The sequence below is a fragment of the Streptomyces sp. CNT360 genome (assembly GCF_000424785.1).
In genome coordinates, this window is record NZ_AUKO01000034.1 from 1 (window position 1) to 56,871 (window position 56,871).

General features: G+C 72.3%; 51 protein-coding genes, 1 rRNA gene and 1 pseudogene (1 of these 53 only partly in view). 39 read left to right on the forward strand and 14 right to left on the reverse strand.

The window, feature by feature from the left end; all coding sequences use genetic code 11:
* Positions 1-155: 155 nt before the first annotated feature.
* The 7 genes from rrf (at position 156) to H297_RS0124375 (ending at position 6,544) form a co-directional block, all read left to right on the forward strand.
* Positions 156-272: ribosomal RNA gene (gene rrf / locus H297_RS0124345) — 5S ribosomal RNA — on the forward strand.
* Positions 273-370: 98 nt separating this feature from the next.
* On the forward strand, positions 371-1,588 hold the full coding sequence (locus H297_RS0124350; protein ID WP_199787256.1) for an MFS transporter: 1,218 nt from the start codon (positions 371-373) through the stop codon (positions 1,586-1,588).
* Positions 1,557-2,738 carry an acetoin utilization protein AcuC gene (locus tag H297_RS0124355; protein WP_027739191.1) on the forward strand — a complete coding sequence of 394 codons (1,182 nt, stop codon included), beginning with the start codon at positions 1,557-1,559 and terminating at the stop codon, positions 2,736-2,738. Before H297_RS0124350 ends, H297_RS0124355 begins: the two co-directional genes overlap by 32 nt.
* A gap of 906 nt (positions 2,739-3,644) precedes the next feature.
* Positions 3,645-3,854: a helix-turn-helix domain-containing protein gene (locus H297_RS0124360; RefSeq protein ID WP_157846443.1), complete on the forward strand. Its 210-nt coding sequence runs from the start codon at positions 3,645-3,647 to the stop codon at positions 3,852-3,854.
* A gap of 182 nt (positions 3,855-4,036) precedes the next feature.
* Positions 4,037-4,135, forward strand: coding sequence for a 30S ribosomal protein bS22 (locus H297_RS42050; protein ID WP_003948845.1), 99 nt, complete (start codon positions 4,037-4,039; stop codon positions 4,133-4,135).
* Between the two features lie 131 nt (positions 4,136-4,266).
* The gene (locus H297_RS0124370) at positions 4,267-5,364 is read left to right on the forward strand and encodes an NAD-dependent epimerase/dehydratase family protein (RefSeq protein WP_027739192.1); all 1,098 of its coding nucleotides are present in this window, start codon (positions 4,267-4,269) and stop codon (positions 5,362-5,364) included.
* Positions 5,357-6,544 carry a lysophospholipid acyltransferase family protein gene (locus tag H297_RS0124375; RefSeq protein ID WP_027739193.1) on the forward strand — a complete coding sequence of 396 codons (1,188 nt, stop codon included), beginning with the start codon at positions 5,357-5,359 and terminating at the stop codon, positions 6,542-6,544. The genes H297_RS0124370 and H297_RS0124375 overlap by 8 nt, the downstream gene beginning before the upstream one ends.
* Before the next feature lie 48 nt (positions 6,545-6,592).
* Here the strand turns inward: H297_RS0124375 and H297_RS0124380 are convergent, their stop codons facing one another.
* From H297_RS0124380 to H297_RS0124390, 3 genes are all read right to left on the reverse strand, one after another.
* Positions 6,593-7,987 (reverse strand): DUF5667 domain-containing protein, encoded by a 1,395-nt coding sequence (locus H297_RS0124380; RefSeq protein WP_027739194.1) that lies wholly within the window; start codon positions 7,985-7,987, stop codon positions 6,593-6,595.
* Between the two features lie 275 nt (positions 7,988-8,262).
* The gene (locus H297_RS0124385; protein ID WP_027739195.1) at positions 8,263-9,126 is read right to left on the reverse strand and encodes an ECF subfamily RNA polymerase sigma factor, BldN family; all 864 of its coding nucleotides are present in this window, start codon (positions 9,124-9,126) and stop codon (positions 8,263-8,265) included.
* Positions 9,127-9,515: 389 nt separating this feature from the next.
* Positions 9,516-10,448 (reverse strand): HAD-IB family hydrolase, encoded by a 933-nt coding sequence (locus tag H297_RS0124390; protein ID WP_027739196.1) that lies wholly within the window; start codon positions 10,446-10,448, stop codon positions 9,516-9,518.
* A gap of 54 nt (positions 10,449-10,502) precedes the next feature.
* Between H297_RS0124390 and H297_RS0124395 the strand changes: the two genes are divergently transcribed.
* The 12 genes from H297_RS0124395 (at position 10,503) to H297_RS0124450 (ending at position 22,135) form a co-directional block, all read left to right on the forward strand.
* Entirely contained in the window at positions 10,503-10,739 is a 237-nt protein-coding gene (locus tag H297_RS0124395; protein WP_027739197.1) for a glutaredoxin family protein, read from the forward strand.
* A 375-nt stretch (positions 10,740-11,114) separates the two neighbouring features.
* Positions 11,115-11,906 (forward strand): redox-sensing transcriptional repressor Rex, encoded by a 792-nt coding sequence (locus H297_RS0124400; RefSeq protein ID WP_027739198.1) that lies wholly within the window; start codon positions 11,115-11,117, stop codon positions 11,904-11,906.
* Positions 11,903-13,216 (forward strand): glutamyl-tRNA reductase, encoded by a 1,314-nt coding sequence (locus tag H297_RS0124405; RefSeq protein ID WP_027739199.1) that lies wholly within the window; start codon positions 11,903-11,905, stop codon positions 13,214-13,216. Before H297_RS0124400 ends, H297_RS0124405 begins: the two co-directional genes overlap by 4 nt.
* Positions 13,213-14,214 carry a hydroxymethylbilane synthase gene (gene hemC / locus H297_RS0124410; RefSeq protein WP_027739200.1) on the forward strand — a complete coding sequence of 334 codons (1,002 nt, stop codon included), beginning with the start codon at positions 13,213-13,215 and terminating at the stop codon, positions 14,212-14,214. Before H297_RS0124405 ends, hemC begins: the two co-directional genes overlap by 4 nt.
* Positions 14,211-15,914, forward strand: coding sequence for a bifunctional uroporphyrinogen-III C-methyltransferase/uroporphyrinogen-III synthase (locus H297_RS0124415; protein ID WP_486589647.1), 1,704 nt, complete (start codon positions 14,211-14,213; stop codon positions 15,912-15,914). The genes hemC and H297_RS0124415 overlap by 4 nt, the downstream gene beginning before the upstream one ends.
* Positions 15,911-16,924, forward strand: coding sequence for a porphobilinogen synthase (hemB, locus tag H297_RS0124420; protein WP_027739202.1), 1,014 nt, complete (start codon positions 15,911-15,913; stop codon positions 16,922-16,924). The genes H297_RS0124415 and hemB overlap by 4 nt, the downstream gene beginning before the upstream one ends.
* 332 nt (positions 16,925-17,256) lie before the next feature.
* Complete coding sequence (locus tag H297_RS40475; protein ID WP_051352143.1) at positions 17,257-17,613, forward strand: cupin domain-containing protein; 357 nt, start codon at positions 17,257-17,259, stop codon at positions 17,611-17,613.
* A gap of 299 nt (positions 17,614-17,912) precedes the next feature.
* On the forward strand, positions 17,913-20,186 hold the full coding sequence (locus H297_RS38150) for an ATP-binding protein (protein ID WP_064744873.1): 2,274 nt from the start codon (positions 17,913-17,915) through the stop codon (positions 20,184-20,186).
* A 14-nt stretch (positions 20,187-20,200) separates the two neighbouring features.
* Positions 20,201-20,641, forward strand: coding sequence for a roadblock/LC7 domain-containing protein (locus H297_RS0124435; RefSeq protein WP_027739203.1), 441 nt, complete (start codon positions 20,201-20,203; stop codon positions 20,639-20,641).
* Between the two features lie 4 nt (positions 20,642-20,645).
* Positions 20,646-21,020 (forward strand): DUF742 domain-containing protein, encoded by a 375-nt coding sequence (locus tag H297_RS0124440; protein ID WP_027739204.1) that lies wholly within the window; start codon positions 20,646-20,648, stop codon positions 21,018-21,020.
* Positions 20,998-21,588, forward strand: coding sequence for an ATP/GTP-binding protein (locus tag H297_RS0124445; RefSeq protein ID WP_027739205.1), 591 nt, complete (start codon positions 20,998-21,000; stop codon positions 21,586-21,588). The genes H297_RS0124440 and H297_RS0124445 overlap by 23 nt, the downstream gene beginning before the upstream one ends.
* Positions 21,569-22,135, forward strand: a complete 567-nt coding sequence (locus tag H297_RS0124450) for a GAF domain-containing protein (protein WP_027739206.1) — start codon at positions 21,569-21,571, stop codon at positions 22,133-22,135. The genes H297_RS0124445 and H297_RS0124450 overlap by 20 nt, the downstream gene beginning before the upstream one ends.
* A gap of 42 nt (positions 22,136-22,177) precedes the next feature.
* Here the strand turns inward: H297_RS0124450 and argS are convergent, their stop codons facing one another.
* Entirely contained in the window at positions 22,178-23,965 is a 1,788-nt protein-coding gene (argS, locus tag H297_RS0124455; RefSeq protein ID WP_027739207.1) for an arginine--tRNA ligase, read from the reverse strand.
* A gap of 139 nt (positions 23,966-24,104) precedes the next feature.
* On the opposite strand from argS, the gene lysS reads away from it, so the two are divergent.
* Positions 24,105-25,856: a lysine--tRNA ligase gene (gene lysS, locus H297_RS0124460; RefSeq protein ID WP_027739208.1), complete on the forward strand. Its 1,752-nt coding sequence runs from the start codon at positions 24,105-24,107 to the stop codon at positions 25,854-25,856.
* Positions 25,857-25,905: 49 nt separating this feature from the next.
* On the opposite strand, the gene H297_RS0124465 is transcribed toward lysS, so the two are convergent.
* The 3 genes from H297_RS0124465 to H297_RS0124475 form a co-directional block, all read right to left on the reverse strand.
* Positions 25,906-27,528, reverse strand: coding sequence for a DUF2637 domain-containing protein (locus H297_RS0124465; protein WP_486589651.1), 1,623 nt, complete (start codon positions 27,526-27,528; stop codon positions 25,906-25,908).
* A 139-nt stretch (positions 27,529-27,667) separates the two neighbouring features.
* On the reverse strand, positions 27,668-28,387 hold the full coding sequence (locus tag H297_RS0124470) for a hypothetical protein (RefSeq protein ID WP_027739210.1): 720 nt from the start codon (positions 28,385-28,387) through the stop codon (positions 27,668-27,670).
* Positions 28,388-28,572: 185 nt separating this feature from the next.
* The gene (locus tag H297_RS0124475) at positions 28,573-29,562 is read right to left on the reverse strand and encodes a hypothetical protein (protein ID WP_486589648.1); all 990 of its coding nucleotides are present in this window, start codon (positions 29,560-29,562) and stop codon (positions 28,573-28,575) included.
* A 520-nt stretch (positions 29,563-30,082) separates the two neighbouring features.
* Here H297_RS0124475 and H297_RS38155 point away from each other — a divergent pair.
* Positions 30,083-31,909, forward strand: a complete 1,827-nt coding sequence (locus H297_RS38155) for a BCCT family transporter (RefSeq protein WP_051352145.1) — start codon at positions 30,083-30,085, stop codon at positions 31,907-31,909.
* Positions 31,910-32,362: 453 nt separating this feature from the next.
* Here H297_RS38155 and H297_RS44545 read toward each other — a convergent pair whose 3' ends face one another.
* Positions 32,363-33,130: a hypothetical protein gene (locus H297_RS44545; RefSeq protein ID WP_486589649.1), complete on the reverse strand. Its 768-nt coding sequence runs from the start codon at positions 33,128-33,130 to the stop codon at positions 32,363-32,365.
* A 137-nt stretch (positions 33,131-33,267) separates the two neighbouring features.
* On the opposite strand from H297_RS44545, the gene hemL reads away from it, so the two are divergent.
* The 7 genes from hemL (at position 33,268) to H297_RS0124520 (ending at position 40,416) form a co-directional block, all read left to right on the forward strand.
* Positions 33,268-34,596 (forward strand): glutamate-1-semialdehyde 2,1-aminomutase, encoded by a 1,329-nt coding sequence (gene hemL / locus H297_RS0124490; protein ID WP_027739212.1) that lies wholly within the window; start codon positions 33,268-33,270, stop codon positions 34,594-34,596.
* Positions 34,597-34,667: 71 nt separating this feature from the next.
* Positions 34,668-35,390, forward strand: a complete 723-nt coding sequence (locus H297_RS0124495) for a histidine phosphatase family protein (RefSeq protein ID WP_027739213.1) — start codon at positions 34,668-34,670, stop codon at positions 35,388-35,390.
* A gap of 77 nt (positions 35,391-35,467) precedes the next feature.
* Positions 35,468-36,070, forward strand: coding sequence for a TlpA disulfide reductase family protein (locus H297_RS0124500; protein WP_027739214.1), 603 nt, complete (start codon positions 35,468-35,470; stop codon positions 36,068-36,070).
* Positions 36,071-36,077: 7 nt separating this feature from the next.
* Complete coding sequence (locus H297_RS0124505) at positions 36,078-36,872, forward strand: cytochrome c biogenesis protein CcdA (RefSeq protein ID WP_027739215.1); 795 nt, start codon at positions 36,078-36,080, stop codon at positions 36,870-36,872.
* Between the two features lie 3 nt (positions 36,873-36,875).
* Entirely contained in the window at positions 36,876-38,672 is a 1,797-nt protein-coding gene (resB, locus tag H297_RS0124510) for a cytochrome c biogenesis protein ResB (protein WP_027739216.1), read from the forward strand.
* Positions 38,669-39,805, forward strand: a complete 1,137-nt coding sequence (gene ccsB / locus H297_RS0124515) for a c-type cytochrome biogenesis protein CcsB (protein ID WP_027739217.1) — start codon at positions 38,669-38,671, stop codon at positions 39,803-39,805. Before resB ends, ccsB begins: the two co-directional genes overlap by 4 nt.
* Positions 39,806-39,858: 53 nt before the next feature.
* Positions 39,859-40,416, forward strand: coding sequence for an SRPBCC domain-containing protein (locus H297_RS0124520; protein ID WP_051352146.1), 558 nt, complete (start codon positions 39,859-39,861; stop codon positions 40,414-40,416).
* Positions 40,417-40,465: 49 nt separating this feature from the next.
* On the opposite strand, the gene H297_RS38160 is transcribed toward H297_RS0124520, so the two are convergent.
* Positions 40,466-40,870 carry a PLD nuclease N-terminal domain-containing protein gene (locus H297_RS38160; protein ID WP_486589650.1) on the reverse strand — a complete coding sequence of 135 codons (405 nt, stop codon included), beginning with the start codon at positions 40,868-40,870 and terminating at the stop codon, positions 40,466-40,468.
* Between the two features lie 142 nt (positions 40,871-41,012).
* Between H297_RS38160 and H297_RS0124530 the strand changes: the two genes are divergently transcribed.
* Both H297_RS0124530 and mqnP read left to right on the forward strand, forming a co-directional pair.
* Positions 41,013-42,473 (forward strand): menaquinone biosynthesis decarboxylase, encoded by a 1,461-nt coding sequence (locus H297_RS0124530; protein WP_027739220.1) that lies wholly within the window; start codon positions 41,013-41,015, stop codon positions 42,471-42,473.
* Positions 42,470-43,396 carry a menaquinone biosynthesis prenyltransferase MqnP gene (mqnP, locus tag H297_RS0124535; RefSeq protein ID WP_027739221.1) on the forward strand — a complete coding sequence of 309 codons (927 nt, stop codon included), beginning with the start codon at positions 42,470-42,472 and terminating at the stop codon, positions 43,394-43,396. Before H297_RS0124530 ends, mqnP begins: the two co-directional genes overlap by 4 nt.
* Before the next feature lie 80 nt (positions 43,397-43,476).
* On the opposite strand, the gene H297_RS0124540 is transcribed toward mqnP, so the two are convergent.
* Positions 43,477-44,079 (reverse strand): rhomboid family protein, encoded by a 603-nt coding sequence (locus tag H297_RS0124540; protein WP_027739222.1) that lies wholly within the window; start codon positions 44,077-44,079, stop codon positions 43,477-43,479.
* Positions 44,080-44,191: 112 nt separating this feature from the next.
* Positions 44,192-45,334 (reverse strand): hypothetical protein, encoded by a 1,143-nt coding sequence (locus H297_RS0124545; RefSeq protein ID WP_027739223.1) that lies wholly within the window; start codon positions 45,332-45,334, stop codon positions 44,192-44,194.
* Between the two features lie 139 nt (positions 45,335-45,473).
* Here H297_RS0124545 and H297_RS0124550 point away from each other — a divergent pair, with 139 nt between their 5' ends.
* The 8 genes and pseudogenes from H297_RS0124550 to H297_RS0124585 all read left to right on the forward strand — a co-directional run bounded on the left by H297_RS0124550 (position 45,474) and on the right by H297_RS0124585 (position 52,823).
* A complete protein-coding gene (locus H297_RS0124550; RefSeq protein WP_027739224.1) occupies positions 45,474-46,160 on the forward strand; it encodes a UbiX family flavin prenyltransferase in 687 nt (228 codons plus the stop codon).
* A gap of 60 nt (positions 46,161-46,220) precedes the next feature.
* A complete protein-coding gene (locus tag H297_RS0124555; RefSeq protein ID WP_027739225.1) occupies positions 46,221-46,673 on the forward strand; it encodes an Lrp/AsnC family transcriptional regulator in 453 nt (150 codons plus the stop codon).
* Positions 46,674-46,744: 71 nt separating this feature from the next.
* Positions 46,745-47,800, forward strand: a complete 1,056-nt coding sequence (locus H297_RS0124560; RefSeq protein ID WP_027739226.1) for a hypothetical protein — start codon at positions 46,745-46,747, stop codon at positions 47,798-47,800.
* Between the two features lie 48 nt (positions 47,801-47,848).
* A pseudogene (locus tag H297_RS38165) lies at positions 47,849-48,563 on the forward strand (UdgX family uracil-DNA binding protein).
* A 177-nt stretch (positions 48,564-48,740) separates the two neighbouring features.
* A complete protein-coding gene (locus H297_RS0124570; protein WP_027739227.1) occupies positions 48,741-49,061 on the forward strand; it encodes a DUF4229 domain-containing protein in 321 nt (106 codons plus the stop codon).
* Positions 49,062-49,438: 377 nt separating this feature from the next.
* Complete coding sequence (locus H297_RS0124575) at positions 49,439-50,803, forward strand: dicarboxylate/amino acid:cation symporter (RefSeq protein ID WP_027739228.1); 1,365 nt, start codon at positions 49,439-49,441, stop codon at positions 50,801-50,803.
* Positions 50,804-51,591: 788 nt separating this feature from the next.
* Positions 51,592-52,008 carry a nuclear transport factor 2 family protein gene (locus H297_RS0124580; RefSeq protein WP_027739229.1) on the forward strand — a complete coding sequence of 139 codons (417 nt, stop codon included), beginning with the start codon at positions 51,592-51,594 and terminating at the stop codon, positions 52,006-52,008.
* Positions 52,009-52,184: 176 nt separating this feature from the next.
* On the forward strand, positions 52,185-52,823 hold the full coding sequence (locus tag H297_RS0124585; RefSeq protein WP_051352150.1) for a TetR/AcrR family transcriptional regulator: 639 nt from the start codon (positions 52,185-52,187) through the stop codon (positions 52,821-52,823).
* A gap of 40 nt (positions 52,824-52,863) precedes the next feature.
* On the opposite strand, the gene H297_RS0124590 is transcribed toward H297_RS0124585, so the two are convergent.
* The 3 genes from H297_RS0124590 to H297_RS44550 are packed head-to-tail and all read right to left on the reverse strand — an operon-like array spanning position 52,864 to position 55,781.
* Complete coding sequence (locus tag H297_RS0124590) at positions 52,864-53,103, reverse strand: hypothetical protein (protein ID WP_027739231.1); 240 nt, start codon at positions 53,101-53,103, stop codon at positions 52,864-52,866.
* A gap of 57 nt (positions 53,104-53,160) precedes the next feature.
* Positions 53,161-54,057, reverse strand: a complete 897-nt coding sequence (locus tag H297_RS38170) for a MaoC/PaaZ C-terminal domain-containing protein (RefSeq protein WP_051352147.1) — start codon at positions 54,055-54,057, stop codon at positions 53,161-53,163.
* 50 nt (positions 54,058-54,107) lie between these two features.
* Positions 54,108-55,781, reverse strand: a complete 1,674-nt coding sequence (locus H297_RS44550) for an SDR family oxidoreductase (RefSeq protein ID WP_027739232.1) — start codon at positions 55,779-55,781, stop codon at positions 54,108-54,110.
* A 199-nt stretch (positions 55,782-55,980) separates the two neighbouring features.
* Between H297_RS44550 and H297_RS0124605 the strand changes: the two genes are divergently transcribed.
* Positions 55,981-56,871: the 5' end (the start) of an AMP-dependent synthetase/ligase gene (locus H297_RS0124605; RefSeq protein ID WP_027739233.1), read on the forward strand. The gene runs 1,005 nt beyond the window's last position; 891 of the gene's 1,896 nt are visible here — the first part of the coding sequence; the start codon lies at positions 55,981-55,983; its stop codon lies off the right edge, out of view.

The window sequence follows — 56,871 nt, forward strand, 5'->3', positions numbered from 1 at the left end:
GATCTGGAAGCCCAGTAATGGGTGGAGGTGACCGGTACTAATAGGCCGAGGGCTTGTCCATAGAGGCTCGCGTCCACTGTGTGGTTTCTGAGACAACAACCCCGACACGATCATTCCCTTTCGCGGGGATGTGTGTGTTGGTGTGTGTTGTGTGTTTCGGTGGTCATAGCGTGAGGGAAACGCCCGGTTACATTCCGAACCCGGAAGCTAAGCCTTTCAGCGCCGATGGTACTGCATGCGGGAGCGTGTGGGAGAGTAGGACGCCGCCGAACTTTGTGTAGGGAAAGCCCCGTTGGCCCAGCCAACGGGGCTTTTCTTTTTGTGCCGTACACCTACCCATGCGTAGCAACCGGTTCTAGGCTCTGCGGCCATGACGCAGGCGCGGACGCAGGCTCGACTGCCGTACGGGCGGGTGGCGTTGGCTGCCGGCTTCTTCGTCCAGGGCGCGGTGTTCGCGCTGTTGGTGACGCGTATCCCCGGAGTGCAGGAACAGTACGGGGTCTCCGACGGTCTGTTGCCCGCGTTCCTCGCGGCCGTGCCTGTGGTGGCCGGGGTGGGCAGCGTGACGGCCGAGCATCTGGTGCGCCGGGTGCGGCCGAGTGGAGTGCTGAGGTGGTCGCAGGCGGCTGCCTGTCTGGCGCTGGCAGGGGTCGGCGCCGGACAGGAACTCGTAGGTCTCGCGCTTGCTCTGGCGGCGTTCGGGCTGGCTGTCGGGATGCTGGACGCGTCGATGAACATGCTCGGCGTCAGCCTGCAACGCGCCTACGGGCGCAGCATCATGCTGGGTTTCCACGCCGCCTACAGCCTCGGCGGGATCGTCGGTGCCTCTTCGGCGTGGGTAGGGGCTCACTGGGATCTGTCGCTGGCGGCTCTGTACGGGCCGGTGGTTGCCGTGCTGTTGCCGCTGTCACTGGTGGCCAGCCGGTGGTACGTGGACGAGATCCGGCAGCCGGGGCCGGTGGCGGGGGCCGGGAGTGGCGGTGCTGCCGGTGCGGTCTCGGGGAGGTTGTTGCTGCCGCTGTGTCTCGTCATGGCGTTCGCCTACATCGGGGACTCCACGGTCTCCAACTGGAGCGCGAAGTACCTCCAGGACGTGCTCGGCAGCTCCGAGCAGCTTGCGACGGTGCCGTACAACGTCTACATGGTGACCACGCTGCTGGGGCGCGCCGTCGGGGATCTGGGGGTACGGAGGTTCGGTGCGGCGCCGGTGGTGCGGGTGGGGACGGTAGTGGCCGCGCTGGGGTTCGCGGCGGTGGCCCTCGCGCCCGGGGCGGGGAGCGGGATCGCGGGGTTCACGCTGCTGGGCTTCGGGCTCTGCGTGATCGTGCCGCAGACGTTCGTCGCCGCGGGGCGGCTGTTCCCGCGGGCGTCGGACACGGCGGTGGCCCGGTTGAACATCTTCAACTACGTCGGTTTCCTGGTGGGTTCGCCGCTGGTCGGTGCCCTGGGTGATGCCTGGAGCTACCGGGGCGCGATGCTGGTGCCGATGGTGTTGGTGCTGGTGACGCTCGCCTGCGCCTCCTCGTTCGACGGGCCCGGCCGATACGGTGGCGGGCATGAGCGGCCGCGCGCAGTTGATGTGGGATGAGGGCGTCACCGGTTACGACTTCGGTCGTGGCCATCCGATGGACCCGGTACGGCTCGCGCTCACGAAGCGCCTGATCGAGTCGCTGGGGGTGGAGCGGAGCCCGGACCTGAGCGTCGTCGCGGCGAAGCCCGTCGGGGAGTCGACGCTGCGGCTCGTCCACCGGCCCGACTACATCGACGCCGTGCGGCAGGCCTCCGCCGCCCCCGCCTCGGCAGACCAGCGGTACGGGCTCGGTACCACGGACGACCCCGCGTTCGCCGGCATGCACGAGGTGTCCGCGTTGATCGCGGGTCAGTCGGTCGGCGGTGCGGAGGCGGTGTGGCAGGGGCGGGCGCTGCACGCGGTGAACTTCGCCGGCGGGCTGCACCACGCGATGCCGTCGAGCGCGTCCGGCTTCTGCGTCTACAACGATCCCGCGCTCGCCGTTGCCCGTCTGCTGGAGCTGGGTGCGGAGCGGATCGCGTACGTGGATGTGGACGTGCACCACGGTGACGGGGTGCAGGCGGCGTTCTGGGACGATCCGCGCGTGCTGACGGTCTCGCTGCACGAGCACCCCGCCACCCTCTTCCCGGGGACGGGCTGGCCCGAGGAGTGCGGGGGAGAGGGCGCCGAGGGCAGTGCGGTGAACGTGGCGCTGCCGCCGGGCACCACGGACGAGGGGTGGCTGCGGGCCCTGCACGCGGTGGTGCCCGAGCTGCTGGCCGCGTTCGAGCCGCAGGTGCTGGTCACCCAGCACGGTGCCGACACCCATGTCGAGGACCCGCTGGCGCACTTGGCGGTCAGCGTGGACGCCCAGCGCACGGTGGCCGAGGTGGCCCACGCGTGGGCGCACGAGTACGCGCAGGGCCGTTGGCTGGCCCTGGGCGGTGGCGGGTACGCCGTGGTGGACGTGGTGCCGCGGACGTGGACGCACCTGGTGGCGATCGCGGCCGGGGTGCCGGTGCCGGGTGAGACGGAGGTGCCCGCCGAGTGGCGGCAGGAGGTGTTCGCCCGGACCGGCGGCGGGGGTGCTCCGCAACGGATGACGGACGGCCTGCAGCCGCGGTGGCGTGGCTGGGAGGAGGCGGGCTACGACCCCGCGGACCGGCTGGATCAGGCCGTACGCGCCACCCGTCGCGCGGTGTTCCCGGCACACGGCCTGCTGCCGTAGACGCCACCGTTGTGTCCTGCGCCCCCCGGCGTCCGTCCGAGCCCCGGGGGGCCCGCGCCGACGGTGCGGGCCGGGCCTCCAGGCTCGACAGGGGGCGGTTGGGGGCCGACGGTTGCGGGGTACGGCAGTTCGGAGCGGTCCGTGGCGGATGCGGGGCTGCTGCTCCCGCGTCCGCGTGACGTTCCGCGTACCCTCCCCGGCCTCTTCCGGCCCTGCGGCAGCGTATGTTCGGGTCGTCCTTCCGCAGCGGCACGGAGCGGGACGGGTCCGCGGCCGTCCCGTCCCCCGGCCGACTCCTGGACAGCTACGCCACATTGGCCCCACGCCTGTCGTCGTCCGGACGCCCCGACCTAGCACTGGCGTAGGGGAGACGTGTCGACATAGCGATGCGATTCTGGGTACGTCAGTGCGGTCTCTCCTACGTAGGGGGAGTCGCGCTGCAAGGCGTAACCGGCGCGCGCGGAAGGCCCCGTACGCGGGGCGCACGCACGCGCGCTCCGCGAGTTCCCGGCCCGGGGCGAGGGCGGGGACGGCGGGTCCTCGCGCCGCTGTCCGGCGGTGCGCGGCGGGGCGATGGGTGAGGTGTCAGTGCAGGTCGGCGGCGGAACGAGGGCAACGGGCCGCAGGTGCGGTGCGGGGCCGGCGCGGACCGGCGTGGGGCGGGTGACGCGCGGGAAAGCGGGGGCCTCGGGATCGGCTCCGCGTGACGGTGCGCAGTCCGATTACTACCGCGCGCTTACTCGCTATGTACTCAATCGAGCGTGTCTGTCACGGTAGGCGGACGGTTGCTACTCCTCTTCATCACTTGCATCACGCGCCCCTGATCCGGGGTAGAGCGCACATGCGAGCAGGAGACACCGGAGGGGGAAGCCGGTGCCCGACATGTGCGGAAGGTTCAGGTGTGACATGGCTGCTGACGAACGGCCGTTGAACGAGGTCGTGTTCCTTACCGTGGCGGAGGTCGCCGCGGTGATGCGAGTCTCCAAGATGACCGTGTACCGCTTGGTGCACAGTGGTCATCTGCCGGCGATCCGGGTGGGCAGGTCCTTCCGGGTCCCGGAGAAGGCCGTCCACGAGTATCTGGAGGAGTCCTACGTGGGGGTGGAGAGCGCCTAAGCCGGCATCGGATGTGACCGGTTCCACGGCGGTGGCCGACGGTACCCCTCGATGCACGACCACTCCTCGGTGCCGGGTAGGCTGAACCCATGTAGGTCGTGTGGGCTCGGACGCCCCGCACCGAGTATCGAAATGAGTTCGCCCCCGCAGCGTGCGGGGATGATCCGTGAGCGAGGGTAGTCGTGGGCTCTGTCATCAAGAAGCGGCGTAAGCGGATGGCGAAGAAGAAGCACCGCAAGCTGCTGAAGCGGACGCGTGTGCAGCGTCGCAACAAGAAGTGAGCGAGCGCACCGCACGCCACTGACCGCCGCCTTTCTCTCCGCGCGGGGAGAAGGGCGGCGGTTCTGCTATGGGTGCGCGGTCCCGGCGGTGGGAGCACCGGGACCGCGCCAGGGAGGGAGCTGTGGGCAAGGTGGGCAAGGTGGTGCTCGTCACCGGGGTGGCCCGGCCGCTGGGCGCGCGGTTCGCCCGCCGCGTCGGGCGGGAGCCGGGCGTCAGCCGCGTCGTCGGCGTGGATGCCCGTCCGCCGGCGGGGGACCTCGGCGGCGCGGAGTTCGTCCAGGCCGACATCCGGCAGCCGGTCATCGGCACGGTACTGGCCGAGTACGCCGTCGACACCGTCGTGCACATGGATCTGCACGGCACCCCGCTGGCGCCCGGCGGCGGGGGCCGCGGCGCGGTGAAGGAGACCAACGTGATCGGCGCCATGCAGGTGCTCGGCGCCTGCCAGAAGGCGCCTGCCGTCGCCCGTCTGGTGATCAAGTCGACGACGAGTGTGTACGGTTCCGCGCCGCGCGATCCGGCGGTCTTCGACGAGACGACCGAGGTCCGCTCGCTGCCCGGCGGCGGGTTCGCCAAGGACGCGGTGGAGGTCGAGGGCTACGTGCGCGGGTTCGCGCGGCGGCGGCCCGACGTGTCCGTGACCGTGCTGCGCTTCGCCCACATCCTCGGCCCGGCCGGGGAGTCGCCGCTCGCCGCCTACTTCGCACTGCCCGTGCTGCCGACCGTCCTCGGCTACGACCCCCGGCTGCAGTTCGTGCACGACGACGACGTCGTCGACGTGCTGCTGCTGGCGGCCGGCGAGCCCCGCAGCGGCGCGCTGAACGCGGGCACGTTCAACATCGCAGGGGACGGCGCCATGCTGCTCTCCCAGTGCGCCCGGAGGCTGGGGCGGCCGACGGTGCCGACGCTGCTGCCCGCGATCCGCTGGGGCGGCGGTGTGCTGCGCTCGGTGGGCTTCACGGACTTCTCGCCGGAACAGTTGCGGCTGCTGACGCACGGCCGCGTCGTCCACACCGGATACGCCCGCGACGTGCTGGGTTTCGCCCCGCGCCGTACCACCGCGGCGACGTTGGAGGCCTTCGGGCGGGCTCATGGCCCGGGCCTGCTGCCGCCCGGCAGACTGGCCCGTGCGGTCGACCGGTTGGCGGCGTCGCTGCCGGGAGACCCGGGACCGGCGGCCGGGAGCGCCGGCGCGGAGCGCGAGGAGGAGGTGCCCCACCGTGGGTGACGCGAAGGTCATACCCATCGGCGACGGGCCGGACCGTGCAGGCGGCAGCGCGGGCGCGTCCCGGCGGCGGCGAGGGCGGCAGGGCGAGGCCCCGGCCCCGGGCGAGGACGGACGGGAGAGCACCGGCGGGACCGGCCGGGAGGCGGACCGGGAGGCGGAGGAGCACCAAACGGGGCAGGCCGCCGCAGGCGTCGCGCCCTCCCGCCGTGCGCCGTCGCCCCCGGTGCCGCAGCAGCGGGCGCACGAGACGGACGGTGCGGCCGACGGTCCTCCGCCGACGTCCGCCGCCGGGGACCGAGACGGCGGCCTCGCCGAGGGGATGTTCCAGCGGCTGCTGGGCACCGACTGGGAGGAGCGCGCCGCACGGGGGCTGGCCTTCCTGCGACGCCGGGTCACCGGGGAGTACGAGGTCGACGACTTCGGCTACGACGAGGAGCTGACCGACCAGGTCCTGATGTCGCTGCTGCGCCCGGTGTACGAGAAGTACTTCCGGGTCGAGGTCCGGGGTGTGGAGAACATACCGGCCGACGGCGCGGCACTGGTGGTCGCCAACCACTCGGGCACGCTGCCCCTGGACGGCCTGATGCTCCAGGTCGCCGTCCACGACCACCATCCCGCCGACCGCCGGCTGCGGTTGCTCGGTGCCGACCTGGTGTTCATGCTGCCGGTCGTCAACGAGCTGGCGCGCAAGGCCGGACACACGCTGGCCTGTGCGGAGGACGCCCGGACGCTGCTGGAGCGGGGTGAGGTCGTCGGGGTGATGCCGGAGGGGTTCAAGGGGCTGGGCAAGCCCTTCGCCGACCGCTACAAGTTGCAGCGGTTCGGGCGGGGCGGGTTCGTCTCGACAGCGCTGCGGGCGGGGGCGCCCATCGTGCCGTGCGCGATCGTGGGCGCCGAGGAGATCTATCCGATGCTCGGCAACTCGCGCACGCTGGCACGGCTGTGCAACTTTCCGTACTTCCCCCTCACGCCCACCTTCCCCTGGCTGGGGCCGCTGGGTGCGGTGCCGCTGCCGACGAAGTGGACCATCCAGTTCGGTGAGCCCGTCGCCACCGACGGCTATGCGCCGGAGGCGGCGGAGGACCCGATGCTGATGTTCAACCTGACCGACCAGGTACGGGAGACGATCCAGCACTCCCTCTACGAACTGCTGGTGCGGCGCCGTTCCGTGTTCTTCTGAGGGACCGGTGTTCTGCTACCGGTGGCGCCGCACCGCTGCTGCCCGCCGCTACTTGTCCTCCTGTTCCAGGCCGAGCCCCGGCAGGACCTGGGGGACGATCGGCGGGAGCGTGACCCGGGGCTCCCCCTTCGGCGTGGTGGCGTCGTCGGAACCGGAGCCGGTACCCGGGTGGGAGCTGCCGGGCCGGTCGTCGTGGTCCGGCTGCTGGGAGGGCTGGAGCAGGCTGCCGCCCAGCAGGCCCTCGCCGTCCCGCCGCTGGGAGTCCGAGGGGGAGGGCTCCTCGCTGCGGTGATCGCGCTGCCCGTGCGTCGTACCGTCCGAGGACGGGGTGGACGGCTCGGTGGAGGGCGAATCCTCGCCGGTGCGGTCGCTGGTGCCCTGCCGGCGTTCCTGCTGCGTCTCCTCCGCCGCACGCGGGAGGAGCGAGCGCAGCGGGCCGACCTCGTGGTCCATGGCGTCGAAGACGGAGGTGACCTCGTCGCCCACGTCCCGAAGCTGCACCGGCAGCCGGTCCCGCAGGCGGCTCCAGCCCTCCCGGTGCTGCTTGGTGAACCGGGACAGGGAGCGGATCGGGGCCAGGTCGCCGTCCTGCTGGTAGGCCGAGCTGAGCAGGCGGTGCCCCTCGGAGGCGTCCTGCCGCATGCCGGAGAGGGCTCTGCGGACCTCGCCCAGCGACTCGTGGTCCAAGTCGCCCGCCCGGTCCCGCTCCATGAGGCGGCGGGCCTCCTGCATGCGGGTGGAGGCGTGGTCGAGCAGCAGGCTGCCGCGGTCCGAGTCGTCACCGGCCAGGTCGAGCTGGAGGTCCTCCATACCGCGCTTGAGGTTGTAGAGCGAGTCCCCCGGGAGCGCGTCGTTGCTGGCCGCGGCGGCCCCGCCCAGGGCGCCGGCTGCCACGCCGACGCTCAGCCCGCCGGCGGCGAGCCCCTTGCCGAGACGGGACTTGGGCCGCAGCTTGTTCAGCGGCCCGAGAGCCGGTGCGCGATGGGCGCCCCGGCCGGCACGGGAGGCGGCCCGGCCGTCGCGCTGGCCGGGCAACCGGGCGTCCGCCGCGGTGCCGCTCTCGGCGAAGGCCGCCTCCATGGCGGCGATGAGCTGCGCGCGCTGCACCGTTTTGACCTCGGGGTCCAGTTCCGGGCGGGGCAGTGCGGCGAGTTCCTCGGCGAGGGAGACCAGCGACAGGTCCGGGCCGTCGGCCCGGTGGCTGTGTGGGGGCGGGGCCGGCGCGGGTGCGGCCGGTGCGGCCGGTGGGGCCGGGGACGAACGGGACGGCGCGTGCCGTGCCCGTGTCCGCGGGGACGCCCCCGGTGGGGCCGTTCCGCTTCTCCCGGGGTCCGCGGAGCCCTCGGACCCCGTGTCGGCCGCCGCGCCCGCGTCGCGCTCCTGTTCGTCCAGGGACTGGGCGAAGGCGATGGCCCGTCGGCTTGTCGGCACGGATCCGATCACCGGCGGCACCTCCTCTCGTCAGCACGGTCGACTCCCCGCCGCACAGGAACAGGACGCACGGCGACCGTGTCCGCCCAGGATGAGCGGGCTACGGCCGACCGCGACCGGGGAGTCTGCAACCCCCACAACGAGCGCAAGCCAGTCGGGTTACGGAGTCCGATGTCACGATGATGTGACCGGCGAAGAAGGCTGTCGAGCGTGCCGCCGGACCGCGGGCCCGGCGCCTCGCTCCGCGGGCCGGCGCTTCCGCTCCGCGTGGTCGGCGCGGAGCGGGTTCAGCGCGCGTCGTCGGGCAGGAGCCTGGCGAGCGTGCGGACGGCACGGTACTGGAGCGTCTTGATGGCGCCCTCGTTCTTGCCCATGACCCGGGCCGTCTCCGCCACGGAGAGCCCCTGCAGAAATCGGAGCGTGACGCACTCCTGCTGTTGGGGGTTGAGCTTACGTACGGCCTCCAGCAGGGCGGCGTTGGAGAGGGACTCCAGCACCGACTCCTCCGGGGAGCGTTCCACCTCGTTGGCGTCGAGCATCTCGCCGGTGGTCACTTCGAGGCGGAAGCGGCTCGACTTGAAGTGGTCGGCGACGAGGTTCCGGGCGATGGTCACCAGCCAGGCCCCGAAGTCGCGGCCCTGCCAGGTGAAGGTTCCGATCCGGCGGAGGGCGCGCAGGAAGGTCTCACTGGTCAGGTCCTCGGCGGTCGCCCGGCCGCCGACCCGGTAGTAGATGTAGCGGTAGACGGTGTCGCTGTACTGGTCGTACAGCTTGCCGAACGCCTCGGCCTCGCCGGCCTGGGCCTGTTCGACCAGGTCCATCATCCGGCAGCTCTCGGTGTCCGAGGCGGCGGGGCGGCGGGCGGTGGTGCCCGTGGGCCGGGCGCGTCGGCTGCCGGCCGTCGACGTCGAGGACGCCGAGGCCGCTGTGGTGGCCGACGAGGTGGTGCGGGTCGTGGCGCCGGCGGCGCGGTGGGCGAGGACAGGGCAGGAGGCCGCGGGGACAGGTGCGGCTCCTGCGGGGACAGGTGCAGTTGGTGCGACGAGGGCAGGGACGGCGTACGCGGTGGGGACGAACGCACGCAGTTGGTCGATGACTGTCGTGCGCAGCGTAGCCAGGCCCGAGGCGTCAACCCCGACGTGTGGGTACACGGGACTCCCAGAGGCAGAGCTTCCATCACGTGCAGTGCGGGACCATTCACCCGGCGTAGGGACGGATGGGTACCGAATTGCGTCTGAGGAGAATAACGCTTCGTACAGACGGCACTACACGTAGTTGCCAAAATCGTCGATTCGGTTCACTCTGTTACGGATTGGGACCGCATTCGGGCGCGGTTGGCGATCGGAGACCGATCATTCTGCTGGCCGGAAATGACGGGTGAGTGACCTCTTCTGTCCGACTCGGGCTCGCGTGACTGGCACGCCGCGACGCCGGGTAACACTGCTGGATCGGCTCCCGGCGGGGGCGCGCGGACAGGGGTGCGCGCCGGAGCGGCCGGACGGGCGCTCCCGGTGTGCGGACGGCCGCCCTCGTGGCGGCCCTAGCGGCGTCGGCGCTGGACCGCCAGAGCGGCCGCGGCGCCACCGGCCAGCGCGCCCACCCCGGCCGCTGCCGGGATGCCCACCTTGGCCGCCTTCCGGGCCGATCGGTAGTCGCGCAGCCGCCAGCCCATTTCCCGCGCGTGCGCCCGCAGCAAGCTGTCAGGATTGATCGCATACGGATGGCCGACGAGCGACAGCATCGGGATGTCGTTCGCCGAATCGCTGTACGCGGCGCACCGCCGCAGGTCCAGCCCTTCCGCCGCGGCCAGTGCCCGTACGGCCTCCGCCTTCGCCGGCCCGTGCAGCGGCTCGCCGACCAGCCGCCCGGTGTAGACCCCGCCCACCGACTCGGCGACCGTGCCCAGCGCGCCGGTCAGCCCCAGGCGGCGGGCGATGATCGTGGCCGTCTCCACCGGCGCCGCTGTCACCAGCCACACCTTCTGCCCGGCGTCCAGGTGCGCTTGGGCGAGGGCGCGGGTGCCCGGCCAGATCCGGCCCGCCAGGTACTCGTCGTAGATCTCCTCGCCGATCGCCATCAACTCCGAGACGCGGTGGCCCTTGACGATCGACAGGGCGCTCTCCCGGGCGTCGTGCATGTGGTCGGCGTTCTCGGAACCGGCCAGCCGGAAGTACGCCTGCTGCCAGGCGAAGCGGGTCAGTTCGCGCTTGCGGAAGAACTTGCGCTTGTACAGTCCGCGGCCGAAGTGGAAGAGGGCGGCGCCCTGCATGACGGTGTTGTCCAGGTCGAAGAAGGCGGCGGCCCTCACGTCCCCGACGACGGGGAACTCCGGTTCCGCCGCGCCCTGGTGCTCCTCCTCGGCCGCCCGCTCCTGCTCCTGTTTGCGGGCCGCCTCCGCGGCGGCCTCGCCGGCGAGCACGCTCCGCGCGGTCGCGGAGCGCTTGCGAGGGGTGAGCCATGCGGGAAGGGCCATGCCGCGAGCATAGCCAGTTTGTTCGGTGGGTCCGTTACGTGCGGAGAATGGGGCATGAAGACTGTGACCCTCATCGGGAAGCCCGGGTGTCATCTCTGTGACGTGGCGCGCGACGTGATCGTGCGGGTGTGCGACGAAGTGGGTGCCGCCTGGGAGGAGAAGGACATCAACCAGGACCAGGAGCTGTACCGCCTGTACTGGGAGCAGATCCCGGTGGTCCTGGTGGACGGCGAGCAGCACGACTTCTGGCGTGTCGACCCCGAACGCCTTCGGGCCGCGCTCACCGGGTGAGGGCAGCGCGGTGGCCGGTGGCCGGCGATGGGTGGCGGGCGGTGGTGAGTGCTGCCGGAGGGTGTCGCGGGTGAGGGGCGCCGGTCGAAAGGCGGTCAAAGGCTGTCGTAACCGGTCCCGGCGTGCGGGAATGTGGTCAGGGTTCGACGGGGTTTCGATTAGAATCGAGGGCGTTTTGCCGTCCGGGGGCGTGTATGTGAGGAGCGTGACCGCGTGTCCCCGTCGGTACCTGTGGCGCCGGTCACGTTGACCGGACAAAGCGGACACCATCTTTGTGCACGCGTTCACAAAGGCATAGCCTGGAGGCGACGCAGCGGTCCGCGAGGGCACCTCACGTTCGACCGCTCACCGCTTCGCGCAACCGGCAGGAGCACCGTGGCAACTGGCCGAAACCACCGTCCGGCGACGAGTCGGAGCCGAGGAATCCCCGAGGCTACCGTCGCCCGCCTTCCGCTGTATCTGCGGGCACTCACGGCGCTCTCCGAACGGTCGGTGCCCACCGTCTCCTCGGAGGAACTGGCCTCGGCGGCCGGCGTGAACTCGGCCAAGCTCCGCAAGGACTTCTCCTACCTCGGCTCCTACGGGACCCGCGGCGTCGGCTACGACGTGGAGTACCTCGTCTACCAGATCTCCCGCGAGCTCGGCCTCACCCAGGACTGGCCGGTCGTGATCGTCGGTATCGGCAACCTCGGTGCCGCCCTCGCCAACTACGGCGGCTTCGCCTCCCGCGGCTTCCGGGTCGCGGCGCTGATCGACGCCGACCCGGGCCTCTCCGGCAGGCCCGTCGCCGGGATCCCCGTCCAGCACACCGACGAGCTGGAGAAGATCATCGACGACAACGGGGTGTCCATCGGCGTGATCGCCACCCCGGCCGGCGCCGCCCAGCAGGTGTGCGACCGGCTGGTGGCCGCCGGGATCACCTCGATCCTCAACTTCGCACCGACCGTGCTGTCCGTCCCCGAAGGGGTGGACGTGCGCAAGGTGGACCTGTCCATAGAGCTGCAGATCCTCGCCTTCCACGAGCAGCGCAAGGCGGGGGAGGAGCCGGTCGATGCGCCCGAGGTGGACACCGCGCCGCCCGCCGCGCCGCCCGCCGTGGCCGTCACCAAGCGGCGGCCGCCCGAGTCCGGACCTGACGGGGACCTGCCCGCCGTGATGCCGGCATGAGCCTGCTCGTCGTCGGCCTGAGCCACCGCAGCGCGCCGGTCAGCGTGCTGGAACGTGCCGCCCTGGAGCCCGGGGCGCGGGGCAAGCTGCTGCAGGACACCGTCAGCGCCGAGCCCGCAGCGGAGGCGGCCGTGCTGGCCACCTGCAACCGGCTCGAACTGTACGCGGACGTCGACAAGTTCCACGCCGGCGTCGCCGAGCTGTCGACCCTGCTGGCCCAGCACAGCGGCGTCTGCCTGGACGAGCTCACCCCCTATCTGTACGTGCACTACGAGGACCGCGCCGTGCACCACCTGTTCTCGGTGGCGTGCGGGCTGGACTCGATGGTCGTCGGCGAGGGGCAGATCCTCGGCCAGATCAAGGACGCGCTCGCCGTCGCCCAGGAGCAGCACACCGCCGGGCGCCTGCTGAACGACCTGTTCCAGCAGGCGCTGCGGGTGGGCAAGCGGGCGCATTCCGAGACGGGCATCGACAAGGCCGGGCAGTCCCTGGTGACCTTCGGCCTGGAGCAGCTCGCGGCCGGGGCGCCGGTGGAGGAGTGGGCGCGCGGGAAGCGGGCGCTGGTGATCGGTGCCGGGTCCATGTCGTCGCTGGCCGCGACGGTGCTGGCGCGCGCCGGTGTGGGCGAACTGGTGATCGCCAACCGCACCCTGGCCAGGGCCGAGCGGCTGGCCGAGAGCCTCCAGGGCCGGGCCGTTCCGATGGCGGCGGTCACCGGCGAGCTGGCGGCGGCCGACGTGGTGGTCTCCTGCACCGGTGCGACGGGGCTCGTCCTGTCGGCCTCCGACATCGAGGCCGCGCTGGGTGACCGTCCGTCCCAGGCGGCGCCGGTGGTGCTCGACCTGGCCATGCCCCGCGACGTCGACGTGGCCGTGCACCGGATCGACGGGGTCCGGCTGGTGGACATCGAGTCGCTGGCCGACGCAGAGGCGAACGCACCGATGGCCGGTGACGTGGAGGCCGTGCGCGGTCTGGTCACCGAGGAGGTCGCCGCGTTCGGCGCGGCGCAGCGGGCCGCGACCATCACGCCGACCGTGGTGGCGCTGCGGACCATGGCCGCCGACGTGGTCTCCGGCGAGCTGGCCCGCCTGGAGGGGCGGCTGCACGGCATGGACGACAAGCTGCGCGCGGAGGTCACGCAGACCGTGCGCCGGGTGGTGGACAAGCTGCTGCACGCGCCGACGGTGCGCGTCAAGCAGCTCGCCGGCGAGCCCGGCGGCGCCGGGTACGCCGATGCCTTGCGTGAACTCTTCGACCTCGACCCGCAGGCGGTCGCCGCTGTCAGCAATCCGGAACAGGAGCGGCAATGAACTCCCATGCCACAGCCATCCCCCCACTGAGGCTGGGCACCCGCCGCAGCAAACTCGCGACGGCGCAGTCCGGGCTGGTCGCCGAGGAGGTCCGCAGGGTGACGGGGCGCCCTGTGGAGCTGGTGGAGATCACCACGTACGGGGACGTCAGCAAGGAGCAGCTGGCGCAGATCGGCGGCACCGGTGTGTTCGTCAACGCCCTGCGGGACGCGCTGTTGCGCGGGGACATCGACTTCGCCGTGCACTCGCTGAAGGACCTGCCGACCACCCAGCCCGAGCAGTTCGCGCTGGCCGCGGTGCCGCCGCGGGCCGACGCGCGGGACGTGCTGGTCGGCCGGGACGGGCTGGGCTTCGAGGAGCTGGCCCGCGCCGCGGCGCCGGGCAAGGCCCGTATCGGCACCGGATCCCCCCGCCGGATGGCGCAGGTGCAGGCGTGGGCCCGTGGACTCGGGGTCGAGATCGAAACGGTCCCGATTCGGGGGAATATCGACACACGGATCGGGTACGTGCGCTCCGGCGAGCTCGATGCCGTGGTTCTCGCCGCCGCCGGGCTGGAGCGCATCGGCCGCCTCGCTGAGGAGGCCGTCGAGCTGATCAGCCCGGACCAGGTACTTCCCGCCCCCGGACAGGGGGCACTGGCCGTGGAATGCGTGGCATCCGACGCGCACCTGGCCGCACAGCTCGCGGAGCTGGACGACCCGCACACGCGGGCGGCCGTCACCGCCGAGCGAACCCTGCTCGCCGCCTTGGAGGCCGGCTGCAGCGCACCCGTAGGGGCGCTTGCCGACCTGCTTGTCGAGGGGCAGGTTGTCACCGAAATGCGCCTGCGCGGTGTCGTCGGTACCACCGACGGACGTGCGCTGGTGCAGTTGTCCACCACCGGTCCCGTACCGGCGTCCGACGGCGACTACACGGCCTGTGCCCGCATGGGCCAGGAGCTCGCCGACGAGATGCTCGCCAAGGGCGCGGCCGGTCTGATGGGGGAGCGAGCACTTTGAGCCCCACCGCCGCCGACAAGTCGAGCACGGCACGCAAGACGCCAGTCGCGAACAGAGCGCACCTGCACGGTGCACAGGGACATGTCACCTTCCTGGGTGCCGGCCCGGGAGACCCGGGGCTGCTGACGTTGCGCGCCGTCGAGGCGCTGGGGCAGGCCGACGTGCTCGTCGCCGACCCCCGCGTGCATGACGTCGTGCGCGCTCACACCCGCCCTGGTGTGGACACACCGCTTCAGTCGGTCACTGACGAGGCGTCAACTGCCTCCGCACCGACGGGCGATGTGGCCATCGATGCGGGCGAGTCTGCCATAGCCGCCGCGCGCGCCGGCAAGCGGGTCGTGCGTGCGGTCGCGGGCGATCCCGGGCTGGACTCGGACGCGGCCCGCGAGATGCTGGCCATGGCCTCCGAGGGCATCCCCTTCGAGGTCGTACCGGGCATCGCCGCGGCCGTCGGCGTCCCGGCGTACGCGGGGGTGCCGCTGCGCGACGGGCAGGGCACCGACGTGCGGTTCGTCGATGCGGCCAGCGCGGACGACCGGTGCTGGACCGAGCTGGGCGTCAGCGACGCGACCGTCGTCGTCTCCACCACGCTGGAGGGGGTGGGCGCCGCGGCGGGCGAGCTGGTGGCCGCGGGCCGCAAGCCCGACACCCCCATGGCCGTCACGCTGGCGGGCACCACGACCCGGCAGCGCACCTTCTCCGCGACGCTCGGCGGGATCAACCAGACCCTCAAGCAGGCCAAGGTGCTGCCCTCGCCCGACGGCGGGCAGCCCGTCATAGCCGTGGTCGGCGAGCGCAGTGCCGCCGCGCAGCGGGACCAGTTGGCCTGGTTCGAGTCCAAGCCGCTGTTCGGCTGGCAGGTCCTGGTGCCGCGCACCAAGGAGCAGGCGGCCTCCCTCTCCGACCAGTTGCGCTCCTACGGCGCGGTGCCGGCCGAGGTGCCGACCATCGCCGTGGAGCCGCCGCGCACCCCGCAGCAGATGGAGCGCGCGGTCAAGGGCCTGGTGACGGGCCGCTACGAGTGGATCGCCTTCACCTCGGTCAACGCCGTCAAGGCGGTGCGGGAGAAGTTCGAGGAGTACGGGCTGGACGCCCGCGCCTTCGCCGGGATCAAGGTCGCGGCGGTGGGCGAGCAGACGGCCAGGGCGCTGGTGGAGTTCGGTGTGAAGCCGGACCTGGTGCCCAGCGGCGAGCAGTCGGCCGCCGGGCTGCTGGAGGACTGGCCGCCCTACGACCCGGTCTTCGACCCGATCGACCGGGTGTTCCTGCCCCGTGCCGACATCGCCACCGAGACGCTGGTGGCCGGTCTCATCGAGCTCGGCTGGGAGGTGGACGACGTGACGGCGTACCGCACCGTCCGCGCCTCGCCGCCGCCCGCCGAGACCCGGGAGGCCATCAAGGGCGGCGGGTTCGACGCGGTGCTGTTCACCTCGTCCTCCACCGTGCGCAACCTGGTCGGCATCGCGGGCAAGCCGCACAATGTCACCGTCATCGCCTGTATCGGCCCGGCCACCGCCAAGACCGCGGAGGAACACGGGCTGCGGGTGGACGTGATGGCTCCGGAGCCGTCCGTGCACAGACTGGCCGAGGCGCTCGCCGACTTCGGCGCCCAGCGCCGTGCCGTGGCCGTGGAGGCGGGCGAGCAGGTGAAGCGGCCGAGCGAGAAGCGCCCGGCCAGGAGGAGGGCACGCACATCATGAGCACCCACGGCACCGCGCACGGCAGCTTCCCGGCGGTCCGTCCCCGCCGGCTGCGCACCACCCCGGCGATGCGCCGGATGGTCGCCGAGTACCGCACCCGGCCCGCCGACCTGATCCTGCCCGCCTTCGTGCGGGAGGGCATCGGCGAGCCGGTGCCGGTGGGTTCCATGCCGGGTGCCGTCCAGCACACCCGCGACTCGCTCCGCAAGGCCGCCGTGGAGGCGGTCGAGGCCGGAGTCGGCGGGCTGATGCTCTACGGCGTGCCGGACGACGCCAGGAAGGACGCCGTCGGCACCGCCGGCACCGACCCGGACGGCATCCTCCAGGTGGCGCTGCGCGACGTGCGCGCCGAGGTCGGCGACGAGCTGGTGCTCATGTCCGACCTGTGCCTGGACGAGTACACCGACCACGGCCACTGCGGGGTGCTCGCCGCCGACGGCCGGGTCGACAACGACGCCACGCTGGAGCGGTACGCCGAGATGGCCCGCGTCCAGGCCGACGCGGGAGCCCATGTGCTGGGCGCCAGCGGCATGATGGACGGCCAGATCGGGTACGTCCGCACCGCCCTGGAGGAGGCCGGCCTTCAGGACGTGGCGGTCTTCGCCTACACCGCGAAGTACTCCTCCGCGTTCTACGGGCCGTTCCGCGAGGCCGTCGGCTCCTCCCTGAAGGGGGACCGCAAGACCTACCAGCAGGACCCGGCCAACGCCCGTGAGGCGCTGCGCGAGCTCTCCCTGGACCTGGCCGAGGGCGCCGACATGGTGATGGTCAAGCCGGGCCTGCCCTACCTGGACATCCTGCGGGACTTCGCGGAGCGGGCCGAGGTACCGATCGGCGTCTACCAGATCTCCGGCGAGTACGCGATGGTCGAGGCGGCGGCGGAGAAGGGCTGGATCGACCGCGAGGCCGCCATCCTGGAGACGCTGACGAGCTTCACGCGGGCCGGCGCGAACATGATCCTCACCTACTGGGCGACGGAGGCCGCCGGACTGCTGCGCGCCGGACACTGAACCACGCCGGACGGCCGGCACGAGGGCCTCTCCCGCGGACGCGGGTGGGGCCCTCTTCTGCTGCGCTGTGAGCGCGCTGTCGCAGCCCGTCCGACGTGGCGTGCTCAATCGACGTCCGTTTCCGTTGTGGAAGGACGGAAGGATCACTTACGCTCTTCGGGCCTTGCTCGAAAAGGCGTGCCGAGTGGACAACTCCGCTCGGCTTCCTCGCAGTTGACGTCACGTCATTGCACTGTGCTGGGCGGCTTGACCCCGCGCGACTTCGACGGTGCACCTCCGTCTCGCGAAGTCCCCTTTGTCGCAGCGCCATCGCAGAGAAAGAGGAGCACACCATGACGACCCTCGACCGTCCCGATTTCCATGTGGTCGACGCCGACGCGCTGGCGGGCATCGACCCGATCGAGCTGTACCCGGGCGTGACGGCCCAGGTCGTCGACTGGACGAGCCCCGCAGCCGGCGTCGCCCCGCTGCCCCGCGAGGCCTACGTGCGCTTCGCGCCCGGCGCCGGCTACACCGAGCCCGACCACCACGCCGACAGCAGCGAGATCGTGGTCGTCGTCGAGGGCGAACTCCTGGACGAGGGCGGGCGCTATCCGGTCGGCAGCCGGGTGCGCGGGGCACAGGGCTCCACCCACACGCCGCACAGCGAGCAGGGCTGCCTGCTGTACGTGTACTTCCCCGAGCGGTGAGCTGAAGCGCGCAGCCGGAAGCTGAGCGCCGGGTGCCGGGCTGAGCACCGGGCGCCGGACGAGCGGCGTACCCCGGCCGGTCCCGCCTGATCGGGACCGGTGCCGAATCGCTCGTTCTCGCGCACAAACGTACGCACTCATTGTCGAACTCGCCTCACATGTGTGGCAGTTGCGTCGGCGACGCACATCGCGCCGACCGCCGTAGCACCATGACGGGACTCGCCGCACCCGGAGGAGAAGGCCCGTTCTCCGCACCGTGCGAGGACCCTTGTTCGCAGCGGAATCACCTGAGGGAATTGATGCCTGTACCTCCAGCGGACGCGGCAGTACGCCGGCGCCTGGTGCGGTTGGCGACGGTGCCCGCCCTGGTCGTCGCGCTCGCGGGCGCCGCAGTCGTCGGCTACCTGTGGAACGCGTGGGAGCCGGACGCGGCCACCGCCGCGGACACCGGGTTCGACGCCGCCGCCGTCGGCGTGCTCACCGGGGCCGCCCTGGTCGCCGTCGCCGCCGTCGTCACCGGTTTCCTGACGGCCTCCTCGCAGGCGCGCACCGCCGCGCTGCGCTGCACCGGACTGCGGCAGACCGCCGAACGCGGCCGCGACCAGCTGCGGCGGCAACTGAGCGGGCTGCAAGCCGGTGAACCGCCCGCCCCGCCGGGTCCTGCGCCGGTGCCCGCCACCCCCGCGGGCGACGCACTGGACGCCCTGGCGCACGAACTCGCCCTCGCCCAGCACGCGGCCCACGAGGCGGTCGCCCACGCCGCGCGGCTCGCCTCCGCCACCGACGGCGGCACGGGCGAGGACGGGCCGGGGGCGCCCGCGACCGACCGGGTGGCCGTCTTCGTCAATCTCGCCCGGCGGCTGCAGTCGTTGCTGCACCGCGAGATCAGGGTGCTCGACGACCTGGAGCACCAGGTCGAGGACCCCGACATCCTCAAGGGCGTCTTCCAGGTCGACCACCTGGCCACCCGGATCCGCCGGTACGCCGAGAACCTGGCCGTGCTCGGCGGTGCGGTCTCACGCCGGCAGTGGACCCGGCCCGTGCCGCTGACCGAGATCCTGCGCTCCGCCGCCGCGGAGGTGGAGCACTACCAGCGGGTCAAACTGGTGCCGCCCGTCGAGGGCACCGTACGGGGGCAGGCCGTCGCCGACGTCATCCACCTGCTCTCCGAACTGGTGGAGAACGCCACGGTCTACTCCGCGCCGCAGACCCAGGTGCTGCTGCGGGCCGGCCACGTCACGGCGGGGCTCGCCGTGGAGGTCGAGGACCGCGGGCTCGGCATGACCGGGGCCGAACAGCAGCGGATGAACGCGCTGTTGGCCGATTCCGACGGGGTGGACGTCGGCACGCTGCTGTCCGACGGGCGCATCGGCCTGTACGTCGTGGGTACGCTCGCCCGCCGCCACGGCATCGCCGTACAGCTCCGCGCCAACATCTACGGCGGCATCCAGGCCGTCCTCGTCCTCCCCCACACCATGCTGGGCACCCGCACCCCCGCTCCCCCCTCGGACACCGCCCCGGTGTCGGCGGATCCGCAACGGGGCGCCGCCCCGGTGCCTGCGGCCCCGCACCCGGACACCGCTCCGCCCCCGGGTGCCGCCCCGGTGTCGGCGGACCCGCAGCCGGGCGCCGTCGGCCCGCGCACTGCCGCTCCGCGACCGAGTGCCGCCCCGGCCACTGGGACCGCTCCGGCCGCTGGGGCCGCTCCGGGCTCCGGCACTGTTCCGGCTGCGGCTTCGGCCACCGGGTACGTTCCGGTCTCGGGGGCGGCTCCGGCTGCTGGGGCCGCTCCGGCTGCTGGGGCCGTTGCGGCTGCTGGGGCCGTTGCGGCTGCTGGGGCTGCTGGGGGCTTCGGCACTGTTCCGGCTGCGGCTTCGGCCACCGGGTACGTTCCGGTCTCGGGGGCGGCTCCGGCTGCTGGGGCCGCTCCGGCCGCTGGGACTGTTCCGGCCGCTGGGGCCGTTCCGGGCTCCGGAACCGTTCCGGCCGCTGGGGCCGCTTCGGCGTCGGGGGCCGCTGCGGCCACGGGGGACGACTCGCGTGGGGGGTCGCAGGAGGTGGTGCGGGGCCGGTCGGCGCGGGGTCGGCACGCGGCGCCCAAGGCGTCGAAGGGTGCGCTCGGCCAGGGCGGCACGGCGCCGCAGGGCGGGGCGCAGCCGCACGAGGCGAGCCGCTCCGCCGCGGGCGCGCCACCCCCGCCCGGACCCGCCGCTCCCCACAGGAGCCGGTACCACGCCCCCGGACCCGTCACCGGCAACGTTTCCGACGTCCCTGCCGGCGCCGTCCCGGGCACGGGCAACGCCGCATTTCCGGGCGCCGGGCCGCCCGGACAGGCGGGGGCCGAAGGGCGGCCCCCGCTGCCGCGTCGGCGGCGGCAGGAGCACATGGTGCCGGAGCTGCGCCGGCCACCCGCGGCGCCGGCCCCGTCCGGCGCGGACGACGCCGAGGAAGCCGTGCACGATCCCGGGCTCCTGGCGGCCTTCCGGCGCGGGGTCGGCCGCGCGGAGGCCGACGGGTACGTGCCGTCCCGGTTCCCGTCCCCGTACCCGGGCGACAGCTCGCCCCACGAGTGAGGAAGACGCGATCGATGATGAATGAGGCTCCCTTGACGAGGCAGTCGACGGTGGACCTGTCCTGGCTGCTGACCGGCCTGGTCGAGCGGGTACCGCACGCCCGCAGCGCCCTGCTGCTGTCGTCGGACGGACTGGTGAAGGCCGCGCACGGACTGGAGACGGACACCGCCGACCACATGGCAGCGCTGGCCTCCGGCCTGTACTCGCTGGGCCGCGGCGCCGGCGTCCGCTTCGCGGGCGGCGACAACGTGCGCCAGGTGGTGGTCGAGCTGGACACCTCCCTGCTGTTCGTCAGCACGGCGGGCCACGGCGCCTGCCTGGCCGTCTTCGCCGGGAGCGAGGCGGACGCGGGCGTGCTGGGGTACGAGATGGCGATGCTGGTCAAGAGCGTCCGTCCGTATCTGGCGACGCCGGCGCGGCAGTCCGCCGGCGGCGCAGAACCCGGTGGCGACTGACCCCATGGCGGAACCGTTCGACGAACCCTGGCTGGACGAGGACGCCGGCCGCCTGGTCCGTCCGTACACCGTCAGTGAGGGCCGCACCCGGCCCTCCGCCGATCTGGACCTGCTCACGCTGGTACTGGCCACGGGGGTGCGTCCCGACGGCTACCTGGGACCTGAGCACGGCCAGGCGCTGGACCTGTGCGGCGGCCCCAGGTCCGTCGCCGAGATCGCCGCGACCATCAGGCTGCCCGCCACCGTCACCAAGGTGGTGCTGTCGGACCTGATGGACTGCGGCGCCGTGACCACCCGCGGGCCCGTCCATCTCCAGGAGGGCCCGCACGACCGAGAAGTGCTGGAGGCGGTGCTGGATGGGCTTCGCAAACGACTCTGATCCCTTCCCGACCGCGCTGAAGATCATCGTCGCCGGCGGCTTCGGGGTCGGCAAGACGACCTTCGTGGGTGCCGTCAGCGAGATCGACCCGCTGAGCACCGAGGAGTTGCTGACCCAGGTCGGTGCGGAGACGGACAGTCTGGAGGGCGTCGAGCAGAAGACCACCACGACGGTCGCCATGGACTTCGGACGCATCACGTTCAAGAGGGGCTACGTCCTCTACCTGTTCGGCACCCCGGGCCAGGACCGGTTCTGGTTCATGTGGGACGAATTGTCCGCCGGTGCCCTGGGCGCCGTCGTCCTGGCGGACACCCGGCGCCTGGAGGACTGCTTCCCCGCCGTGGACTACTTCGAGCAGCGCGGCATCCGCTTCGTGCTGGCCGTCAACGAGTTCGACGGCTCGCACCACTACGACCCCGACGAGGTGCGCGCGGCGATCGACCTCGGCAAGGATGTACCCGTCGTCCTGTGCGACGCCCGCGCCCAGGACTCCGCGACCGGGGTCCTCATCTCCCTCATCCAGCATCTGATCGACCCGAGGAGCGCGCATGCCGTCCACACCCCTTGATCTCACGGCCCGGCTGCTGGTGACGCCGCAGGACACGGAGGCGGCCGAGCGGGTCGCCCGGCTGAAGGAACTGGGCGTCGGGGACCGGCCCTCGGAGCGGTTCGACGCGTTCGCCAGGGAACTGGCCCGCGTCACCGACGCGCCGTTCGCGATGGTCAACTTCCTCGACGAGACGCGGCAGTACTTCTGCGGTCTGTACGACTCGACCATGGACCCGCAGAAGGGCCCGGTGGATCCGAACGGCGGCGTGGGCCGGGTGATGGAGCGGGACCACGGCTTCTGCGTGCACGTCGTGGCGCGGCGTACCGCGCTGGTGCTGGAGGACGTGCGCGACTTCGCCCGGTTCGCCGTCAACCCCGTCGTGGACGAGGTGGGCATCACGTCCTACCTGGGGGCGCCGCTGCTGGACCCCTCGGGCATGGCGCTGGGCACGGTCTGCGCCGTGGACCAGCGGCCGCGCCCGTGGGGCCGGGAGGGGCTGCGGACCATCAAGACGATGGCCGCCCGACTCCAGGAGGAGATCCTGCGCGGCGGCCCCGTGCCGTGATCCCCGTACCGTCCCGTCCGCACGGGCGGACCGGCCCCCGGGCTACAGCCGCTCGGGGGTGCGGATACCGAGCAGCGTCAGGCCCTGGCGGAGGACCTTCGCGGTCATCTCGCACAGGAAGAGGCGGTTCTCGGACTGCTCCGGCTCTTCGCGGTCGAGGACCAGGCAGTTCTCGAAGAACCGGCTGTAGAGCGTGGCCAGTTCGTACAGGTACGCGGTCAGCTTGTGGGGTGCGTACTCGTCGGCGGCCGTCACCAGGGTGTCGGCGAAGGCGTCCAGGTGCAGGGCCAGCGCCCGCTCGGCCGGGGCCAGTTCGCGCTCGGGGTGCGGCACAGGGCGCAGGTCACCGGCCCGGCGGAAGATCGAGCGGACCCGGGCGTAGGCGTACTGGAGGTAGACGCTGGTGTCGCCCTGGAGGGAGACCATGCGGTCGAGGTCGAAGACGTAGTCGCGGGTCATCGAGTTCGACAGGTCGGCGTACTTGACCGCGCCGATGCCGACCTGGTGGGCGCGGCGCCGCACCTCCTCCTCGGTGACCTCCCCGTCGGCGGTGGCGGCCTTCTCGCGGACGACGGCCGCGGCGCGCTCCACCGCCTCGTCGAGCAGGTCGATCAGCCGCACGGTCTCGCCCTCGCGGGTCTTGAACGGCTTGCCGTCCTTGCCCAGCACGGTGCCGAACTGCAGCTGCTTCGCAGCGCCCTCGGGCAGCCAGCCGGCGCGCTGCGCCGTCTCGAAGACCATCCGGAAGTGCAGCGCCTGGCGGGTGTCGACCACGTACAGCAGGGTGTCGGCCTTCAGCTCGCCGACGCGGTTGCGGATGGCGGCCAGGTCGGTGGCGGCGTAGCCGAAGCCGCCGTTGGACTTCTGGACGATCAGCGGGGTGGGCGTGCCGTCGGGCCCCTTGACGTCCTCGAAGAAGACGCACAGCGCGCCCTCGGAGCGGACGGCCACCCCGGACTCCTCCAGGTCCGTAACGACCTGCTGGAGGTCGTCGTTGTAGGCGCTCTCACCGACGATGTCCGCGTCGCGGATCTCGACGTCCAGCTCGTCGTAGACGCCCTGGAAGTAGGTCTTCGACTCGTCCACGATCTTGTGCCACAGCGCCAGCGTCTCCGCGTCGCCGCTCTGCAGGGCGGGCACCCGGTCGCGGGCGCGGGCCTTGAAGTCCTCGTCGGAGTCGAACAGGGCGCGGGAGGACTTGTAGAGCCGGTTGAGCCGCGCCATGGCGGCCTCGCCCGCGTCCTTGGCGTCGGCCGTGTCCGAGGCGTGGTCCAGCTCGTGCGGGTGCTCGATCAGGTACTGGATGAGCATGCCGAAGTTGGTGCCCCAGTCGCCGATGTGGTGGCGCCGGATCACCGTCTCGCCCCGGTGTTCGAGCAGGTGCACGACGGCGTCGCCGATCACCGTGGAGCGCAGGTGCCCCACGTGCATCTCCTTGGCGACGTTCGGCTGCGAGTAGTCGATCACCGTCGTGCCCGGGTTCTCGGCGAAGGGCACACCGAGGCGTGCGTCCTGCCGGCGCGCCGCCAGGTTCTCCACGATCGCCTTGTCGGCGACGGTGATGTTGAGGAAGCCGGGGCCCGAGACCTCGATCCCGGCGATCACCCCGTCCGTGTCGTACGCCGGCAGCGCCTCGGTGACCTGGCCGGCCAGCTCCCGCGGATTGCCCCCCAGCCGCTTGGCCAGCGCCAGCATGCCGTTGGCCTGGAAGTCCGCCCGGTCGCTACGTCGCAGCAGCGGGTCGGCGGAGGCGGCCTCCGGCAGAGCAGCCGAGAGGGCGTCCGAGACGCGCTGGTGGACCGTAGCGGCAAGAGAGGGGACCGTAGCCATGGAGTGCTGACCGTTCCGTCGGGGTGGCTGGATGTCGGCCCCAGTATCCCACGGAGCGACGGGGGCACGGCGCCGTGTCACGGGGTGGGACAATGGGCGGCGCAGGCTTGAAGAGCGCGACGAGAAGGAAGTGCCGGACGTGGCTTTGACCACCCATGAGGCCGACTGGGTCTCCCGTATCGCCGATGACGTCATCGCCGAGGCGGAGCGGCGCGGCCTCAAAAAGGTGGTCTGCGCATCCGGGCTGAGCCCCTCGGGCCCCATCCACCTGGGCAACCTGCGCGAGGTGATGGTGCCGCACCTGGTCGCCGACGAGATCAAGCGGCGCGGCGTCGCCTGCGAACACCTGCTGTCCTGGGACGACTACGACCGGTTCCGCAAGGTCCCGGCCGGTGTCGAGGGCGTCGACGCCTCCTGGGACGAGCACATCGGCCGGCCGCTGACCGCCGTGCCCGCGCCCGCCGGCAGCCCGTACGGGAGCTGGGCCGAGCACTTCAAGGCCGCCATGGAGGCGTCCTTGCTGGAGCTGGGCGTGCAGTACCGCGGCATCAGCCAGACCGCGCAGTACACCTCCGGCGCCTACACCGAGCAGATCCTCTTCGCGATGCGGGAGCGCGCGCGCATCGACGCCGTGCTGGACCGCTACCGGACGCTGGAGAGGGAGGCCAGGAGCGGCGGGAAGAAGCCCCAGCAGAAGCAGAAGCAGCAGACCCCGGAGGCGGCCGAGGTCGAGGCGGCCGAGGGCTCCGGTGCCGCGGCCGAGGACGACGGCTCGGGCGCCGGGACGGGCTCCGCCTACTACCCGTACAAGCCCTACTGCACCGCCTGCGGCCGCGACCTGACGACGGTCACCGCGTACGACGACGAGACCACCGAGCTGACCTACACCTGCCGCTGCGGGCACAGCGAGACCGTCGAACTGCGCACCTTCCACCACGGCAAGCTGGTGTGGAAGGTCGACTGGCCGATGCGCTGGGCGTACGAGGGGGTCGTCTTCGAACCGTCCGGGGTGGACCACCAGTCGCCCGGCTCGTCGTTCGTGGTCGGCGGCCAGTTGGTGAAGGAGATCTTCGGCGCCGAGCAGCCCATCGGGCCGATGTACGCCTTCGTCGGCATCAGCGGCATGGCCAAGATGTCCTCCTCCAAGGGCGGTGTCCCCACCCCGGCCGACGCGTTGCAGATCATGGAGGCGCCGCTGCTGCGCTGGATGTACGCGCGGCGCAAGCCCAACCAGTCCTTCAAGGTCGCCTTCGACCAGGAGATCCAGCGCACCTACGACGAGTGGGACGCGCTCGTCCGCAAGATCACCGACGGCAGTGCGCAGCCCGCCGACACCGCCGCGCACACCCGTGCCGCCACCACGTCGCTGGGCCCCCTCCCGCTCACCGAACGCCCGCTGCCCTACCGCACCCTGGCCTCGGTCGCCGACATCACCGGCGGCCAGGAGGAGCAGACCCTGCGCATCCTCAGCGAGCTCGACCCCGCCCACCCGGTGCACAGCCTGGACGAGGTGCGGCCCCGCCTGGACCGCGCCCACCGCTGGATCACCACGCAGGTCCCCGCCGACCAGCGCACCCGGGTACGGGACGAGCCGGACGCCGAACTGCTGGCCTCGCTCGGTGACGAGCAGCGCGAGTCGCTGCGTCTGCTGCTGGAGGGGCTGGAGCAGAACTGGTCGCTGGAGGGCCTCACCTCGCTGGTCTACGGCGTGCCCAAGGTGCAGGCCGGGCTGGCTCCGGACGCCAAGCCGACCCCGGAGCTGAAGGTCGCCCAGCGCGGCTTCTTCGCCCTCCTCTACCGCCTGCTGGTCGGCCGCGAGACGGGCCCCCGCCTGCCCACCCTGCTGCTGGCCGTCGGCGCGGAGCGGGTCCGCAAGCTGCTGGGGGCGTGACGGGGCGCCCGGTGCCGGGCACCGGGCACAGGGCGCCGTGGGTCTCGCCTCAGCCGGCGAGGCCCATCTCGGTGTTGTAGCGGTCCTTGAACTCGCGCATGTAGGACCCGAGATACGTCTCGCTCAGCAGTCCGCCGTCGGCCGTGGTGACGCCGAGGTCGTCCCGCAGGGTGCGGGCGAGCGCGGCGGGGGCGGGGAACGCGCCGCGCGCGGCGACATACATGCGGTACGCCCGGAAGTAGGCCTCCTCGCGGGGCACGCCGTCCGGGATGCCGACGGGTTCGTCACCGCCGTAGGGCTCGTCCTCCTCCTCGGCGTACCCGGCCGGTTCCGCGTACCCGGTCGCATCTGCGGCGTCCCTGGCTTCTTCCGGGTCGTGCGGGTCGGTGAACGGGGCGGCGGGCCCGGTCTCCCCGCCGCCCGCCGGCGCGGGCGGCCGGGGCTCGACGAACAGCTCCTCGGCCCGCGCCGGGGAAGCCGAGGGCGCCGGTGCGCCCAGCGGGCGGTAGCGGCCGGGTGCCACCGGTACGGGGAACCCGGCCGGCTCGGTCGCCGGTTGTGGACCGGCGGTCGGGGCCGGTTCCGACGCAGGGGCGGACCCGTTCGACGGTCCGGGTGTCGACGAGGGGGCTGGCCCGGCCGTCGGGGGGCGCCCGGGATCCGCGGCGGGCTCGTAGTCCGGAGCCGGGGCGGGCTCGGCGTCCGGAGCGGGGGCCGCTGCCGGCTCGCGTACCGCCTCGTGCTGCGGGGCCGGTTCCCGCGCGGGCCGGGCCTCGTGCGGGCCCGCCTGCACCGGGGGCGGGCCGTCCGCCCGGGGCGCGGGCTCCACGGAGGCGGCGTGCGCCGGTGCCGCTTCCGCCGCCGGTGCCGCTTCCTTGCGGGCGGGCTCACCGGCATCGGGCTCACCGGGAGAGGGCTGTTCCAGGGCGGGCTCCGCGGGGCCGGCCTCCGTCAGGGCGTGCTCCGTGCCGGGGTGCTCCGGGGACGCCGTTGCGTGCAGCCTGGCCGTCCGGGGCGCCGTCTCGCGCAGAGGCACCCCGTAGCGGGCGAGCTTGAGCGGCATGAGGGACTCGACGGGGGCCCGGCGGCGCCAGGAGCGGCCGTACCGGGCGCGCAGCCGGGTCTCGTAGACGAGCCGCTCCTGTTCCATCCGGATCACCTCCTCGTAGCTGCGCAGCTCCCACAGCTTCATCCGCCGCCACAGCCGGAACGTGGAGGGGAAGGCGAGCACCCAGCGGGAGAGGCGGACGCCCTCCATGTGCTTGTCGGCGGTGATGGCGGCGACCCGCCCCGTGGCGTGCCGGGCGGCCTCGACGGTGACGACGAACAGGACGGGGATCACCGCGTGCATCCCGACGCCGAGCGGATCGGGCCAGGCCGCGGCGCCGTTGAAGGCGATGGTGGCGGCCGTCAGCAGCCACGCGGTCTGGCGGAGCAGCGGGAAAGGGATGCGGATCCAGGTGAGCAGCAGGTCGAGGGCGAGCAGGACGACGATGCCGGCGTCCACACCGATGGGGAAGAACGGGGCGAAGGACCCGAACCCCTTGCGTTCGGCGAGGTCGCGGACGGCCGCGTAGGAGCCCGCGAAGCCGATCGCCGCGATCACCATGGCGCCGGCGATCACGACGGCGATGAGTATGCGGTGTATTCGGGTCAGTTGTACGCCCTGCACTGGAGTTGTCCCCACCCTCGGAACCCTCGGAATCCGGCGGGCCCACCTTGGCACACTTCCGGTCCGCGGGAGGCGCGGAGCCCGGCCTCCGGGCGGGGAGGCCGGGCTCCGGCGGGCGGCCGAGAAGGCGGCCGGGCGGTCACTTGATCTGCGTGACCGCTTCCTTGGCCGCCTTCTCGGCGCCCTTCTTCACGTCGTCGGCGCTGGGCTTCTTGGCGTCCTCGAAGCCGGCGCCCTCGTAGTCCACGGTGACCACGACGTTGGCGACGCGCGTGGTCAGGCGCTCGGCCCGGTACTCGGAGGACTTGCCCTTGGTGTCCTCCTTCTTGGTCTCGTAGGAGACGGCCGAGGCCTCGTCGCCGACGCCGGAGACCTTGGAGTCCTTCAGCTCCCGGTTGTCCTTGTCGGCGGTCTTCTCCTTGAGCTGCTGCTTGGCGTAGTCCGCCGCGCGCTTGTCGCCGGCGCCGATGGCCGGGTCGGAGTCGAAGCGCTTCAGGGAGAGCGTGAGCTGGCGGTAGTCGTACTTGTCCAGGCCGCTCCACAGGCAGCTGTTGGAGTCGTCGGCGTCACCCGAGCCGACGGGCTTGCCCGATTTGTCGTCCGTGCCGGCCACCAGGTCCTTCACGGTGCCCTTGCCGAGGCTGTCGCACGAGTTGGGGAGCTTCTTGAACTTCGCGGGCGCCACGGTGGGGGACTTGCTCGCGGAGGCCGAGGCGGAGTCGGACTTCTTGCCCTGGTCGGAGTCCGAGGAGCAGCCGGCGACCAGCAGGACGGGGAGCGCCACTGCCGCACAGGCGAGCGTGTTCCTGACGGTCTTGCTCCGTCGAGGGGCGGCGGTGCGCGGGGCGTTTCGGTGCATGGTTCCTTCGCTTCCGGGTCTTCACGAGTTGTGCCGAACCTGGGGGGTGGTGCTGACGGAACGGTACGCAAGCCGCGGGGCGGTGCGCGTGTTTCCGGGCACCTGAGCGGCGTGGGACTGCCCACAGCGTGGGGTCGGCCACAGCGGACGAAACGGGCGAGAGGGAACGAAACCGCGCCTACGGGTCAGTCTCCGAACTGCTCAGCGAGGTGCTCCGCGAGCTTGCGCGCCTTCTCCTGGAGATCCTTGCTGTCCGGAATGCGATGCTTGTCGGTCACCCACTGGTCGTACTCGACGGTGGCGATGACGTTCGCGGTGCGGAAGACCAGCGTGATGTCCCGGTGCACCCCGGAGCCGGCGGTGTGGAGCTCGTCGTCGACGTAGGCGGCGTCGCCCACGCCGTCCAGAGCGCGCGGGGCCAGGTTCTCGTCCGGCGTCGCGGACTCCGACCCGTCCTCCCCGGGGTCGTCTCCCCCGTCCCCGTCCCCGTCCGCGCCGGAGGACGAGGACGGGTCGGACTCACTGTCCTTGCTGTCCTTGCCGTCCTTGACGTGTTTGTCGCCGTTGTCGCCCTTGCCGCCCTTGTTGCTCTCGTCGCCTGCGTCGCTCTTACCGGTCGGGGACGCGTGGCCGTCCGGGCTCTTCCCGGCGTCCGAGCCGGAGGCCTCCGCGTCCGGCTCCCGGCTCTCGGAGCCGTCGTCCTCCGGGGGCAGCGATACGTCGGCCTTGTGGGCCTTCTCGGCGTAGAGCTGCTCGGCCTGCTCGTCGTCGCTGACGGACGGGTCGTAGGAGACCACCCGTTCGAAGTCGATGGCCAGGTGCCGGGTGCTCACAGTGGTGGCGTTCTTCCAGCGGCAGCCGACCCGGCGGTCCGTGTCGTAGGTGCTGCTCGGCCGGCCCTCGTAGGGGTCGCTGCTCGCGCTGGGAGCGGCACCGTCGTCGTCCTCGGCCGCGGCGGCGCCGGGCAGCATGTCGCGGAGCATGCCCTCCTCGACCGTGTCGCACGGCTCGGGGAGCGTGCTGTACTTGCCCGGCTCGGCCGCGCTCGGCGAGGCGGAGGAGCTGCCCGCCTTGCCGTCCTCGCCGCCCTCGGAACCGGAGGAACCGGAGCAGGCGGTCAGTGCACCGGCGAGTACGAGGGCGAGCGCGGCGTTGGTCGCGTACGCCGCACTCACGGCGTACCTCTTGGCCCTCCGCGGCACAGCTGGCCTCCTCGTCGGATCGTCGTCGCGGGCGTCGCCGCCCGGCGTACGCCCGCTCGGCGTTCCGCCGACGGGGCGACGGCACCATGTCTACCGCACCCGCCGCTCACACGTCCGGTCGCGTGGCGTCTATGTTGCGCAAAGTCAGTCTTTTCCCTTTCGCCGCCCTCCTGGCCTGCGGGGACCGTTTGTGGGCCGCGTCATGTTCCGGATCTGCAACGACCCCCCGGTCGACCCCTCCGAGGGGGTCCCCGGTGCGGATGCGGGCCCTAGGCTGACCGGGTTCAGCTGGTCACGCAGTGTGGGTACGCGCTGACGGGCGATCAATTGAAGCCCATTTGTGGACAGTTGAGCGCAAAATATGAGGCTTTGGAGGGCGCCCCGCGGCCGGACTACTTTCCTGGCGGCCGGGTAGCGGCCCTGCGAATCCTTGTCAGAGATCGGCGCGCGTGAGAGGACCGCATGTCCTCCGGAGGAAGGGCAATAGACAAACGTGAAACCTGAGACAGAGGAGGCCTATGCCTCCAGCGGGGGTCTGACCCGGGGCCCGCAGACCGACCGCGTGGTGTTCGGCGTCGCGGCGCTGCTCACGCTCGCCTTCGTCGTCTGGGGCGGGGTCGCCACGGACTCGCTCGGTGACGTCTCGTCGAAGATGCTGGGATGGACGATGCACAACGGCGGCTGGGCCTTCGTGCTCGCCGCCACCGGCTTCGTGATCTTCTCGCTCTGGCTCGCCTTCAGCCGCTACGGCAAGATCACCCTCGGCAAGGAGGGCGAGGAGCCGGAGTTCAAGACGGTCTCCTGGATCGCCATGATGTTCAGCGCCGGCATGGGCATCGGCCTGATGTTCTACGGCGTGAGCGAGCCGCTGAGCCACTTCAACGAGCCCCCGCCCGGCACGGACCCCGCCAACGACGCGGACAAGATGCAGACGTCGTTGGCCACCACGCTCTTCCACTGGACGCTCCACCCGTGGGCGATCTATGCGGTCGTCGGCCTGGCCATCGCCTACAGCTGCTTCCGCCGGGGCAGGCGTCAGACGGTCAGCGCGGTGTTCACCCCGCTCATCGGGGAGAAGGCCGCCAACGGCGGCATCGGCAAGGTCATCGACATCCTGGCGATCTTCGCGACGCTGTTCGGCTCCGCCGCCTCGCTGGGTCTGGGCGCGCTCCAGATCGGCAGCGGCGTCGAGCAGGTCGGCTGGGCCGCCCACGTCAGCACCGGGGTGCTGGTCGTCATCATCGCCGTCCTGACGGCGTGCTTCGTCTTCTCGGCCGTCTCCGGCGTCGAGAAGGGCGTCCAGTGGCTGTCCAACATCAACATGGTGCTGGCCGGGCTCCTGGTGGTCTTCCTCTTCGTCGCGGGCCCGACGATCCTGATGCTCAACATGCTGCCCACCTCGGTCGGCAGCTTCCTCGGTGACCTGCCGCAACTGGTCGGACGCACCGACTCCTCCAGCGGCAAGGGCGTCGCGGACTGGCTGGCGAGCTGGACCGTCTTCTACTGGGCGTGGTGGATCTCCTGGACGCCGTTCGTGGGCATGTTCATCGCCCGCATCAGCCGGGGCCGCACCATCCGCCAGTTCGTCGGCGGTGTGATCCTCGTCCCCAGCGTGGTGAGCCTCGTCTGGTTCGCCATCTTCGGCGGCACGGCCATGAAGCTGCAGTCCGACGGCAACAACCTGGGCAGCACCCAGGAGGCGCAGCTGTTCAACGTGCTGAAGGAGTACCCGATCGCCGGCGCGACCGGTCTCATCGTGATGATCCTGGTCGGCATCTTCTTCGTCTCCGGAGCGGACGCGGCCTCCATCGTGATGGGCACGCTCTCGCAGAAGGGCACGATGGAGCCCAGCCGGGGCGTCGTCATCATCTGGGGTGTTCTCACCGGCGCGGTCGGCGCCATCATGCTGCTGATCGGCGGTGGTGGTGACAAGGCGCTGGAAGGGCTGAAGAACCTCACGATCCTGGTGGCCGTGCCGTTCACGGTCGTCATGATCGGGCTGTGCATCGCCCTGACCAAGGATCTGCGCAGGGACCCGCTGATCATCCGTGCCGAGCTCGGCGAGGAGGCCGTGGGCAGCGCGGTCGTCGCCGGTCACGAGCAGTACGGCGGCGAGTTCGAGTTCCAGATCGGCCCGGTCGACCCGGACGCGCCCAAGCTGGACGCGGAGATCCTGGACGCGGAGGTGGCGCAGGCCGTCAGCGACGCCGCTGCGGCCGCCGAAAACGGCGCCGCCGGTTCCAACGGCTCGCAGGACGGCGGCAGTCCGCAGGACTCGTCGCCCTCGGGCCGCGTAGGGACGGACAAGGGCCAGGACTAGACCACCCCGGTCGCATCCGGTCGCATCCGGCCCCCGACGACGGGCGTCCCGCCGCTCACCTGGCGGCGGGGCGCCCGTCGTCGTACGCGGGGGCCGTCACCGCGCGTACGGGCGCGGCTTGTCCGCCGGGCCGGCTTCTGTCCCAGCCGCGTCGGCGTGCCGGGCAGCACGGATGCCGACCGGGTGTGCGTTGTCACAGTTGCCACAGGAGCGCCACAGCAATTCTGGTGCCCCCGCCGCACGGTCCCTCTGCGTGCGCCAGGCACCGGGTCGGCCTCGGGGCCGACGGCCGGGCCGATACTCGGGGTCGCGCCGTCGGTCACCCGGCGGGCGCGATCACGCACGCAGGTGCAGCACTCGGGCGCGGCGTAGCGGTACGGGGGCACGCGCGGGCCCCCGTCCGTGCGCGCGGTCGGCGGATCCGCGCGGGCGCCGGTCAGCGGGTCTGCGGGGTCACGGCCACACCAGGCAGTACGCCTGGTGGCCCGCCTCGTGGAGGCGGTCGGAGAAGTCCTGCCAGCGGTGCAGGAGTTGATACACGTTGAAGGCGTCCTGGGGGCCGGCGCGGTCGGGGACCGTGGACCAGATGAAGGCCGCGGCGCCCACCGTCTCCTCGCCGACGCCGCGCAGCGGGTCGACGACCGTCATGGGGAGCTTCACCACGGCGTAGTCCGGGTGCAGGACGACGAGTTCGAGCGGCGGTACCCGGTGCAGCGGTATGCCCTCGATGCCCGTCAGCACCATCGCCGCCATCGTCTCGGGCTTGATCTTGGTGAACATGCCCTGTCCCAGCTCGTCCCCGCCCAGTTCCTCCGGGCGCATCGAGATGGGTACCCGTGCGGCCGTGGCACCGTCCGGCGCCCCGAAGTACTTGTAGGTCACCCCCACTCGGCCGCCACCCCTGCTGCTTCTGGTCGTCGCCGTGCTCCCGAGGCCCGCGAGGCCGCCACCCGCGACGGATCCGCTGCCGTGTGTGGTGCTGCCCTGCTCCGCCGCCGCGCCGCCCGGCCCCGTGCTGTCGTGCCCCGCGCTGTGCTGCCCCGTACCGTCGTGTCCTGAACCGCTCTGCCCCGTACCCTGCCGCGCCGATCCGCTCGGTGTGCTCTCCGCCGTGGTTCCGCTCTCGCTCTCGGCCACAGTGCGCCTGTGGCGCCCCTGCGCACGCCCCGGGCCAGTCTCCGAGGGGCCGGGCCCCTCTCCCAGTCCGCCACCGCGATGCATGTCACCACCCGACTGCTCATCCGGGCCGCACTGCCGTCCCCGTGCGGCCCGATCATCGTGTCAGAGACCTCCCCGCCCCGCGGAGTGTGAAACGCCCCCGGGGCCCCGTGCAGGGGCCTGATGACACCATGGCTTTCGTGACTTACTCGTACAGCGCACCAGTATCGCAGTCGCTCTTCGACCGCGCCTCCGCCGTGACACCAGGGGGCGTGAACTCTCCGGTCCGCGCCTTCCGCTCGGTGGGCGGTACGCCCCGGTTCATGGTGTCGGGTTCCGGGCCCTACCTCACAGACGCGGACGGGAGGGAGTACGTCGATCTCGTCTGCTCCTGGGGGCCGATGATCCTCGGCCACGCGCACCCGGAGGTGATGGCGGCCGTCCGGCAGGCCGTCGAGCGGGGTACCTCCTTCGGTACCCCGGTCGAGGACGAGGTGGCGCTCGCCGAGGAGATCGTCGACCGGATCGACCCCGTTGAACAGGTACGACTCGTCTCCTCGGGCACCGAGGCGACGATGTCGGCGATCCGGCTGGCGCGCGGGTTCACCGGCCGCCCGAAGGTGATCAAGTTCGCCGGCTGCTACCACGGGCACGTCGACGCGCTGCTCGCCTCCGCCGGCTCCGGCGTCGCCACCCTGGGCCTGCCGGACACCCCCGGAGTCACCGGAGCCCAGGCCGGCGACACGCTCGTGCTGCCGTATAACGATCTGGACGCGGTCCGTGAGGCGTTCGCCGCGCACCCCCGCCAGATCGCCTGTGTGATCACCGAGGCCGCGCCCGGCAACATGGGCATCGTCCCGCCGCGCGAGGGCTTCAACCAGGGGGTGAAGGAGCTGTGCCGGGCCGACGGCGCGCTCTACATCTCCGACGAGGTGATGACCGGGTTCCGCGCCGGCCCGCGCGGCTGGTACGGCATCGACGGAGTCGTCCCCGATCTGATGACCTTCGGGAAGGTGATGGGCGGCGGCTTCCCGACCGCCGCGTTCGGCGGCCGCAAGGACGTCATGGACCATCTCGCCCCGGCCGGGCCCGTGTACCAGGCCGGGACGCTGTCCGGGAACCCGGTGGCCACCGCGGCGGGTCTCGCCCAGCTGAAGGCGCTGGCCGCGCACGACTTCGCCGCGCATGCCGTGCTGGACGCCGCGGCCCGCCAGGTGCGCGAGCTGGTGGGTGAGGCGCTGACCAAGGCGGGTGTGGCGCACACCGTGCAGTCGGCCGGCACCATGTTCTCGGTCTTCTTCGGCGACTTCGGCGCGGCCGGGGTGCCCGACTACGAGGCCGCCAAGCGGCAGGAGAGCCACCGCTTCACCGCGTTCTTCCACTCGATGCTCTCCCAGGGCGTCTACCTGCCGCCCTCCGGCTACGAGGTCTGGTTCGTCTCCGCCGCGCACGACGAGCGCGCCGTCGAGCGGATCGCCGCCGCCCTCCCGGCCGCCGCCCGCGCCGCCGCCGAGGCGGTGCCCGCATGAGCCGGGACGCGGAGAAGAACCCGGGCACGGACCAGGAGGCGGACATGGACCAGCAGCCCGGCACCCAGGCCATGGAGGCGGCCGGCACCGGTGCCCGCGCGGACGACAAGACCGTCACCGTCGTCCATGTGATGCGGCACGGCGAGGTCCACAACCCCGAAGGGGTCCTGTACGGGCGCAAGCCCGGCTACCACCTCTCCGACCTCGGCCGGCGGATGGCCGACCGGGTCGCCGAGCACCTGGAGCACCGGGACATCACCCACGTCGTCGCCTCGCCGCTGGAGCGCGCGCAGGAGACCGCGGGCCCCGTCGCCAAGGCGCACGGCCTCGACGTCACCGCCGACGCCCGCCTCGTCGAGGCAGGGAACGTGTTCGAGGGCAAGACCTTCGGCGTGGGCGACGGCGCGCTGCGCAGGCCGGAGAACTGGCGCCATCTGCGCAACCCCTTCCGGCCCTCCTGGGGCGAGCCGTACCTCGAACAGGTCGTGCGGATGCGCGCCGCGATCGAGACCGCGAAGGAGTCGGCGCGCGGGCACGAGGCCGTCTGCGTCAGCCACCAGCTCCCCATCTGGGTGCTGCGCAGCTTCGTGGAGCACCGCAGGCTGTGGCACGACCCGCGGCGGCGTCAGTGCACCCTCGCCTCGCTGACGAGCTTCACCTTTCTCGGCGACCGCATCGTCTCCGTCGGCTACAGCGAGCCCGCCCGCGACCTGGTGCCGCCCCATCTGCGGGGCGGCGGCACGAAGAAGGGCCGCGGCGCCGGGGGCGCCCAGCAGCCGGGCGCGGGGGCGTAGGCGCCCCGCCTGCGGGGAGGCGAGGGGCAGCAGGGGGGTGCGGAAGATCGCTCATACGCGCATGCGAAACTTTTCACATGAGCCAGACCCGCACCTCCCGCCGCCGCGCCGCCCTGCTGGTCGCCGGGGTCGCCGGCGGTGCACTGCTGCTGTCCGCGTGCAGCGGCGAGCAGCCCGGCTCCTCCTCCGGCGACACCAAGTTCGTGAAGGGCACCGGCGAGATCACCAAGGTGCCCGAGGGCAGGCGCACCGAGGTACCGGACCTGTCGGGCGGTGCGGTGGACGGCAAGAAGCTGAAGCTCTCCGACTACCGCGGCAAGGTCGTCGTCCTCAACGTGTGGGGCTCGTGGTGCAGCCCCTGCCGCGCGGAGGCGCCCAACCTGGCCAAGGTCGCCCACGACACCGAGGGCAAGGGCGTCCAGTTCCTCGGGGTCAACACCCGCGACCTGGACAAGGCCAACGCCAAGGCGTTCGAGCGCACCTACGACATCGACTACCCGAGCTTCTACGATCCCAGCGGCAACCTCATCCTGAAGTTCCCCAAGAACGCCCTCAACCCGCAGGCCATCCCCTCGACGCTGATCCTGGACAAGCACGGACGGGTCGCGGTGCGGGCCCTGAAGTCGCTGAGCGAGAAGGAACTGCGCTCGGCGCTCGACCCCCTGATCGACGCGAAGTGACCGGACCATGACCTCCCTCGCGGCCGTCCCCGCCACACACCTCGCGGCCTCGGGCATGAACGACACCGTCCTGGGCGGTGCGCTGCTGCTCGCCGTGCCCGTCGCGCTGCTGGGCGGGCTGGTCTCCTTCTTCTCGCCGTGCGTGCTGCCGCTGGTGCCGGGCTACCTCTCCTACGTCACCGGGGTCAGCGGCACCGATCTGGCCGAGGCACGGCGGGGCCGGATGTTCCTGGGCGCGGGACTGTTCGTGCTGGGTTTCACCGCCGTCTTCGTCTCCGGCGGCGCCCTCTTCGGCGGTTTCGGGGCCACCCTCCAGGAGCACCGCGCCGTCATCTCCAAGGTGCTGGGCGGTCTGACGATCCTGCTGGGGCTGGCCTTCATGGGGGCGCTGGGGCCGCTGGGGCGGTTCACGCAGCGCGAGGTGCGGATCCACAAGCGGCCGGCGATAGGGCTGGCGGGCGCACCCATGCTGGGGGTGCTCTTCGGCATCGGCTGGACGCCGTGCATCGGTCCGACCCTCGCCGCCGTACTGACGCTCTCCTCGGACCAGGGGAGCGCGGGTCGCGGCGCGCTGCTGACGGTGGCCTACTGTCTGGGGCTGGGCGTTCCGTTCGTTCTCGCCGCGCTCGCCTTCCGTCGCGCGCTGGGCGCCTTCGGGTGGGTGAAGCGGCACTACGCGTGGGTCATGCGGATCGGCGGCGGGATGCTCGTCGCCGTCGGTGTCCTGCTCGTCACAGGCATCTGGGACCGGATCGTGTACGAGATCACGGTCTGGTCGTCCGACTTCACCGTGGGGATCTGATCCATGAGCACGACCCGTGCCGGCAAGGACGTCGGCAAGGACGCCGGCAAGGGCAGCGACTCCGGGGGCGGCCCCGACGCCGGTCCGGGCAGCGAGGCCGCAAAGGAGCGGGAGGCCACCGCGCAGCTGTCGACGGCGCCCAGCGAGGAGAGGCTGAACGTCCCCTCGCTCGGGCCGCTGGGCTGGGCCCGCTGGTTCTGGCGGCAGCTCACCTCGATGCGGGTGGCGCTGATCCTGCTCTTCCTGCTGTCGCTGGGTGCCATTCCGGGGTCCGTCATCCCGCAGACCCCGGTGGACGCCCTCAAGGTGGAGAAGTTCCACCAGGACCACACCACGCTGGCGCCCCTTTACGACAAGCTCCAGCTGTTCGACGTCTACACCTCGGTGTGGTTCTCGGCGATCTACATCCTGCTGTTCGTCTCGCTGGTCGGCTGCATCATCCCGCGCACCTGGCAGTTCGTGGGCCAGCTGCGGTCCCGTCCGCCGCGCGCCCCGCGCAAGCTGGACCGGATGCCCGTCTACACGACCTGGCACACCGAGGCCGAGCCGGAGAAGGTGCTGGACGCCGCCCACGGGCTGCTCAGGCGGCGCCGGTTCCGTACCCACCTGGACGAGAGCGGCAAGGACTCCGTCGCCTCCGAGAAGGGCTACCTGCGCGAGGCCGGCAACCTGGCCTTCCACATCGCGCTGATCGTGCTGCTGCTGGCGTTCGCCTCCGGGCAGTTGTTCAAGTCGGAGGGCCGGAAGCTGATCGTGCAGGGCGACGGGTTCTCCAACACGCTGCCGCAGTACGACGACTTCCAGTCCGGCTCGCTGTTCACCGCGGACATGCTCGACTCCTTCGGCTTCCGGCTGAAGGACTTCCACGCCACCTACGAGAAGAGCGGCCCGAACAAGGGCACTCCGCGGGACTACCGCGCTGGCGTCGTCTACACCAAGGGCGCCGGCGGCAAGGAGACCGGCACCACGATCAAGGTGAACCACCCGCTGAAGATCGGCTCGTCCAAGGTCTATCTGATCGCCAACGGCTATGCGCCCGTCGTCTCCGTCAAGGACGGCAAGGGCCACGTCGCCTACCGCGGACCGGTGCCCTTCCTCCAGCAGGACAACAACCAGACCTCCAGCGGCGTGGTGAAGGTCCCCGACTACGTGGACGCCAAGGGCCGCAAGGACCAGCTGGGCTTCCAGGGCTTCTTCGTGCCCGACTTCGAGCCGAACAGCGGCACCATGTTCTCCCAGTCGCCCACGCTGAAGAACCCGGCGATGTTCCTGACCGCCTACCACGGCAACCTCGGTGTCGACGGCGGCCCGGCGCAGAACGTCTACCAGCTCGACACCGGGAACATGAAGAAGTTCACGGAGAAGGACGGCAGCCCCTTCGCCAAGAAGCTCACCCCCGGCACCACCATGAAGCTCCCCGGCGGCGCGGGCTCCCTGAAGTTCGAGGGCGTCAAGCAGTGGGCGAACTTCCAGGTCTCCCACCAGGTCGGCAACGGCTGGGCGCTGGGCGGGGCGCTGGCGGCCATCGCGGGCCTCGCGGGCTCCCTGTTCATCCAGCGCCGCCGGGTGTGGGTGCGGGCGTACGCCGGCGAGGACGGCCGGACCGTCGTCGAGATGGCCGGGCTGGGCCGCAGCGAGTCCGCGAAGCTGCCCGACGAGCTCGCCTCTCTCGCCACCGACATGCAGGACGCGGCACCTGTCGCGTCCCCCCGGGCCACCGCCGCGCAGGACCCCGCCGAGCCGGGCTCCGCCGCGGACGGTACCGATCCTGCTGAAGCCCCCGAAGGAGCAGGCAAGTGAATCTCCTGGCAGCCGAGTCCAACGAGCAGCTCGCCCACGTCAGCAACTATCTGGTCTATTCGGCGATGGCCGTCTACGTGCTGGCCTTCTGCGCCTACATCGCCGAGTGGACGTTCGGCTCGCGCAGCAAGGTGGCCCGCACGGCTGCGGCGCTCACCGCGAAGCCGTCCGCCGCGGAGGGCGAGGGCGCCGTCCCGGGCCAGCCGGACGGCGTCTCGGTGCGGGTGAAGTCGGAGCAGGGCGGTACAGCCGTACTGGAGAAGCCCGCACCGCCGAGGACGCCCAAGATCATCACCCGGTCCGGCAACGGCCGGCGCGGTGACCTGCCCGACGGTCCCGGCGCCGCGGCCGGCGACGAACAGGGCGACATGTACGGGCGGATCGCCGTCTCCATGACGGTGCTGGCCTTCGTGCTGCACTGCGCCGGGGTGCTGACCCGCTCGCTGTCCGTGCAGCGCGCCCCCTGGGGCAACATGTACGAGTTCTCGACGGCCTTCTCGATGGTCGCCGTCGCCGGGTACCTGGGCTTCCTGCTCGCCGGGAAGAAGGTCCGCTGGATCGGGCTGCCGCTGGTCACCACCGTGCTGCTGGACCTCGGCCTGGCCGTCACCGTCCTGTACACCGACAGCGACCAGCTGGTGCCCGCGCTGCACTCGTACTGGCTGTGGATCCACGTCTCGCTGGCCATCATCTGCGGCGCGCTGTTCTACCTCGGTGCGGTCGGCTCGCTGCTCTACCTCTTCCGCGACTCCTACGAGTCCGCGCTGCTGTCCGGCGGCAAGCCCGGCAGCGTCCGCACCTCGATCATGGAGCGGCTGCCCTCCGCGGCCTCGCTGGACAAGTTCGCCTACCGGATCAACGCCTCGGTCTTCCCCTTCTGGACGTTCACGATCGTCGCGGGCGCCATCTGGGCGGGCGACGCCTGGGGCCGCTACTGGGGCTGGGACCCCAAGGAAGTCTGGTCGTTCATCACCTGGGTCGCCTACGCTTGCTACCTGCACGCACGTGCCACGGCAGGCTGGAAGGGCCGTAAGGCGGCGTACCTCGCGCTCCTCGCCTTCGTCTGCTTCCTGTTCAACTACTACGGCGTGAACATCTTCTTCAACGGCAAGCACTCCTACGCGGGCATCTGAGCCGGCCGCAGGTATCCGCGCGAGCCACCCCCCTGGCGCACGAAGGTGGAGCCATGAGCACCGACAGTCGGGCACCGCTACCCCACACCGTGCCGTACGGAACGGCACGCACCAGCAGCGACGGAACGGCGCACACCGTCGGCTTCGAGCTGTCGTTCCCGCACCCGCTGGAGAGCCTCTGGGCCGCTGTGGCCACCCCCGCCGGGCTGCGGGGCTGGCTGGCGGCGGCCGACCCCTTCGAGCCCGGGCCCGGCGGCGCGGTGACGCTGCGCTGGCTGAACGGGGAACCGGAGACCGACGGCGCCCCCTCCACCGGGCACGCGCCGGGACGGATCACCGCCTGGTCGCGCCGCCGGCTCGCCGAGTACACGGTGGACACGCGCGGCTCGTTCGGCTTCACCCTGCGCGGCTCGCCCGACGACGACCGCACCCGGGTGCGGTTCCGCAACGACTTCACCGGCGACACCGCCCGCCTGCTGGACGCCCTCGCCGACTGGCACCAGCACTTCGAGCTGCTGGGGGAGGAGCTGCAGGGCCGCCCCGCCGACTGGACGGCCTGGACTCCGAGGCGGTTCGCCGCCCTGCGCGCGGAGTACGCGGACCGCGTCTGAGACCTCGGGCTGCCCGCCGGGCCCGGACTGCTCGTTTCGGTCCTGCGGGCTACTCGTCCCGGTCCTGGCGGTTGCGCAGCTCCTCGTCCCGGGGGGAGTCCGGCTGCTGCGGCGGTTCCGGTGCGCTGCCGGGCTCCGTCGAGCCGGGCCGCTCCGGGCCGGCCGGGGGCGCGGGCTGCTCGCCCAGCGACTTGAGGAAGTCCGGGTTGTCGTCCGGGGCGACCCAGCGCCGCTCGTCCGCCCGCACCGCGCCGTAGGGCGTGTTCCGGCGCGGCCTGCCCACCGCGAACCAGGCGATGGGACCCAGCAGCACCTGCCCGAACAGCAGGATCAGGATGACCCACACCACCTTGGGCAGCTTGCGCACCTCGTTCTCGGGTGTGTTCAGGCAGTCGATGAACGCGTAGATCCACAGGGCGAGGATCACGAGGATGGGCAGGAGCCTGATGATCACGCGGAACGCCCCCTGGGAACGAGATGCCGCCGGACGGATGCGGTGCGGGGGTCGGCGTGCGGGCCCCCGCACCGCCAGCGTAATGGGCCGGGCCCGGGCCCCGGCGCTCAGGGCGCGGGCCGCGGAGGGGATACTGAGTCGTATGGCATACGACGATCTCCGCTCGCTCCTGCGGGCGCTGGAGCGTGACCGCGACCTCGTCCGGGTCAAGGCCGAGGTCGACCCGTACCTGGAGGTCGGGGAGCTCGTCGACCGGGTGAACAAGGCGGGCGGGCCCGCGCTGCTGTTCGAGAACGTCAAGGGCTCGGACATGCCGCTGGCCATGAACGTCTACGGCACCGACCGCCGCCTCCTCAAGGCGCTCGGCCTGTCCTCGTACGACGAGATCAGCGACAGGATCGGCGGCCTGCTGAGGCCCGAGCTGCCGCAGGGCTTCGTCGGTTTCCGCGAGGCGTTCGGAAAGCTCGGCGCCATGACGCACGTACCGCCGAAGAAGGTGAAGGACGCCCCCGTCCAGGAGGTCGTCCTCCAAGGAGACGGCGAGAGGGGCGTGGACCTGGACCGGCTGCCCGCGCTGTTCACCTGGCCGGGCGACGGCGGCTCCTTCTTCAACCTGGGCCTCACCCACACCAAGGACCCCGAAAGCGGCGTGCGCAACCTGGGCCTCTACCGGCTCCAGCGGCACGACAAGCGCACCATCGGGATGCACTGGCAGATCCACAAGGACAGCCGCAACCACTACCAGGTCGCCGCCCGGCGCGGCGAGAAGCTGCCCGTCGCCATCGCCTTCGGCTGCCCGCCCGCCGTCACCTACGCGGCCACCGCGCCGCTGCCCGGCGACATCGACGAATACCTGCTGGCCGGTTTCCTCCAGGGCAAGCGCGTCGAGATGGTCGACTGCAAGACCGTCCCGCTCCAGGTCCCGGCGCACGCCGAAGTGGTGCTGGAGGGGTGGCTGGAGCCCGGCGAGATGCTGCCCGAGGGCCCCTTCGGCGACCACACCGGCTTCTACACCCCCCAGGAGCCCTTCCCCGCGCTGCGGATCGACTGCGTGACGACGCGGAAGCGGCCGCTGCTCCAGTCGATCGTCGTCGGCCGCCCGCCCACCGAGGACGGTCCGCTGGGCCGGGCCACCGAACGGTTCTTCCTGCCGCTGCTGAAGATCGTCGTGCCCGACATCGTCGACTACCACCTGCCCGAGTCCGGCGGCTTCCACAACTGCGCGATCGTCGCCATCGACAAGAAGTACCCCAAGCACGCGCAGAAGGTCATGCACGCCATCTGGGGCGCCCACATGATGTCGCTGACCAAGCTCATCGTCGTCGTCGACGCCGACTGCGACGTGCGGAACCTGCACGAGGTCTCCTGGCGGGCCCTGGGCAACGTCGACTACGCCCGCGACCTCACCGTCGCCGAGGGCCCCGTCGACCACCTCGACCACGCCTCCTACCAGCAGTTCTGGGGTGGCAAGGCCGGGGTGGACGCCACGCGCAAACTCCCCGAGGAGGGGTACACGCGCGACGGCGGCTGGCCGGAGATGATCGAGTCCGAGCCCGGGATCGCGGACCTGGTGACCCGCCGCTGGAAGGAGTACGGGCTGTGAGCAGCGCTGCCGAGGGCATCGTCGGACCCGGGCCGGGGCCCGGCGCCGACGTCGGACGCGTGCGGGCCTTCCTGCGGCTGGTCGTCATCGAGCACTCGGTCTTCGCCCTGCCCTTCGCCTACATCGCCGCGCTCACCGCGATGCACCGGGACAGCCGCACCGTCCACTGGTGGCAGCTTTTCCTGGTGACCGTCGCCATGGTCGGCATGCGCACCTTCGCGATGGCCGCCAACCGGATCATCGACCGCGAGATCGACGCCCGTAACCCGCGCACCGCCGGGCGCGAGCTGGTGACCGGCGCGGTCTCCGTCCGCACGGCCTGGACGGGCGCCGTCGTCGCCCTCGTCGTCTTCCTCGGCACCTGCGCCCTGCTCAACCCCCTGTGCCTGGCGCTGGCACCGCTCGCCGCCCTGCCGATGGTCGTCTACCCCTACGGGAAGCGGTTCACCTCCTTCCCGCACGCCCTCCTCGGCCTCGCCCAGGCCATCGGCCCGCTCGGCGCGTGGCTGGCCGTCACCGGTGCCTGGTCCTGGCACGCCGTCGTCCTCGGCCTGGCCGTCGGCATCTGGATCGGCGGCTTCGACCTGATCTACGCCTGCCAGGACGTGGAGGCCGACCGGGCCAACGGCGTGAAGTCGCTGCCGGCCCGCTTCGGCACCGCCGCCGCCATCCACACCACCCGCGCGGCCCACCTGGTGACCGTCGCCCTGCTGGTCGCCTTCGGGCTGCTGACCGGGGCGGGCGTCTTCTACTGGCTGGGCATCGTCATCGTCACCGCCGCCTTCGGCTACGAGCACACCATCGTCCGCCCCCACGACCTGACCCGCCTCAACCGCGCCTTCTTCCAGGTCAACAGCTTCATCGGAATCGCCCTGTTCGTGTGCGCCCTGCTGGATCTCGCGGTGCGCGGGCTGGGGGTGTGAACCCTGCCGCTCTCCTGCCGCGAGCGGGGTGGGGGGCGGGCACAGGGCGGCGCGGCAGGTGACCGCGGAGCGCCGGTGGCTCAGTGCCAGGCGGGCTTGTCCACTCCCGCCGGGCGGGGCTCCGCGGTGAGGCGGGCGGCGAGGATGCCGCCTACGAGGCCGAAGAGGTGGCCCTGCCAGGAGATGCCGGAGTCGGTGGGCAGCACGCCCCACAGGATGGAGCCGTAGAAGACGGCGACGACGCTGCCGAGGGCGACATCGGTGATACGGCGGTCCACGAAGCCGCGGGCCAGCAGGTAGCCGAAGAGCCCGAAGATCAGCCCCGAGGCACCGGCCGTGTTGCTGCCGTCAGGGGCGATCAGCCAGACACCCAGGCCGCTGACCACGATGATCGTCGCGGCGACGGCCAGGAATCTGCCCACCCCGCGCAGCGCCGCGAGGAAGCCGAGGATCAGCAGCGGCAGGCTGTTCGCGATCAGGTGCTCGAAGCCGAAGTGCATGAAGGCGCTCGGGACCACGTCCACCAGCTCGTCCAGGCGGCGCGGCTGGACGCCGAAGGTGTCCAGCGCGTTGCCGGTGGCCTGGTCGACGGCCTCCAGCAGCCACAGCAGCGCCACCCAGCCGACGATCAGCTTTCCGGCAGCCATCGCCCTGGATCCCGAGCCCCCCGAGCTGTTCGCCATGCTCGCCTCCCTCGTCAGGAACGTGCCTTCCCGGCCTCCCGGGCACGGAGGGTGTCCCGTCGCCCCGTACAACGCGGCGCGGGGTGCCACCGGTTCCCCGGCGCCGGGCGCCTCACAGGTCGCCCGTGCCCAGGGCGCCGTAGACGGTGGCGGCCAGCAGGTCCTGCGGTTTCAGCTCGCGGACGCCGTCGGGGGCCTGCACGGAGACGGCGTCGCCGCCGCCGAAGTCCATCCGCAGCGGCAGGTGCACCTTCTCGGCGTCCTTCCCGCTGAGGAACTGGCCCAGGTTCACGGTGAGGCCGGTGAGCTGGCCGCGCCGGATCTGGAGGTCGGCGCTGACCGTCTTGTCCGGCACCTTGGCCGGATTCAGCCGCGCGCCGAGGGCCTCCAGCGCGTGGGAGAGATCCGGCGCGGCCTCCCGCGCGGGCATGGAGACGGTCACGTGTTCGGCGCCGTCCCGCTCGCCGGCCTTGTGGAACGAGGCGTGCCGGCCCAGCGTCTTCTCCAGCCCCTCCAGGAACTCCCGCTCGGACTCCCCGTTGAGGGCCCGGCCGGCGGCTGTCGCCCGGCTGAGGCGCTTGCTCGTCTCGTCGCTCTGCTCGGAGACGGTGGCGCCGTGCCGCCCGGACCCGCCCTTCCTCTCGTCGTCGGCGATCTGCTGCGCGGCCCGCGCGAAGTCGTCGAACGACTCCGGGTCGATCTCCACCCACTTGCCCTTGAGCGCGTCCCGGGCCGAACCCAGGGTGCGGGGCAGGTCCTTGGCGAGGGAGACGATGCGGTGGGCGCGGTGCCGCTGGGCCGGTGAGCCGTCCGTCTGCGCCACCAGGGAGCGCAGGTTCATCCGCACATACAGCTTCTCCGCCGCCGACTTGGCGGCCAGCACGTCCTTGCCGCCGAAGTTGACCGCGGTGGCGAAGCGCAGCCTCTCGGAGCGGCTGAGCTCCTTGAGGGGGGTCTCCTCCTGGTCGGAGCCGACGGCGAAGGTCAGCTCGCCCGTGGTGAGGAGGCCGGCGGTGTGCCGGGTCGCCGCGCTGTCGGGGGCACCGGCCGCGCGGAGGAACGCCTCCGCGTCGCGCTGCTTGCCGTCCACGGACATCAGCACCGAGGCGGTGGGCTGGTCGCCGAGCTTCTCGAAGGCGTGCTTGACCTTCAGCCCCGTGGTCAGCCGTTCCGTCGCCGAGCACCCGGTGAGGGCGACGACGAGCAGGGTCGCGCCCGTGGTGGCGGCCGTCAGTCGGACTCGGGTCACACGCATGGGACGAGGGTACGTGGCGGCCGCGGTGCGGGACCCGCTGCGTCGGCCGGAAGCCGACCGGAAGCCGACCGGAGAAGGCGTCGGTGCAGGCACCGGTGGGGCGGGAAGGGACGGTGCGGGCCCGCGTAAGGTCGGAGGCGTGAGTGACACAGGAAGGGTTCCGTGGGTGGTGGGCGTCTCGGGGGCCTCGGGAACGCCCTACGCGGCCGCCGTCATCCGCGGCCTGCTCGCCGCGGGCGAGGACGTCGACCTCGTCGTGAGCCGCGCCTCCCGGCTGACCGTCCTCGACGAGACGGGCCACCCCTTCCGCGACGCCCACGCGGAGGCCGACCTGCGCCGCTGGCTGGCCCGCGGCGCCGACGGCACCCCCGACGCGTTCCCCGCCGAGCCGGGCGCCGACCCCGCGCGGGTCCGCCACTGGCCGCCGGGGGACCTGGCCGCGGGGCCGTCCTCCGGCTCGTACCCGGTCAAGGGGATGCTGATCGTCCCGGCCAGCACGGCGTGCGTCGCGGGAGTGGCCCTGGGGCTGTCCAAGGATCTGTTGCAGCGTGCGGCGAGCGTCACGCTCAAGGAGCGCCGCCCGCTGGTCGTCGCCGTCCGGGAGACCCCGCTGGGCGGCCGGACACTGCGCCACCTGGTGGCGCTGGACGAGGCGGGCGCCGTCGTCCTGCCGGCCTCGCCCGCCTTCTACGCGGGCGCCCGGCACATCCAGGACCTGGTGGACTTCGTGGCCGGCCGGGTGCTGGACGCGGCCGGGGTGCCGCACCGCCTGTACCGCCGCTGGGAGGGGGAGCTTGGCCGGGGCGGTGTCGGCCCCATGCCTTAGATTCGTTGTCCGGACTCCGGCGAGCGGTTCCGGACTTCTACGAGGGAGGCAGCAGCATCCATGGACGCGGTGGACAGGCAGCTCATCCAGGCGCTGCGGGAGAACGGGAGGGCCTCCTACGCCGAACTGGGGCGGCTGGTCGGGCTGTCGGGCCCCAGCGTCACGGACCGGATCAACCGGCTGGAGGCCGCCGGGGTGATCACGGGGTACCGCGCCACGGTGGACCCACCCTCGCTCGGCCTGGGGGTGACGGCCCTGATCGGCATCCAACTCTCCGACGCCACCGACCACGAGGACGTGGCGGGCCGGCTGCGGGCTCTGCACGAGATCGAGGACTGCTGGTTCATCGCCGGTGACGACTCGTACATGCTCAAGGTCCGCGCCGGGGACGTGGACGGGCTGGAGCGCACCATCCGCCGCCTGTCGGGCACCAAGGGCGTCTCCCGCACGCGCACCACGATCGTGCTGTCGACCAAGTGGGAGAACCGGGTGGGGGAGCTGCCCGAGGAATGAGCGGGCGGCGGCCTGGCGTAGTGTCGTCGGACGGCGAGAAGTACCAACGAGGCAGGCAGGTGGCGCGAGGCATGGACGCGGGACTGCGGCGGCTGGCGGACGTCGAGAAGAAGGTCCGCTCCGGTGAGCGGCTGGACCGCCAGGACGGCATCGCCCTGTTCGCGTCCGACGACCTGGCGTGGCTGGGCGGCCTCGCGCACGAGGTGCGGACGCTGAAGAACGGTGACGCGGCCCACTTCGCCGAGCAGCGCGGCATCGACCTCGCCGAGGTGGAGCCGGCCGAGGCCGTGCGGCTGGCCACCGGCTTCGCGGCGGACGGCGCCACCGAGCTCCACCTGTCGGTGCCGGCCGAGCACGACCTGGAGCAGGTCCTCTCGACGCTGCGCGAGCTGCGGGCCGCGCTGCCCGCGGCGGTCGCCCTGCACGCGTGCACCCCCGCCGGCATCCGCCGCCTGGCCACCGCCTCCGGTACGGCGGAAAGCGACGTGCTGGAGGCGCTGACGGGCGCCGGGCTCACCTCCCTGGCCGAGGAGGACACGCAGGCAGTACCGCAGACGGGGCCCGCTCAGGCGGCACGGGAGCCGCAGGCCGCGCCGGACGGGGAGGGCGACGACGGCTGGGCGGACTGGTCCCGCATCCACCGGCTCGCGCACCGCAAGGGGCTCACCACCGCCTGCACCCTGCGGTACGGGACGGGCGAGGAGGTCGCCGACCGGGTGGACCACCTGCTGCGGCTGCGCGCCCTCCAGGACGAGACCGGCGGCTTCCGCGTGCTGGTACCGCTGCGCCACGGGGCGGCCCACGGGGCGACCGGAGCCGACATCCTGCGCACGTTCGCGGTCTGCCGGCTGCTGCTGGACAACGTGCCGCACCTGGCGGCGCGCTGGGCCGAGCACAGCGCGCAGACCGCCCAGTTGGCGCTCCAGCACGGTGCGGACGAGATGGCAGGACGCCTGGCCGGCAGCGCCTCGCCGTCCGCTGCCGGCCTGACCCGCCAGGACCTGCTCGACCTCATCCGCGACGCGGGCTTCCGGCCCGTCGAGCGGGACGCCCACTACGGTGCGCTGCGCACCCACGAGGGCCCGGACCCGGACCGTCGCGAGTCCCCCCAGCCCATGCGGGTGTAGCCGCCCGCTGCCCGGCGAGAGCCGGCGGGTGCGGGGTACCGCGTCCGTATAGCGGCGCAGAAGCCCACGGACCGCACGACGGACACGGACGGGGACGGCGGGGCCGGGCTGCGCCGGCTGCGGGAGGCCGCGACCGGCTGCCGGGGGTGCCCGCTGCACCGGGGCGCGACGCAGACCGTCTTCGCAGACGGCGACGCGCACGCACGCGTCCTCCTCGTCGGCGAGCAGCCCGGGGAGCAGGAGGACCGGCGGGGCGAGCCTCCCCCGGCCTTCGGCCGGGAGGTGCCCCCAAGTCGGCCCGGCGGGCCGGGTGCTGGACCGGGCCCTGGACGAGGCGGGCATCGACCCGGCACAGACGTACGTCACCAACGCGGTCAAGCACTTCGAGCGGGCCCACGAGGAGGGGCGGGGCAAGCGGCGCATCCACAAGCCGCCGACGCTGGGGGAGATGACCGCGTGCGGCCCGTGGCCGGAGCAGGAACTGGCGCTGACCGAACCGGAGGTGCTGGTCGTGCTGGGTGCCGTGGCGGGCAAGGCGCTGTTCGGCGCGTCGTTCCGGGTGACCGAGGAGCGCGGCACCTGCACGGAGCGCGAGGTGCGCGGGCGTGCCGAGCGGGTGGTGGCCACCGTCCATCCCTCCGCGGTGCTGCGGGCGCGGGAGGGCCGGGACCGCGAGGAGGTGTACGCGGGCTTCCTGGACGACCTGCGGATCGCGGCGCGTGCTGAGCTGACCCGGGGTCCGTGGGCCGACCCCGGGCCGTGAGCCGACCCCGGGCCGCTCGTGCTGCTGTCGGGCCGCCGCGCTGGCGTCGGGCCAGGAGGAGCCGCCGGGGAGCGGGATGCCGGTGGGCCCGACTGGACGGGGGCGGCGAAGATCGCAGCGGTGGCTGTGCTTGACTGGAGGAATCCGCGAAACGCCCAAAAGCATGGAGAAGACACCGTGAGCAGCAGCAAGTCGCACGCGACGCTCCGCTACACCACCATGCGGCTTGGCATCTTCGTCGGCTGCCTTGTCGTCGTCGGGCTGTTGGCCCGGTTCGGCGTCGTCCCGTCGGGCGTCGGCAGGTCGAACCCGATCTGGGTCGTGCTCCTCGCACTGGTCGTCTCGGCGCCGCTGAGCTACGTGCTGCTGCGCAAGCAGCGGGAGGCGATGTCCGAGCAGATCGTGGGGGGCGTGGGCCGCGCCAAGGAGCGCCTGGCCGCGAACCAGTCCCAGGAGGACGACGTGCCGTCGCACGGCAGCGAGTCCCGGACCGCGTAGCTCCGACCCCCGCACCGCGTGGCGGTGTAACCCTCGTCACACCCGCGTCGTCGCCCCACCGGGAATGTCCCCCTCCCGGTGGGGCGTTGGGCTTTTTCGTACCTGTTCCCCAAAGGGAAGCTTTGGGTAAGCCAAAGACGGAGTGTTAACGTGACGGCCATGACGTATGCAGCCTCCACTTCCGACGCGCACCCGGGCCGCCCCGGCCTCGCGCTCGTGGCACGGCTGCATGTCGACCTGTGCCGCTGCATGTCGGCGACCTGTCGCTGACAGCGCGGCCGGACTACTCTCCGGCGCGACCGCGTTCACCGCACGGTTCCCCGTTCGCGACACCCCCTTCCAAGAGTCCGCTCTCAGACCGCCACCGGAGTGCGTCCGTGTCCTCGTCGTCCTCGTCGTCCTCGTCATCGTCCGAAACCGCGCCCGCCAAGGGCTTCCGCATACCCAGGATCCCGTTCTGGGTGCAGATCCTGGCCGGCCTCGTCCTCGGCGTCGTGCTGGGCTGGGCCGCCCGGAACTGGGACATCGCCTGGCTCGGCACCACCCTCACCAAGGTCGGTGAGCTCTTCGTCCAGCTCCTGAAGCTGGCCGTCGCCCCGCTGGTCTTCTTCGCGATCACCATCTCGATCACCAACCTGCGCAACGTGCACAACGCGGCGCGGCTGGCCACCCGCACCCTGCTGTGGTTCATGGCGACCTCGCTGATCGCCGTCGCGCTGGGGCTGCTCATCGGCCTGGTCACCGACCCCGGTTCCGGTACCGGCATCTCCGCCAAGGACGCCGCCAAGCCGGACACCCAGGGCTCCTGGCTGGACTTCCTGACCGGGATCATCCCGACGGACATCATCACGCCCTTCACCGACCTCCAGGTCCTCCAGATCGTCTTCATGGCGGTCGTCGTCGGCATCGCCGCGCTCAAGCTGGGGGAGAAGGCCGAGCCGATCCTGAAGCTGGGCGAGTCCGTGCTGACGCTGCTCCAGAAGGCGCTGTGGTGGATCATCCGGCTGGCCCCGATCGGCACCGTCGGCCTGATCGGCACCGCCATCAAGGACTACGGCTGGAACCTGATCGGCAGCTACGCCACCTTCACCGCGGACGTCTACGTCGGCTGCGCGCTGGTCCTCTTCGGTGTCTACCCGCTGCTGCTGGGCACGGTCGCCAAGGTCAGCCCGCTCCAGTTCTTCCGGGGCGCGTGGCCCGCCATCCAGCTCGCCTTCGTCTCCCGCTCCTCGGTCGGCACCATGCCGTTGACCCAGAAGGTCACCGAGCGGCTCGGCGTGCCCAAGGAGTACGCGTCCTTCGCGGTGCCCTTCGGCTCGACGACGAAGATGGACGGCTGCGCCTCCATCTACCCGGCCATCGCGGCCATCTTCGTGGGCGAGTTCTTCCACGTGGACATGGGCATCAAGGAGTACCTGCTGATCGTCTTCGTCTCGGTCATCGGCTCCGCCGCCACGGCCGGTCTGACGGGCGCCACGGTGATGCTCACCCTCACCCTCTCCACGCTGGGCCTCCCCCTGGAGGGCGTCGGGCTGCTGCTGGCCATCGACCCCATCCTCGACATGATGCGGACGGCGACCAACGTCGCGGGCCAGGTCGTCATCCCGGTTCTGGTCTCCGCCAAGGAGAAGATCCTGGACCGCGAGGCGTTCGCCCACGCCCGCAGCTTCAGCATCGAGGAGGCGGACGACACCTCCGCGGGGCCGCGTCCGGTCACCAAGGAGCCGGTCGCGGCGAGTTGACCCCCGCGGGGTGACCCTGGCGGGTCGGCCACGCGGTAACCCTGGCGGGTTGGCCGCGGGGTAGCCCTCGTTGGCGGGCTGGCAACGGGGTAACCCTGGTTGGTGGGTTGGCTGCGGGGTAGCCCTCGTTGGTGGGTTGGTCGCGGCAGCCCTCGTTGGTGGGTCGCCCGCGGGGTAACCCTCCCTGGCGGGTTGGCCGCAGGGCAGCCCTGGTTGGCGGGTTGGCTGCGGGGCAGCCCTGGTTGGCGGGTTGGCTGCGGGGCAGCCCTCGTTGGCGGGCTGGCCACGGGGTAACCCTGGTTGGCGGGTTGGCCGCGCGGTAACCCTGGCGGGGCGGCCACTGTGGCCCTTCCCGGCAGCCGTCCGCCGCCGGTCGGCTGGAGGCCGCCCCTCCTGGAGGCGGACCGCCGCACCACTCGTCGGCGCCGCCCTTGGCCCACCGGCCGGGGGTGGCGCCTTTTTCCGACAGTGCCTTGCCCGACAGTGCCTTCTGTGACGGTGCCTTCCGCCGGAGGCTCCTTCCGTCGGCGGCGCTTTCCCTGCCGGAGGCGCCCTCTCCGACGTGCCTTCCACGGCCACCGTTCCCTCCCCGGCCGGTTCCCGCCTGCTCCGGCGGGTCGGTCTGCGGCACGGGCCGGTGCGGCTGAGCCGGTGGCGTCCTGCGGCGCCATGGGGAAGGATCGGCGGGCCGCCGGTGTGACCGGCGGAACACGGCACCGGGCGCGGCACCGTACCGGTGGCGGATCACCGACGCGCCGGGCCCGCCTGTCGGGCCGGAGAGGACACCCGTGGCAGTCGCGCTGGAAGACCGCCTGGCCATCGCCGAGTTGATCTCGTCGCACGGCCACCTCGTCGATGACGGAAACCTCGACCGTCTGGAGGAGCTGTTCACCCCGGATGTCGTCTACGACGTCACGGACCTCGGCCCCGGCCGACTCCTCGGCATCGCCGCCGTCCGCGACGCGGCCCTGGCGCTCGGCGCCGCCAACCCCGTCGCGCACCATGTCACCAACATCGTCGTGAACGAGTCACCCGACGGCGAGGTGCACGTGCGGTCCAAGGGCCTGGGCGTCATGGCGGACGGCTCGTGCGGTTCCGTCTCCTACGACGACACCGTGGTGCGCACCGCCTCCGGGTGGCGGATCTCCCGCCGCCGCGTCTCGGCACGGCGCACACCGTTGAACGGCACGGTGCCCTCGCGCTGAGGCGCGGGGCAGCTTCGGGGAGAGCGCTGCTCCGGGCCAACACCGCGCCTCTGAGCGCGGTTTCCGCTCCGGTGGGCTGCTGCGTAGCCTGGGGGCGACTGTTCGTGCGAGGGCCACGAGCTGGGGAAGAACGGGGCGACGGGGAAGAGGGGGCGAGGCGCGTGGGGCAGAAGCGCATGCCGCGCGAGGTGCGGGAGCGGCAGATGCTGGACGCGGCTGTCACGGCGTTCGCACGGCACGGCTACCAGGCCGCCTCCATGGACGACATCGCCGAGGCGGCCGGGGTCTCCAAGCCGCTGGTCTACCTGTACCTGAAGTCGAAGGAGGATCTGTTCACGGCCTGTGTACGGCGGGAGATCGGCGCGCTGGTCGCTGCCGTGCGGGAGGGTACCCGCGAGCTGGGCGCGGCGGCGGACCAGCAGCTGTGGAACGGGCTGACCGCCTTCTTCGCGCACACCGCAGCCCGCCCCGACGGGGTCGCCGTGCTCTACCGGGCCCGTATGCAGGGAGAGCCCTTCGCACGGGAGGTGGCGGCCATGCGGGTGGAGGTCACGGCGCTGGTGACCGGCCTGCTGGCGCGGGCCGCGCAGGACGCCGGGTGCGAGGGTGCGCTGGCCGAACGGGAGGTCTCCGGGCTGGCCCACGCACTGGTGGGCGCGGCGGAGTCGCTGGCCGAGTGGGCCAACTCGCGGGCCGCGCAGGGCGCCGTCGCCGCCCCCTCGGCGAAGGAGACGGCGGCGACGTTGATGAACTTCTGCTGGGCGGGGCTGGAGAACCTCACCAAGGGCGCCCGGTGGGTGCCGGGCCCTGGGTGAGCGGCGTCCGTGAGGGCCGCCCGGGTCCGCGCCGGCGGGGCTACTTCTTCCTGCGGCCCCAGCCCCCGCCCTCGTACTGCGCCAGGGCCAGGCCCAGGCCGAAGAAGGTGGGCGCCCACTCTCCGACGAAGATGCCCCAGCGGTCGGCGCGGTCGGTGCCGGCCTTCTCCGCCTTGACGGAGGCGGCCCAGCTCAAAAACGAGATGCCGACCGAGGCGACGGCGGCACAGTACGCGTGCTCGCTCCGCATCCCGGCCTCGTGCAGTTTCTCGACGACCATGTCCCGCACTCCTGTCAGTGGAAGGTGGCTACCCCAGCCACGCAACCACCCGTTCCGTCACCCTGCCCCTCCGGTGGCGCCGAACGGGTGAGGGCCTGGACCGGCGGTTCGGCGGACGAGACCGGTCAGATGGAGCTTCTCCTCCTCGCCCGCCCCGCGGAGGGCGAAGGCGCCGGTTGCGGGATCGGCGGCGTAGGTGACCTCCGCCGGCAGGAGTACCGGCGCCTTGAAGTCGGCCTCCGCGGTGCTGAGGTCCGCCGTCTCGTGTGCGGCCAGGCAGCGGGCGAAGGTCCACATGCCGTGGGCGATGGCACGGGGGAAGCCGAAGGCGCGGGCCGTGAGCGGGTGGAGGTGGATGGGGTTGCGGTCGCCCGAGACGGAGGCGTAACGGCGGCCCAGCGCGCCGGGGAGCCGCCAGGTGGCGACGGCGGGCAGGGGAGGGCCCGGGCGGGTCTGCTCCCGCGATGTGTTCTCCGGACCGGTCCCGGGGGCGGTGGTGCGGTGCCGGCACAGGTAGGTGCTGCGGGAGTGCCAGACGGTCTCCCCGTCCTGCTCCGCCTCGGTGACCAGGCCGAACGCCGTTCCCTTGCGGTGGGGGTGCGGCCCCTCGGCGCGTACGGTCAGCCGCAGCGCGCCGTCGAGGGTGAGCGGTCGATGCTGCGAAAGCTCGATGCGGGTGTGGACGAGTCCGAGGAGCGGGAAGGGGAAGTCGCGCCGGGCCATCAGCGCAAGCGTGAGGGGGAACGCCATGAGGTGCGGGTAGGTGGGCGGCAGGGTGGTCGCCTCCGGGTCGTACCCGCACACCTGTGCGTAGCGGCGCACGCGGCGCGGGTCCGGGGTGGTGGGCGGGGCGGCCAGCGCGGCGGCGGGCAGGGGGGCCTGCGCGTACGGGCCCCGTTTGAGGGCCGAGGTGAGGGCGCCCTTGAACTGGTGCAGCACCAGGGAGGTCGTCATGGCAGCTCCGGGAGGGGGCGGATCGGGGGTGTGGTCGGGCGGGGCCGGGGTCAGGCGCCGAGCAGGGACTGGCCGCAGACGCGGACGGTCTGACCGTTGACGCCCCCGCTGGCGGGTTCGGCCAGCCAGGCGACGGTCTCGGCGACATCGACGGGCAGCCCGCCCTGGGAGAGGGAGTTCATCCGGCGCCCGGCCTCGCGGACGAGAAAGGGCACGGCGGCAGTCATCCTCGTCTCGATGAAACCGGGGGCCACGGCGTTCACCGTCGTCCCGTGCTCGGCGGCGGCGCGCGGGGCGAGCGCGCGGACGAGGCCGAGGACACCGGCCTTGGAAGCCGCGTAGTTGGTCTGCCCGGCGTTCCCGGCGATGCCCGCGATCGAGGCGGTGGCCACCACGCGTCCACCGCGCAGCGCGCCCGACGCCAGGAGGTGGTCGGTGGTGCGCAGCACGCTCGCGAGGTTGACCTCCAGGACGGCGGCGAAGCGGTCGGCGGCCATGTTGGCGAACCTGCGGTCGCGGGTGATGCCCGCGTTGTGGACGAGAACGTCGAGCCGCCCCTCGGGCAGCGCCTCGACGATGCGGGGGCCCGCGTCGTCGGCGGTGATGTCCAGGGGGAGCGCGGTGCCCGCCAGCCGGTCCGCGACGCGGGTCAGGTCCTCGCCGGCCTGCGGGACGTCGAGGCAGACGACGTGGGTGCCCTCGCGTGCGAGCCGTTCCGCGATCTGTTCACCGATCCCGCGGGCGGCACCGGTCACCAGGGCGACCCGCCGCGAGGCGCCGCCCGCGGCGGCGCGGTCCTCGGGAGCGGATGTGGTGGCGCGGTCCTCGGGGGCGGATGTGGGGGAGCCGTTCTTCGGGATGCCGGTGGTGGCGCGGTCCTGCGTGGCGGGCTTGGTGGCGCGGTTCTCCGGGCCGGACGTGGGGGAATCCTTCGTCGGAACGCCGGTGGTGGCGCCGTCCTCCGGGGCGGATCTTGCGGTGCGGTCCTCGGCGGATGTGGGTGAGCCGTGCCTCGCGGCGGCCGTGGGGGAGTCGCCCTCCGGGGCAGGGGTGGGGGCGCCGTTTCCGAGGAGGGCCGGGTGGGTGGCGTCCCTCTGCGGGGCTGCGGCCGTGTAGTCCCTCGCCACCTCGATCACCTGCCCGCTCACGAACGCCGACCGCGGGGAGAAGAGGAACCGCAGCGTCGAGCCGGCATCCGTCACCGTCGCCCGCGGGGCCAACCGGACCAGGGTGGCGGTCCTGCCCCTGCCCAACTCCTTGCCCAGCGAGCGGACGAAGCCCTCCAACGCCTGCTGGGCAGCGGCCTGGTGAGGGTCGTCGGCCGAGGGGCGGGCACCGAGCAGCACCACGCGCCCGCAGGGGGCGAGCGAGCGGACGAGCGGGTGCAACGCGGCGTGCACGCCGGTGAGTTCTCCCACCGTGGTGACGCCCGTGGCATCGAGGAGGACGGCGGCGAGCCGGCCGGGCCCCTCGGTGCGCTCGCGCACCACGGGCAGGCCGCAGCCGCCGAGCACCGCGCGCAGTTCCGTCTCGTCGCACCCGCGTTCGGCCTCTCCCGGGGAAGAGGCCCGGGGCGTGGCGCTCAGGTGCAGCAGCGGGCCGCCCTCCAGTACGGGACGCTCCGCGGACCAGCGGTGCAGGGGCTCGGGCCTGGGGAGGCCGAGTCGGCGCGTGAGGAGACGGCCCGGTCCTGTGCGGGTCCAACGAAGGTAGCGATCGGCCATTCCCCAACTCCTTCTGCTCACGGTAAGTTAACCAGTGAGTAAGGTTACTTTCAGGTCAGAAGTCTGGTCGAGGACGGGACCCACCGCCACCGCCGGCGCACCGCCCCATGCCACCGCGCCGCCGGGTGGGGACCGCCGTTTTCGAGCGCGCGTAGGCACAGCCCCAGTTCGCCCTCCAGGACGACGAAGGAGCCGTCGAATGACCACCACCCCGCAGCCCACCCTCATGCCGCCCCGTACCACCGTGGACGGGGACGGCAGGGTCCGCGAGGTCACGGTGGAGCCGCTGGCCCCCAGGGTGACCAGCGGGTCCCTCGCGGACATCCCGTTCACCAACGCCGCCGAGGCCCCGCGCCAGGCGGCCCTCAGCCGCAAGCGGCCCGACGGCGGTTGGGAGGAGATGTCGGCCGCCGACTTCGCGGCGGAGGTCCTCGCGATGGCGAAGGGCCTGATCGCGCTGGGCCTGCAACCCGGCGACCGGGTCGCCATCATGGCCCGTACGACGTACGAGTGGACGCTCACGGACTTCGCCGCGTGGGCCGCGGGCCTGATCACGGTGCCGGTCTACCCGACGTCGTCCGCCTCGCAGGCCCGCCACATCCTCCAGGACTCGCGGGCCCGTGCCTGCTTCGTCGAGGACGTCGACCAGACCCGGCTGCTGAGCGCGGAGCGCGGCAACCTCCCCGCCCTGGAGAACCTGTGGCAGTTCACCTCGGGCGCGGTCGGTCACGTGGTGGACGCGGGGCGCCGGGTGCCGGACGCGCTGGTGACCGAGCGGCGCCGGCAGGTGTCCCCGCAGTCGGTGGCGACCCTCATCTACACCTCGGGCACCACGGGGCCGCCGAAGGGGTGCGTGCTCACGCACGGCAACTTCTTCGCGGAGGTGGACAACGCGATCGAGCTGCTGCACCCGGTCTTCAGGTCGGTGACCTCGGTGGAGCCGTCGACGCTGCTGTTCCTGCCGCTGTCCCATGTGTTCGGGCGGATGGTGGCGATCGGCTGTCTGCGGGCCAGGGTGCGGCTCGGGCACGCGCCGAGCATCAGGACCGAGGAACTGCTGGCGGACCTGGCGGGCTTCCGGCCGACGTTC

What these genes read in the sequence shown, in the direction of transcription:
- H297_RS0124350 (WP_199787256.1), top strand. Translation starts at nt 371, where the DNA reads ATGACGCAGGCGCGGACGCAGGCTCGACTGCCGTACGGGCGGGTGGCG.
- H297_RS0124355 (WP_027739191.1), top strand. Translation starts at nt 1,557, where the DNA reads ATGAGCGGCCGCGCGCAGTTGATGTGGGATGAGGGCGTCACCGGTTAC.
- H297_RS0124360 (WP_157846443.1), top strand. Translation starts at nt 3,645, where the DNA reads ATGGCTGCTGACGAACGGCCGTTGAACGAGGTCGTGTTCCTTACCGTG.
- H297_RS0124390 (WP_027739196.1), bottom strand. Translation starts at nt 10,448, where the DNA reads ATGGCCCTTCCCGCATGGCTCACCCCTCGCAAGCGCTCCGCGACCGCG.
- H297_RS0124395 (WP_027739197.1), top strand. Translation starts at nt 10,503, where the DNA reads ATGAAGACTGTGACCCTCATCGGGAAGCCCGGGTGTCATCTCTGTGAC.
- H297_RS0124405 (WP_027739199.1), top strand. Translation starts at nt 11,903, where the DNA reads ATGAGCCTGCTCGTCGTCGGCCTGAGCCACCGCAGCGCGCCGGTCAGC.
- hemC (WP_027739200.1), top strand. Translation starts at nt 13,213, where the DNA reads ATGAACTCCCATGCCACAGCCATCCCCCCACTGAGGCTGGGCACCCGC.
- hemB (WP_027739202.1), top strand. Translation starts at nt 15,911, where the DNA reads ATGAGCACCCACGGCACCGCGCACGGCAGCTTCCCGGCGGTCCGTCCC.
- H297_RS40475 (WP_051352143.1), top strand. Translation starts at nt 17,257, where the DNA reads ATGACGACCCTCGACCGTCCCGATTTCCATGTGGTCGACGCCGACGCG.
- H297_RS38150 (WP_064744873.1), top strand. Translation starts at nt 17,913, where the DNA reads ATGCCTGTACCTCCAGCGGACGCGGCAGTACGCCGGCGCCTGGTGCGG.
- H297_RS0124435 (WP_027739203.1), top strand. Translation starts at nt 20,201, where the DNA reads ATGATGAATGAGGCTCCCTTGACGAGGCAGTCGACGGTGGACCTGTCC.
- H297_RS0124440 (WP_027739204.1), top strand. Translation starts at nt 20,646, where the DNA reads ATGGCGGAACCGTTCGACGAACCCTGGCTGGACGAGGACGCCGGCCGC.
- H297_RS0124445 (WP_027739205.1), top strand. Translation starts at nt 20,998, where the DNA reads ATGGGCTTCGCAAACGACTCTGATCCCTTCCCGACCGCGCTGAAGATC.
- H297_RS0124450 (WP_027739206.1), top strand. Translation starts at nt 21,569, where the DNA reads ATGCCGTCCACACCCCTTGATCTCACGGCCCGGCTGCTGGTGACGCCG.
- argS (WP_027739207.1), bottom strand. Translation starts at nt 23,965, where the DNA reads ATGGCTACGGTCCCCTCTCTTGCCGCTACGGTCCACCAGCGCGTCTCG.
- H297_RS0124470 (WP_027739210.1), bottom strand. Translation starts at nt 28,387, where the DNA reads ATGCACCGAAACGCCCCGCGCACCGCCGCCCCTCGACGGAGCAAGACC.
- H297_RS44545 (WP_486589649.1), bottom strand. Translation starts at nt 33,130, where the DNA reads ATGCATCGCGGTGGCGGACTGGGAGAGGGGCCCGGCCCCTCGGAGACT.
- H297_RS0124495 (WP_027739213.1), top strand. Translation starts at nt 34,668, where the DNA reads ATGGAGGCGGCCGGCACCGGTGCCCGCGCGGACGACAAGACCGTCACC.
- H297_RS0124500 (WP_027739214.1), top strand. Translation starts at nt 35,468, where the DNA reads ATGAGCCAGACCCGCACCTCCCGCCGCCGCGCCGCCCTGCTGGTCGCC.
- H297_RS0124505 (WP_027739215.1), top strand. Translation starts at nt 36,078, where the DNA reads ATGACCTCCCTCGCGGCCGTCCCCGCCACACACCTCGCGGCCTCGGGC.
- resB (WP_027739216.1), top strand. Translation starts at nt 36,876, where the DNA reads ATGAGCACGACCCGTGCCGGCAAGGACGTCGGCAAGGACGCCGGCAAG.
- H297_RS0124520 (WP_051352146.1), top strand. Translation starts at nt 39,859, where the DNA reads ATGAGCACCGACAGTCGGGCACCGCTACCCCACACCGTGCCGTACGGA.
- H297_RS0124530 (WP_027739220.1), top strand. Translation starts at nt 41,013, where the DNA reads ATGGCATACGACGATCTCCGCTCGCTCCTGCGGGCGCTGGAGCGTGAC.
- H297_RS0124540 (WP_027739222.1), bottom strand. Translation starts at nt 44,079, where the DNA reads ATGGCGAACAGCTCGGGGGGCTCGGGATCCAGGGCGATGGCTGCCGGA.
- H297_RS0124545 (WP_027739223.1), bottom strand. Translation starts at nt 45,334, where the DNA reads ATGCGTGTGACCCGAGTCCGACTGACGGCCGCCACCACGGGCGCGACC.
- H297_RS0124555 (WP_027739225.1), top strand. Translation starts at nt 46,221, where the DNA reads ATGGACGCGGTGGACAGGCAGCTCATCCAGGCGCTGCGGGAGAACGGG.
- H297_RS0124560 (WP_027739226.1), top strand. Translation starts at nt 46,745, where the DNA reads ATGGACGCGGGACTGCGGCGGCTGGCGGACGTCGAGAAGAAGGTCCGC.
- H297_RS0124585 (WP_051352150.1), top strand. Translation starts at nt 52,185, where the DNA reads ATGCCGCGCGAGGTGCGGGAGCGGCAGATGCTGGACGCGGCTGTCACG.
- H297_RS0124590 (WP_027739231.1), bottom strand. Translation starts at nt 53,103, where the DNA reads ATGGTCGTCGAGAAACTGCACGAGGCCGGGATGCGGAGCGAGCACGCG.
- H297_RS38170 (WP_051352147.1), bottom strand. Translation starts at nt 54,057, where the DNA reads ATGACGACCTCCCTGGTGCTGCACCAGTTCAAGGGCGCCCTCACCTCG.
- H297_RS44550 (WP_027739232.1), bottom strand. Translation starts at nt 55,781, where the DNA reads ATGGCCGATCGCTACCTTCGTTGGACCCGCACAGGACCGGGCCGTCTC.